Source organism: Microcoleus sp. Pol7_B2 (assembly GCF_036701035.1).
GTDB lineage: Bacteria > Cyanobacteriota > Cyanobacteriia > Cyanobacteriales > Microcoleaceae > Microcoleus.
Genome location: NZ_JAUBQB010000011.1, coordinates 56667 through 114337 on the forward strand (window position 1 = coordinate 56667; position 57671 = coordinate 114337).

Annotated in this window: 41 protein-coding genes (1 of these 41 only partly in view); 17 read left to right on the forward strand and 24 right to left on the reverse strand. The window is 44.7% G+C overall.

Features of this window, described 5'->3' with window-relative positions:
• Positions 1 to 49: 49 nt before the first annotated feature.
• Positions 50 to 322 carry a hypothetical protein gene (locus QUA57_RS06805; protein WP_333060074.1) on the reverse strand — a complete coding sequence of 91 codons (273 nt, stop codon included), beginning with the start codon at positions 320 to 322 and terminating at the stop codon, positions 50 to 52.
• Positions 323 to 1061: 739 nt separating this feature from the next.
• Positions 1062 to 2075, reverse strand: coding sequence for a Gfo/Idh/MocA family oxidoreductase (locus QUA57_RS06810; protein WP_333060075.1), 1014 nt, complete (start codon positions 2073 to 2075; stop codon positions 1062 to 1064).
• A 129-nt stretch (positions 2076 to 2204) separates the two neighbouring features.
• On the opposite strand from QUA57_RS06810, the gene QUA57_RS06815 reads away from it, so the two are divergent.
• Complete coding sequence (locus QUA57_RS06815; RefSeq protein ID WP_333060076.1) at positions 2205 to 2387, forward strand: hypothetical protein; 183 nt, start codon at positions 2205 to 2207, stop codon at positions 2385 to 2387.
• A gap of 213 nt (positions 2388 to 2600) precedes the next feature.
• On the forward strand, positions 2601 to 2900 hold the full coding sequence (locus QUA57_RS06820; RefSeq protein WP_106149950.1) for a ferredoxin: 300 nt from the start codon (positions 2601 to 2603) through the stop codon (positions 2898 to 2900).
• 345 nt (positions 2901 to 3245) lie between these two features.
• On the opposite strand, the gene QUA57_RS06825 is transcribed toward QUA57_RS06820, so the two are convergent.
• On the reverse strand, positions 3246 to 4901 hold the full coding sequence (locus QUA57_RS06825) for a SpoIID/LytB domain-containing protein (RefSeq protein WP_333060077.1): 1656 nt from the start codon (positions 4899 to 4901) through the stop codon (positions 3246 to 3248).
• Positions 4902 to 5500: 599 nt separating this feature from the next.
• Between QUA57_RS06825 and QUA57_RS06830 the strand changes: the two genes are divergently transcribed.
• On the forward strand, positions 5501 to 6736 hold the full coding sequence (locus QUA57_RS06830; protein ID WP_333060078.1) for an RNA-guided endonuclease TnpB family protein: 1236 nt from the start codon (positions 5501 to 5503) through the stop codon (positions 6734 to 6736).
• A gap of 127 nt (positions 6737 to 6863) precedes the next feature.
• On the opposite strand, the gene QUA57_RS06835 is transcribed toward QUA57_RS06830, so the two are convergent.
• The 3 genes from QUA57_RS06835 to QUA57_RS06845 form a co-directional block, all read right to left on the reverse strand.
• Complete coding sequence (locus QUA57_RS06835) at positions 6864 to 9629, reverse strand: nSTAND1 domain-containing NTPase (protein WP_333060079.1); 2766 nt, start codon at positions 9627 to 9629, stop codon at positions 6864 to 6866.
• Between the two features lie 4 nt (positions 9630 to 9633).
• The gene (locus QUA57_RS06840) at positions 9634 to 11013 is read right to left on the reverse strand and encodes an ATP-binding protein (RefSeq protein ID WP_333060081.1); all 1380 of its coding nucleotides are present in this window, start codon (positions 11011 to 11013) and stop codon (positions 9634 to 9636) included.
• A 251-nt stretch (positions 11014 to 11264) separates the two neighbouring features.
• Entirely contained in the window at positions 11265 to 12455 is a 1191-nt protein-coding gene (locus QUA57_RS06845; protein ID WP_333060083.1) for a M20 family metallopeptidase, read from the reverse strand.
• A gap of 460 nt (positions 12456 to 12915) precedes the next feature.
• Here QUA57_RS06845 and QUA57_RS06850 point away from each other — a divergent pair, with 460 nt between their 5' ends.
• Entirely contained in the window at positions 12916 to 14232 is a 1317-nt protein-coding gene (locus QUA57_RS06850; RefSeq protein WP_333060126.1) for a glycosyltransferase family 87 protein, read from the forward strand.
• A gap of 10 nt (positions 14233 to 14242) precedes the next feature.
• Here QUA57_RS06850 and QUA57_RS06855 read toward each other — a convergent pair whose 3' ends face one another.
• Positions 14243 to 14452, reverse strand: coding sequence for a ribbon-helix-helix domain-containing protein (locus QUA57_RS06855; protein ID WP_333042524.1), 210 nt, complete (start codon positions 14450 to 14452; stop codon positions 14243 to 14245).
• 189 nt (positions 14453 to 14641) lie between these two features.
• Between QUA57_RS06855 and QUA57_RS06860 the strand changes: the two genes are divergently transcribed.
• Positions 14642 to 14875, forward strand: a complete 234-nt coding sequence (locus tag QUA57_RS06860) for a hypothetical protein (protein WP_190733091.1) — start codon at positions 14642 to 14644, stop codon at positions 14873 to 14875.
• 43 nt (positions 14876 to 14918) lie between these two features.
• Here QUA57_RS06860 and QUA57_RS06865 read toward each other — a convergent pair whose 3' ends face one another.
• The 5 genes from QUA57_RS06865 to QUA57_RS06885 all read right to left on the reverse strand — a co-directional run bounded on the left by QUA57_RS06865 (position 14919) and on the right by QUA57_RS06885 (position 20422).
• Positions 14919 to 15677 (reverse strand): DUF3226 domain-containing protein, encoded by a 759-nt coding sequence (locus tag QUA57_RS06865; RefSeq protein WP_333060084.1) that lies wholly within the window; start codon positions 15675 to 15677, stop codon positions 14919 to 14921.
• Complete coding sequence (locus QUA57_RS06870) at positions 15674 to 16774, reverse strand: AAA family ATPase (protein WP_333060085.1); 1101 nt, start codon at positions 16772 to 16774, stop codon at positions 15674 to 15676. Before QUA57_RS06870 ends, QUA57_RS06865 begins: the two co-directional genes overlap by 4 nt.
• An 80-nt stretch (positions 16775 to 16854) precedes the next feature.
• Positions 16855 to 18642, reverse strand: coding sequence for an aspartate--tRNA ligase (gene aspS, locus QUA57_RS06875; RefSeq protein WP_333060086.1), 1788 nt, complete (start codon positions 18640 to 18642; stop codon positions 16855 to 16857).
• A 163-nt stretch (positions 18643 to 18805) separates the two neighbouring features.
• Entirely contained in the window at positions 18806 to 19411 is a 606-nt protein-coding gene (locus QUA57_RS06880) for a hypothetical protein (protein ID WP_333060087.1), read from the reverse strand.
• Between the two features lie 381 nt (positions 19412 to 19792).
• Positions 19793 to 20422: a macro domain-containing protein gene (locus QUA57_RS06885; protein ID WP_333060088.1), complete on the reverse strand. Its 630-nt coding sequence runs from the start codon at positions 20420 to 20422 to the stop codon at positions 19793 to 19795.
• A gap of 113 nt (positions 20423 to 20535) precedes the next feature.
• On the opposite strand from QUA57_RS06885, the gene crcB reads away from it, so the two are divergent.
• Complete coding sequence (crcB, locus tag QUA57_RS06890) at positions 20536 to 20949, forward strand: fluoride efflux transporter CrcB (RefSeq protein WP_333060089.1); 414 nt, start codon at positions 20536 to 20538, stop codon at positions 20947 to 20949.
• A 339-nt stretch (positions 20950 to 21288) separates the two neighbouring features.
• On the opposite strand, the gene QUA57_RS06895 is transcribed toward crcB, so the two are convergent.
• The 4 genes from QUA57_RS06895 to QUA57_RS06910 form a co-directional block, all read right to left on the reverse strand.
• On the reverse strand, positions 21289 to 22263 hold the full coding sequence (locus QUA57_RS06895) for a diguanylate cyclase (RefSeq protein WP_333041958.1): 975 nt from the start codon (positions 22261 to 22263) through the stop codon (positions 21289 to 21291).
• 10 nt (positions 22264 to 22273) lie between these two features.
• Positions 22274 to 25369, reverse strand: a complete 3096-nt coding sequence (locus QUA57_RS06900) for a response regulator (RefSeq protein WP_333060090.1) — start codon at positions 25367 to 25369, stop codon at positions 22274 to 22276.
• 126 nt (positions 25370 to 25495) lie between these two features.
• Positions 25496 to 30985: a PAS domain S-box protein gene (locus QUA57_RS06905; protein ID WP_333060091.1), complete on the reverse strand. Its 5490-nt coding sequence runs from the start codon at positions 30983 to 30985 to the stop codon at positions 25496 to 25498.
• Positions 30986 to 31701: 716 nt separating this feature from the next.
• A complete protein-coding gene (locus QUA57_RS06910; protein ID WP_333060092.1) occupies positions 31702 to 31926 on the reverse strand; it encodes a PAS domain S-box protein in 225 nt (74 codons plus the stop codon).
• An 85-nt stretch (positions 31927 to 32011) separates the two neighbouring features.
• Between QUA57_RS06910 and QUA57_RS06915 the strand changes: the two genes are divergently transcribed.
• The 3 genes from QUA57_RS06915 to QUA57_RS06925 all read left to right on the forward strand — a co-directional run bounded on the left by QUA57_RS06915 (position 32012) and on the right by QUA57_RS06925 (position 35243).
• Positions 32012 to 32362: a hypothetical protein gene (locus QUA57_RS06915; protein WP_333060093.1), complete on the forward strand. Its 351-nt coding sequence runs from the start codon at positions 32012 to 32014 to the stop codon at positions 32360 to 32362.
• Positions 32363 to 32682: 320 nt separating this feature from the next.
• Positions 32683 to 34080, forward strand: coding sequence for a magnesium transporter (mgtE, locus tag QUA57_RS06920; protein ID WP_333041966.1), 1398 nt, complete (start codon positions 32683 to 32685; stop codon positions 34078 to 34080).
• 239 nt (positions 34081 to 34319) lie between these two features.
• Entirely contained in the window at positions 34320 to 35243 is a 924-nt protein-coding gene (locus QUA57_RS06925) for a hypothetical protein (protein ID WP_333060094.1), read from the forward strand.
• A 190-nt stretch (positions 35244 to 35433) separates the two neighbouring features.
• Here the strand turns inward: QUA57_RS06925 and QUA57_RS06930 are convergent, their stop codons facing one another.
• Both QUA57_RS06930 and QUA57_RS06935 read right to left on the reverse strand, forming a co-directional pair.
• Positions 35434 to 35952: a hypothetical protein gene (locus tag QUA57_RS06930; RefSeq protein ID WP_333041970.1), complete on the reverse strand. Its 519-nt coding sequence runs from the start codon at positions 35950 to 35952 to the stop codon at positions 35434 to 35436.
• Positions 35953 to 35972: 20 nt separating this feature from the next.
• Positions 35973 to 37055, reverse strand: a complete 1083-nt coding sequence (locus QUA57_RS06935) for a ParM/StbA family protein (RefSeq protein ID WP_333041971.1) — start codon at positions 37053 to 37055, stop codon at positions 35973 to 35975.
• A gap of 323 nt (positions 37056 to 37378) precedes the next feature.
• Here QUA57_RS06935 and ftsH2 point away from each other — a divergent pair, with 323 nt between their 5' ends.
• The 5 genes from ftsH2 (at position 37379) to QUA57_RS06960 (ending at position 45524) form a co-directional block, all read left to right on the forward strand.
• The gene (ftsH2, locus tag QUA57_RS06940; protein ID WP_006633417.1) at positions 37379 to 39265 is read left to right on the forward strand and encodes an ATP-dependent zinc metalloprotease FtsH2; all 1887 of its coding nucleotides are present in this window, start codon (positions 37379 to 37381) and stop codon (positions 39263 to 39265) included.
• A gap of 217 nt (positions 39266 to 39482) precedes the next feature.
• Positions 39483 to 39812: a hypothetical protein gene (locus tag QUA57_RS06945; protein ID WP_333060095.1), complete on the forward strand. Its 330-nt coding sequence runs from the start codon at positions 39483 to 39485 to the stop codon at positions 39810 to 39812.
• A 135-nt stretch (positions 39813 to 39947) separates the two neighbouring features.
• Positions 39948 to 41237: an aminopeptidase P N-terminal domain-containing protein gene (locus QUA57_RS06950; protein ID WP_333060096.1), complete on the forward strand. Its 1290-nt coding sequence runs from the start codon at positions 39948 to 39950 to the stop codon at positions 41235 to 41237.
• 123 nt (positions 41238 to 41360) lie between these two features.
• A complete protein-coding gene (locus QUA57_RS06955; protein WP_333060097.1) occupies positions 41361 to 44288 on the forward strand; it encodes a PAS domain S-box protein in 2928 nt (975 codons plus the stop codon).
• Between the two features lie 6 nt (positions 44289 to 44294).
• The gene (locus tag QUA57_RS06960; protein WP_333060098.1) at positions 44295 to 45524 is read left to right on the forward strand and encodes a response regulator; all 1230 of its coding nucleotides are present in this window, start codon (positions 44295 to 44297) and stop codon (positions 45522 to 45524) included.
• A 15-nt stretch (positions 45525 to 45539) separates the two neighbouring features.
• Here QUA57_RS06960 and QUA57_RS06965 read toward each other — a convergent pair whose 3' ends face one another.
• The 5 genes from QUA57_RS06965 to QUA57_RS06985 form a co-directional block, all read right to left on the reverse strand.
• Positions 45540 to 46121, reverse strand: a complete 582-nt coding sequence (locus QUA57_RS06965; protein ID WP_333060099.1) for an HAD family hydrolase — start codon at positions 46119 to 46121, stop codon at positions 45540 to 45542.
• A gap of 282 nt (positions 46122 to 46403) precedes the next feature.
• Positions 46404 to 47528: an ATP-binding protein gene (locus QUA57_RS06970; protein ID WP_333060101.1), complete on the reverse strand. Its 1125-nt coding sequence runs from the start codon at positions 47526 to 47528 to the stop codon at positions 46404 to 46406.
• Positions 47525 to 50050, reverse strand: a complete 2526-nt coding sequence (locus tag QUA57_RS06975; protein ID WP_333060102.1) for a WD40 repeat domain-containing protein — start codon at positions 50048 to 50050, stop codon at positions 47525 to 47527. The genes QUA57_RS06970 and QUA57_RS06975 overlap by 4 nt, the downstream gene beginning before the upstream one ends.
• Before the next feature lies 1 nt (position 50051).
• Positions 50052 to 52415 carry a WD40 repeat domain-containing protein gene (locus tag QUA57_RS06980; RefSeq protein WP_333060103.1) on the reverse strand — a complete coding sequence of 788 codons (2364 nt, stop codon included), beginning with the start codon at positions 52413 to 52415 and terminating at the stop codon, positions 50052 to 50054.
• Position 52416: 1 nt separating this feature from the next.
• Positions 52417 to 53781 carry a transcriptional regulator gene (locus QUA57_RS06985; protein WP_333060104.1) on the reverse strand — a complete coding sequence of 455 codons (1365 nt, stop codon included), beginning with the start codon at positions 53779 to 53781 and terminating at the stop codon, positions 52417 to 52419.
• A 344-nt stretch (positions 53782 to 54125) separates the two neighbouring features.
• Between QUA57_RS06985 and QUA57_RS06990 the strand changes: the two genes are divergently transcribed.
• Both QUA57_RS06990 and QUA57_RS06995 read left to right on the forward strand, forming a co-directional pair.
• Complete coding sequence (locus tag QUA57_RS06990; protein ID WP_333060105.1) at positions 54126 to 54752, forward strand: ATP-binding protein; 627 nt, start codon at positions 54126 to 54128, stop codon at positions 54750 to 54752.
• Between the two features lie 205 nt (positions 54753 to 54957).
• Complete coding sequence (locus tag QUA57_RS06995) at positions 54958 to 55587, forward strand: ATP-binding protein (protein WP_333060106.1); 630 nt, start codon at positions 54958 to 54960, stop codon at positions 55585 to 55587.
• A 475-nt stretch (positions 55588 to 56062) separates the two neighbouring features.
• Here QUA57_RS06995 and QUA57_RS07000 read toward each other — a convergent pair whose 3' ends face one another.
• The gene (locus QUA57_RS07000; protein ID WP_333060128.1) at positions 56063 to 57025 is read right to left on the reverse strand and encodes a glycosyltransferase family 9 protein; all 963 of its coding nucleotides are present in this window, start codon (positions 57023 to 57025) and stop codon (positions 56063 to 56065) included.
• A gap of 172 nt (positions 57026 to 57197) precedes the next feature.
• Here QUA57_RS07000 and ispD point away from each other — a divergent pair, with 172 nt between their 5' ends.
• Positions 57198 to 57671 carry the 5' portion of a 2-C-methyl-D-erythritol 4-phosphate cytidylyltransferase gene (gene ispD / locus QUA57_RS07005; RefSeq protein WP_333060107.1) on the forward strand. The gene runs 213 nt beyond the window's last position, so the window shows 474 of its 687 coding nt (coding positions 1–474); its start codon is at positions 57198 to 57200; its stop codon lies off the right edge, out of view.

Sequence of the window (57671 nt, forward strand, 5' to 3'; positions counted from 1 at the left end):
ACCAGGTTTTCTGGCTCAATATGTTTGATCATTTCCCAATATTCTACTCTTAATTTTTGGACTCTTTCTGTTCTGACTTGGCTACTATACCCTGTTTTTTTTTAGGATTTAATCCTAACTTCTGCAAATACCGACACATGGCCGTTCTGCTCACCCAATTTCCAGTCTGATGAGCAAATAATTCACACAACTCTACCCGAGTGGCATCTGGATGCTTTGCCACCAGTGATTTGACGAATGGTTCGGCATTTCTCACATGACTCAATTGCGGTTTTCCTCTCTGTTTCGGCTGTAAATTACCCTCGGTTTTTTGAAGATTCACCAGTTTTTGGACTCAACTTTTACTGACCCCAAATCTAGTAGCTACTTTCCTCGCTTGACATCTTTTCTGCCAAATGAGCCTTCACTATTTTTTGCCGGAGAGCGAGAGAATACGCTTTCATTAGGTTTGACTACAACAATGATATTTTATGGTACCTCATAACAGCGGAAACCGCTGTAGCTTGATTCCCAATTAAATATCAATATTACCTAACAGTAAATACATATCAAAAAGATTATTTTTTGATATTTTTTTAGGGTCACCATTTATTCTCAGTAACCCAGATTTATGGACAAACAAAATTAATGTTATTACTCACTTTTAGACTTTTTATTTACATCGAGATCAGGTAATATCGATCGGCCGATTGCGGATTTGCTGAGCAGCACTTTTAGCTGAGTTGTCCCAATATCTTATATCAATTCCGGTTGCACCGGAATTATTGTTGACTGTTGACTGTTGACTGTTAACGGGCGGGTCGAAAAACTGAATGATAGTTGAGTATTGACTGTTGATTCGATTTTACGCCCGACGATGCTAGCGAAGTTGAGATTATGAGTTATATCTCACATCTTGCACCATCCTCAAGAACACGCTTTCGGGCCTGTTCCACAAAGAAGGAATTTTATTGTGGAACAAGCTCTATCGCCTGTTCCTAAATAGGTAATTGATAAGGGTGCAACATCTCAGTTATATTAGATTTTCCCCCCAATTCAATAACCTTATGTTCGCGAGTTTTTTACGAATTTATAAGTGCGATCGTTTGCCTAGTTTCGCTCGCTCGCCTCGCAGCATCTGCAACTTTTAATGCGTACAAACTACTGGTATTTTTGACGTACAAAGGCGTACCGTTTAATAAAACTTCTAACACCATATCGGTGTCTTTGGCAAACAAACCGCGCCGCGTTCCTACTTGGATGGTGCGCCGATTTTCTCCCTGAATTAATTGACCGGATTCGGGAGTAAAAACCAGCGTTCCTGCTTCTCCGTAGATGGTGAAAATGTTTTCGGACTGCCAAAAAGTCTCTCCTTTTCCATAAACAGCTTCAGCGACAAGGCCATTGGCAAAGCGCAACTGTGCGTTGCACAAACAAGCTTTGTAGAAATCCGGCTGACTGTCCCAAAATTGAGCTTGACAGTTAACGCTTACCACTTCCCCGAATAAATCGGTAAATCGGTGCAGTCGCGAAATTGCACCAACTAACGGAAAGCCAAAGAGGGAATGTTGATAAGTCCACCGCTGCGGCGCTGGATGTTGAGGAGTAATAGTAATGTAGCGGGCGTAAAAAACTTTACCGACTAATGGCAAAGATTCTTTGATTGCTTGGTGCAAACCGCCTAACAGTTCGATGTGTTCGATGTGGAGGAGTTTTTGCTTTTGGGTGGCAAGTTCGATCGCTCTTTCTGCTTCAGATACGTCTAAAGATAGAGGATATTCCACCACAACGTGCTTGTCATTTTCTAGCGCGGCCTGGACGATCGCCCCGTGATCCCGGTTCACCGTACAGACAATCACCAAATCTAAATCGTCTCTTTCTACCAGCTTGCGCCAGGAAACCGCAGCTTCTGCCCCGAACCCTTGACAAAATGCTGCGGTTTTCTCCGGGCTGTGGCCAGCAACCGCCACTAAGTTCGATCGCCCATCAGCTTGAATTGTCTCGGCCCTCAACTTAGCGGCAAAACCAGTACCCACAATTCCCACGCGAATTGGAGAATTAACCGAAGAACCAAAGCGAGTATCAATATTAGTCATGGGAGTTGAGATTTAAGATTTTAGATAGTTACAGACTTGCGGTGCAGGGCTTTAGGGTTCTATCGCCCCGATTTTAAGCTGTGGTTGTGGTGCGATTTATTCGATCGAGCCTTCAACACCCAAGTCTTGATGCGATCTAACTATACATTTCACCGCCTGCTGGGACTTGCCTTGCAGCAAGTTTTGCTGAAAGTCGATCGACACACCGCATACCAACAACCCGGTTTTTGTGCTGTAGGGCTCAAAACAGGATTTTTCCTGGAAACCGGATTATTTAGCGCAAGTCTTGCGGCAACAGTATCACAAGGCTGAACCCAAGATAGGTATAAGTAATCAAGATGAAATTAGAAAAAGTTATAACTAATCCCATTCAAATTTTTTGTAAATAAGTGTTGCAACCTTGCTTCTTTCCCCTACTATCATAGAGGGAACGAACCTAAGACCTAACCTCAAAGCTAATAGAGCCTTGAAGTTTGCATTAGGAAAAATTATCAATCTTGTTGAATTTTTGAGAGGATTTAGTGCATGGCAACTTACAAAGTTACCCTCATCAGCGAAGCCGAAGGAATTAACCAGACCATTGACGTTGATGACGATACTTACATTCTTGATGCTGCTGAAGAAGCAGGACTCGACCTCCCCTACTCTTGCCGCGCTGGAGCTTGCTCCACCTGCGCCGGCAAAATCACCAAAGGCGAAATTGACCAATCCGACCAATCTTTCTTGGACGATGACCAAATCGAGGCCGGATTTGTCCTCACCTGCGTCGCCTATCCCAAGTCTGACTGTACGATCGAAACTCACCAAGAAGAATCGCTCTACTAAGAAAGGACGCTCTGCGTGATACCCTAAGAAACCCGGTTTCTCGTTTCCAGAATTAAGCTGAAATACGGCAATTATGTTAAGAAACCGGGTTTCTGTGTCTAACATTGCAACAAAGCCGCCAGCAGTCTGTCACTCCTAGCTACGAATTCCTAGCTGTTTGAGCAGATAGCTGACCAAATAATTTTAGATTTTAGATGGCCGATTTTAGATTAATTGTGAAACCAATCTAAAATCCCAAGTCTAAAATCTAAAAGTTTAACGGCTAATATTTAGTCCGCAAAGGCGGGCTTTGTTTGTGTAGTGGCGATGATTTAAATCGCCGACTCTTAGACCGACTCAGATCGACTATTCGCGCCAAAATGTAATGTTATCGCTGAGCGGCACAACTTGAGCGCCGGGAAAATAAAAACCCAGAATTTGAGAGCCGTTCCAGCCCAAATTAGCCAAATTGTAAGAACCAGTCTGACTCATTCCCACCCCGTGTCCGAAACCGCCTCCGACAAAAGCATAACCGTTGAGAGTTTTGTCGGGATTGTAAATTGGTTCTAGGTAAAAAAGCGTGCTGATCGGGGGGTAAAAAGCATTGCGAATCTCGTCTTTGTCGATATCGATGGGGCCCAAGTCAGTTTGAACCTTCATTTTCAAAACTCGACCTGCGGCCGACCTTTCCACTACTTCCACTTGAGTGACAGTTTTAAGATTAGACAGCGGGTGCTGTTTCTTCTGAAGATACTGTTTGAGAAATCCAGCAATCGCTGTCAAAGAAGCTGGTTCGCGCCACCGAAAAGTATCTTCTTTTTCCTCATTAAACCCTTTTTCCAAACTGAGAAAGCGGCGGAGGTTGTTTTCGTCAGACAAACTCTGCTTGGACAAATCCCAAATATTATTAGGCGAATCGACGATCGATCGCAAATATGGACGTTCCGCGCCCTGCCACACATCGTTAAAAGAGGCTGTCACGCCGCCGCTAGATGCGGAATAAAGCGCGTCTACTAGCTGATTTTCGTAAGTTAGCACCAAACCGCTCGTTTGGGCGATCGCCTTATCACTTTGCGGGTAAACCTCAGTCAAACCGTGATAAACTTGACAGTTAACATCAGCGCACAACTCATAATTATCCACCGCAAACCGGCGCAAATTTCTCAGGGCGTAGGTTCTGGCCAAAATAGTTTGAGCGACAATCGCAGCGTAAGGCGAAAAAGCCCCTATTTCGTGAGGAACAACACCCCGCAAATAGGTTTCCGTCAGCACTTTATTCACCAAAGTATAAGTGCCGTAAGAATTTTTTTGCAGGTGCAAACTGCCACCATAACGGCGAGTTTGTTGAATAGCTTTTTCTGGTTCAGTAGCTGTCGCCTCTTGGGTAGTTTGTTCCAATACCTCAATCACATTTTTCCCGGCCGTCACATCCAACTCATTGCGGTTGAAACGAAAGCCGTTTAAAACCCAAAATGCCTGGGGTACTTGTTTAAAAACTTTGGAATCCAAAAAAGCTGTTGTGTTCCCTTGAGCTTGCAAACTTTGCAACAGCCAGCGCCGCACCAAAGGAGAGTTGTAAGTATCTCTTTTCGCCCAAACTTGCCAGCGAAAAGGTTGAGCAATTTCTACATCAATTCCCTGGGCGCGCCACTGATTGGCGCTATCTTCTGCACTCTCGAAACTGCGGTGGGAACTCAGAACAACTCGTTCTTCTACTAATGGGGCTTCCAGCGGTTTCGGGGCTATTTCTAACTTGACGCTAGCAGCCGTTTTGGTTTCTATGCCTTGAGGAGTTTTGTAACTCAATGTTAAGCTGTCGCCCGGTAATGCTTTCAGCGTCAGTTTGTCGGTTGCTTTGGTGCCAAACCGCTGGACTACGCCAATTTTGATGGGTCTATTTTGGGGAGTTTGGGCGTATGCCGCAGCGCTGAAAATGGGCAACAGGCACAATGCGGTGAAAACAGTGCTAGAAATGCAGCTAAACCATTTGTAATGGGGAGTTGGAGGTGCTTGAGCGGACACAGTTGTCTATCTCCCGATAGTTGAAATTTGGGGATTTTTGATTGTACGTTAGCACATTTGGCGGCTGCTACAGGGGAATTCCGGAAGATAGGCCAATACGCTTGGGCTAGCCGTAGGGTGTGTCGCCTGCGATAAATCCCTAAAAAAAAGCGACAATCTCGCAGCGACGCACCTTGCAAAATAGTTGTGCTCTCAGAAACCGGGTTTCTTCGTAGATTTCTCGCTACTAAACACAAAATTTCGTAGAAACCCGGTTTCTAGCCACCCATGAGAAGCCCTGAAACTATCCAAACTTTAGGTACAGGTGCGTCGCCACTCGAAAAGTCGATATGCAAGGTGGGGATTTTCTGTGGCGACGCACCCTAGGACTACTTTAAATAGAGTATTGAAGGCGATCGATCTATGAAAAGGCATGAAAATTTTGTCAGGGAATCCTGCCGAGAAATAACCTCTAACCAGACAACCGCCAGGGAATTAATTCCCCGATCTCCCCAAAGTTACGAAGGTATGGAGCGACCCAAAAACGAAAAACAACCCTGTGCTTGACAAGGCTACACAGTAATTTTATATTCAACATAGAGAAGTCGTCAAAATATCTGGTGCAACACCAAGCTATCAAAGTTAGAATCTATCCAACGCAAAGCCAAGAACAAAAATTGGCTCAAGCGTTTGGTTGTTCGCGTTGGTGGTGGAATTTTGCCCTAAATAAGTCGATCGAGACTTACAAAGAAACAGGTAAAGGAATAGGACAAGTAGCGCTAAATGCCATCTTGCCCAAACTCAAGAAACAAGAAGAAACATCTTGGTTGGCTGATTGCTACAGTCAGGTATTGCAGGCGACTACTCTCAAATTGGTTACAGCTTATAAAAATTTCTTTGAGGGTCGAAGCCGATTTCCGAGATTCAAGTCAAAGAAAAGTAAGCAATCTATTCAATACCCTCAAAACGTCAAAATATTAGCCAATAACACTATTAAGATTCCAGGTGAAGTCGGGGAAGTGAGAGCTAAGATTCATCGACAGATTGATGGAAAAGTGAAAACCGTTACCGTGAGCAAAACACCTGCTGGAAAATATTTTGCCTCGATATTAGTTGAGACAGAGGGAGAAAAGCCACGGAGTTCAACTGAGGGCAATGTAATAGGTATTGACTTAGGCGTTAAGGACTTTGCAGTAACTCACGATGGAGAGAAAGTATCTAAATATAGCAATCCCAAACATTTAGCTGTGCATGAAAAAAATCTCAAGAGGAAACAGCAAAAATTAGCCAGAAAAGAAGATGGTAGTAACTCAAGGTTCAAAGCAAAAAAAATAGCCGCTAGGGTATACGAGCGAGTATCAAACGCACGTCAAGATTTTCTACACAAGCTTTCGCATAAGCTAGTCAACGAAAACCAAGTTGTCGTAGTAGAGAATCTTAATGTCAAAGGCATGGTGCGAAATCATAACTTAGCTAAAGCAATATCTGATTGTGGATGGGGAATCTTCACTAATTTTCTAGCCTATAAATTAGAACGTAAGGGTGGAAAGTTAGTAGAGATAAATAGATGGTTCCCTAGTTCCAAAATCTGTTCTAATTGTTTCTATCAAATAGATGAAATGCCGCTGGATGTAAGGGACTGGACTTGTCCCCATTGTGGCACTCATCACGATCGAGATGGAAACGCTGCTGCAAATATTAGAACAGAAGGAATCAGAATGCTACAGACGGATGGAACAGCCGTTTCTGCTGTAGGAGGGGAAGTAAGACCTCATAGCGGGCGTCAGTCTGTTTTGAGGCATTCGCCTGTGAGTACAGAAGCCCCCATCAAGCCGCTTGCGGTTAGTGGCGGGTAGTTCACATTCTTGTATCAGCTTGCCTGTTATATCGCTCTATTTGATTATTTCCCAACTCAAACAGTCTCAAAGCATCACTTGCAGATGGCTCTAATTTTATCAATTTCTATGCTGGGTTTAGTTGTTGTTACGCTACTCCCCTTATAATGATATCGACCACTATAATGTTAAACAGAATTATATTAATAATAAGAAAAATAGCCAGAAATTTGCGATCTCTCTTTAGTATTGCTAACAACTCTTCTGATTCCTCTTGTCTTTTGAAATTTCTATTGATTGTTGCTAACAACTCTTCTAATTCCTCGTGTTGTTGGTCGCAATTTTTTAGGATTTCTGTTGCGCTCTGCTTTAAAGCTTTAACCTCCTCAAGTTTTTCCCTTATTTCTGGTAATTTAGCATTTTCCCGGCGGACAAAAGGCACTAAATAATCGTGAACAAGTTGGTAGCGTTTCGGAGTTCCCGGCACTTCTAATACCAATCCCGATTTAACGATCATCTCTAAAACTAACTCTAATTCTACTAACTCTATTCGTAAATTTGCTGCTAATTCAGCAAAATTTTTCTGAGGACGGGTTTCCTTTTCATCCGTCAGTAAATACAAGACAACTTTGGCAATATGTTTATTCTCCTTACCACAATCTGCGATAACTTCATCTAAAAACTCCTTAACCAGTTTGAGCTTTGCCTGACTGCCAAGTTGCTGATATTCACCCAGTTTAGTAATCTGCCGTTTTTCCAATTGCGTCCCCACAATTTGCAACTCAATCGGCCGCACTTCGCCAAGTTTACCTGCTAAATCTTCTACCAGGGCGTTTGCCAAACCTTCAGAAAAATCAAGTTGAGACCTTTCTGTTAAGGTTTGGAGAACAATTTTAGCATCGGGTATCGAAAAATTACCCAAGTAATAGCAAATACGTTTATTGAGAATGTCGTTATCAATCATCGATAAATTGGTCGTGCGATTCCACTCTAACAAGTAGAAAAGATAATCTTCCCGCAGCGATAGGATAATTTTAAGATCACCAATCTGATTTACACATTCAGCCAAAAAGTCATATAATTCTCTCCTGCTACTTTGGTCTTGATAAGCAAAGAAAAATTCCTCAAACTGGTCAAAGATTAGTACCGTCAATAAATTGCGATTTTGATTCAGTCGTAACTGTTCCAGAATAGCTGTCGGCGTGTCAATAGGAGTAGATAAACTCTCACCTCTTAATTTTGCAATTCCCGATCGCAAACACTGACCGCAATCCATCACCCAATCATGATAAGACTGCAATAAAATAGGCAATACGTCCCGCGCGTCAAAAGTGGTAAGTTGCAGGGCTGGAACTAACCCCGCTTGAATAATCGAACTTTTTCCTACTCCAGATTGTCCGTGAATGATTGTCAGCTTGCAAGCAGGTGTACCTATCCGTTCAATTATCCGTTTAACATCCTGCGAACGCCCGGAAGCGGCGACAATTTCCTCAACAATTTCAGCTTTTGACTCACCAGATTCTAAAGCAAGATTAATTGTTTGTTGCGGCGGCTGCAAACGGCCTGCGCCAATAAAAGCTTGCAGTCGATATTTGCTTTTAACTTCCTGTTGTTCTAGTTTTAAGTGAAAGGCTTTTAAATATTCGCTTTGCTCAAAATAGAGACTTCTCAACTCTTCTAAAATCCTCAGATAAAGCTGCACATCATCTTGAGGCTGCGTATTGTCTTTAGCCGCTTCTAAGTTTTTAACAGCCTCCGACTGTTGACTGAGATTTCGCTGCGCTTTTGCCCAAAGTAACAGATATAAACCAGTCTCTTTTTTGGCGGCTTCTGCTTGTTCTAAAACAGACAATGCTGATTTAGCTAATTCGCAAGCTTTTTCCCACTTAGAACGTTGCAGCGCTACCTCAGCCAAAAAGCCGTAATCTTCAGCTACTTGACTCGGAGTGCCACAATTTTCGTGCATTTCTAAGGCTTTGACTGCTAAAATTTCCAACTCTTCCCAAGCTTGTAAAAGTCGCAGCACTTCGCAGAGTTCGCTAATACATTTCGCAGCTAAATCATGTCGCTGCACTTGCTCAAAACTCTCCAGAGATTGCTGTAAATACTTTCTAGCTTCTTGCCAATAATTTTGATTTCCTGCCCGGTGCAATTCAGCTTTACGGTTGTAAGCTTGAGCAATCTTCTGGGAGACAATTCCTTGTCTTTCTAACTGGTGATTTTGCTGCCCAAATGTCAAACTTTTCTGATAATGTTCGAGTGCGGAATCTATTTGATTTTTCTGAGATTGAACTAAACCCAGAATAAATTGCCAACTAGCTTGCAATTCCGCGTTTAATGTTACATTTAGCAGATCATTTTCCAGTGACTCCATTTCACAGTCATCTAATTTGAAATTATCAACATCAGCAAAAGCTTGACTGGTTTGTTGTAACAAATTCATCAAATCATCGGACGGCATGGTAAACTGAATTGAAGGAGGAGCCCAAGACTTCAAATCATTCGCCGATCGACTAAATTTAGCGAGTACAGCATCCGTTACCCACAAAATCAAAGGAAAAGCAAAATCTTGCTTGAATTGGTCACGCGATCTATTAGCCCCAGCTAGCAGGTCATCCAGACCAACTACCGATTCTATGCCGACAACTATTAAAGCTTTCGGTAGTTGCTCTTGAACAGCATTGAGAATGGTTGGATGAAGTATTTTAGTAGCAGGTTCGAGGACTAATTCTTGATATTGAACAGTAGAACAATCGCGCAATTTTTGCAGTGTCGCATGACGCAAGCTAGCATAATTGCAGCACACTAAAGTCAAAGAAAATTTTCCTTGAAAGCGGGCTATCATCCGTACCAAAGTAGATAGTGATCGCTCGTTTTCTGCTGCAATATCTTCGGCGCGATTTGAGTTTACCATAATCTCAATAATTTTGCTGCTGCCACAGCTTGTATTTCTCAGTTTCCATCAACAGCGGATTCAAGGCAAACCAAATTCTTTCATTATCTACATACTCAAAAACCCACAGATTTCGCAGCAAATCTTGGTATTCTTTGTCTCCTTTAATGGTTTGTTCTTTCACCACTTTAAAAAGTAATTCCCACTCATCATTATCAATACCGCGACTGAGAGTATCACGGGAACTACGAATCACTGATTTCAAAACATCTTGGGAAATTGGAGGGTCATCTTGCTGCAAGCAACCAAATAGCATTCCCATCAAGTTTCGGAGATGACCGCCGCTAACTCGGCACAATTCATCTAAAGTTTCAGGACTGTCAAAAACTTCGATAATTAATGTGATATGTTCCTCGGTTGACACATCGGGAAAAGCCCGCGACATCACCATGCGTCGCAGCAAATTCATCCCCTCAAAACATTCACTGCCGTCTCTATTCTTTATCGGCACCATCGGCAAAACTTTCGGGTCAACTCCGCCTCCCAATCGATTTTTCAAGATTTCATTTTCATTGCCAAAAATCAATCCTAAAGGTAGCGTATAAACCAAATGGCAATTCAGTTTTCGCAACTGATCGCCCCGGTCAATAAAGATATATTCTGGCAATCCTCGCCCCGCTGCATTGGGTCGAGAAACTATCCTGTCTAAGTTGTCAACAATCACCACCAATCCTTTTTTACCCCGCTGCTTAAGCTGATTAATTGCGACATCAATAATTTCTTGATTAATCAGTTCTAACATTTTATTAGCTTGCGGTTCCATGTACTGTCTCAGTTTAGAACGCAAGTCGGGATTGCTTTTGGTTTTAGCAGTGATTTTGGCTATGCCTAAAGGCAGAGAAACTTCCAGATTTCCGTCTGTATTGCCCTTGACTTTGCTCCCAAAAAGTTCTCCTTCGGCTTCTAAACTCACAGGAGTCTGTAAAAAATTCCAACTGTTTTTTAAGAATTCTTTAAAACCCTGGGGCTGCAAGGAAATGTTGCCCTCTTCCAAACTTTGGGTGACTCGCCGTGCGATCGCTAACATGATATCTGTCAAATCGAGATCCATTTCATCGAGGTCTTGTGTTGACTCGAAGTAAACTACATGAAATCCCTCATCTGTCAACTCTTTTTGCAGTCGCGACAATTCAGTAGACTTACCGCAACCAATGTGTCCGGTAAATAATTGGCAAGTCGGTTTATCTGATGACGGACGGGTAATTGTCCGTTTGAGTATGTTAATAATTTTCCCGCCACGCACCTCAGAAAAATCAATGTAATACCGGCGATCTTCCGCATTGCCTAATTTTAGGGACTCACTGGGGTTGCAGGCATTCCATAATTTATCGAAATCTAGGTTCATAAAATTTTATAAATTAGTTTTTGTAGTTATTGTAGGGTGGGTCAGGGCTGAATGTTATTACTAGAGACAAAACAATTTTCCGGGTAAGCACCCTACGGTTAGTTAGCTGGCGTTGCTGATTTAGGGTATGAAGGACTAAATATGCAAGTCAGAGAAACCAGTATCCACAAAACTTCGGGATTTTCAAGTTATTTTTTTCATACCCTAATTAAGCAACGCCAGTTAGCGGACCACCCATACGTCGAAGACTATTAGTGTGAACCTGGATGCTGTTTCCAATATTGGTAGGCGGCATAGGCTAAGGTGACAGCGCCGGTGACGATCGCAGATTCATCGACCTCAAATTGCGGGTGATGGAGGGGATAGTTCGGTTTGTCAGTCAGTCCCACTCCTAAGCGAAACATGGTTCCCGGTGCGTGTTCTAAGTACATCGAAAAATCTTCCGCGCCCAGGGATGGTTCTGGTAAAATCTGGACGCGCGATCGACCTAAAGCTTCTAAAGCCGCAGTTTCGACTAATTGTGTGAGTTTTGGGTCGTTTTGGACTCCGGGGACGCCGCGCTTGTAAGTGAGTTCGTACTTAGCGCCGTAAGTCGCGCAAACGCTAGAAACAATTTGTTCGATCCAAGCCGGCAGTTTTTCGTGGGTTTCCGGATGCAGCGATCGCACGGTTCCCAATAATTTTACTCGATCTGCAATTACGTTCGGCGCTCGTCCGCCGTTAATTTGCCCGATCGTCAAAACCAGTGGCCTCAAAGGATTTTGCGTGCGGCTAATTGCCTGCTGCAAAGTGGTAATTATCTGAGAAGCAATCCAAATTGCGTCGATCGCCTCGTGGGGACGCGCACCGTGGCCGGATTCGCCCATCACAATCAATTCTATGTCATCTGCCGCCGCCGTCAGTGCCCCGTGGCGGATACCGATGCAACCGCCCGGAATGGTCGGAAAAACGTGCACTCCGAGGATGCCGTCAACATCTTCCATCGCCCCATCTTTAATCATCCATTGAGCACCTTGGGCAATCTCTTCCGCCGGCTGAAACAAGAAGCGGACGTGACCGGGCAATTTTTCCCCTAGCTGAGACAATATCATGGCTGCGCCCAAACCGACGGTGGTGTGGATGTCGTGGCCGCAGGCGTGCATGACTCCCTCGTTGCGGGAGGCAAATTCTAAGTTTGTGCGTTCTTGAATCGGCAAAGCGTCCATATCGGTGCGAATTGCCAGCCACCGGGACTCGCTGCTGTTGCCTTTGATTTCGCCGAGCACTCCTGTTTTGCCGATTCCTTCGATGGCGCGGACTCCGCTGGATGCGAGAACTCCGGCTACATAGGCTGCGGTTTGATATTCTTGGCCGCTGAGTTCGGGGTGGGAGTGGATGTGGCGGCGAATTTCGATTAAGCGGGGGGCTAAGGTGGCGGCTAATTCTTTGATGCGGGGAAGCATGAATTTACTTGGGGAGTGCGGTACAAGTTGTAGTCAACTAGGTTAACGCATATGTTTGGGGGTGAACAGGGTTATAAGGCGCAAAAGTGCGATCGGGCTTTTAGATAGCAATCCTATTTCGTTTGTGAATAAGATTTTTTTCTCACCGCAGAGGGCGCAGAGAACGCAGAGAAAAGAGAGAAGAGAGAGTTAGGTTGAAACGGGGAACAAAAGTTAATATTTTAGGTGAAGATGCTGATTTTTATTTGACTATTTCTGGTTGTGATATCATCGAATAGTAAATTTATTAAAATTAATTTCTATGATTAGCTTGGGCTTCTGGAATGTAATTATTTTAATTGCTGTCGCTTTGATTGTAAAATTTAATTGGCAATTAAATAGCGAAAAAACAGCATGGCAAGATTCTTTGTTTTTAAACCATCCTTCGATTAAAAGGTTGACTCATTTTTTTCGTCAACCGATGGTTAACTTTATTTTGCAAGCAGTTATTGTATTAGTTGTCACCCGATTTCTCTGTTATACCGGTTGGTTGGTTTACAATCTGACTACCCGACCCGATCCGCCTTACTGGGATTTTAAGTGGTTTTATGTCGCGAGTAAGTTAGCCCATGAGCATTTGAGTCCCTTTAATGTAGAAGTATTTAACAGCGGTTTCTGTAGCATCACAAAAGTGTGTGGGTTTATTCCATCTTTTGTTTATCCACCTAATATCATTCCTCCCCTCTGGTTTTTGGGCTATTTCCCGATGAAGACTGCATTTACAATCTGGACTTGGCTGCATCTTATTGCCACAGGTTTTGTTTTATGGGGAGCGAATATCTTGTTGGTGTCGCACTCACGAGCTGTTCGGACTATTTGTAGTATATCAGTTGCATTCCTCTACGGTTTTGTCTTCGATCTTCAAGTTGGCAATGTGGCAACTTTTATTGCGGTTCTGCTGTTATGGATGTTTATTTATGCTAGAAAAAATCTGGATGTAATTGCAGGAATTTTATTAGGTGTTGCCCTTTTTAAACCAACTTTAGTTATATTGTTTCTTCCTTATTTTTTCATCAAAAGACGGTTTCAGCTAGTTTTTATATCTCTAGTCACGGTAACTTTTTTGGCAGTTATAGGTCTAGCTGTAACGGGCAATTCCTTAACAGGATTTATACAGGATGCGACTCGTGGATTTCCACTCTGGCTCAACGATCCATCGAATAATGCTTATATTTCTATGAGTCGCCTTGATTTAAGGGTTATGGGGCCGAGATTTTTCCCCGATAGTCCCTTCGTGGCGAAGCTATTTTCTGACTTGATTATTCTGGTGCTAGTTGGTTTATTGAGTTGGTATTTTTACAAAAAACAATCTGGCAATGCTTGGTCAAAAAAGGTTGACTTATCTGAAATGGTGCTAATTTCTACTTTGAGTATTGCTATCAACTATTCACAGCCAACCAGTTCTGTGATGTTAGCACCGGCGGTGGTTTTTTTGCTGAATGATTTATGTTTTCAGATTAAAAATTGTGCCTTCTCTAGGCAAAGAATGTCGGTTTGGTTATTGGGGGTTGGCTGTGTCATGGTGCAAACCGCAGTGATTCATGGCGGGCTGTTGGTGTTTCTAGGAAAGCGGTGGAACTGGAAGGGGGGGGAATTGCCTTATTTGTTTAAAGTAACTATTTTTTCACTACCGAGTTATGCGATTTTAGGCCTTACGTTAAGTGTTTTAGTCTTAGCGATTACATCTCTTTCGTTTGGTGATTTGGGGGATTCCCAAACCGATAGACAGCATTGTTAATCTACCAAAATCAGTCTTGCTCGTTGCTGTCGCTTTTCTGTTGCTGCGATCGATCGTCGCTTTGAATTCTCCCCTCAGATTTAGCCTCATCTACTGCTTCTTGAATTAATGTCAACACCATATTCGAGACCGGCCGATAATGCGATTTGGCTAACCGCTCTAGGTCTGCTTTAAGTTCTTCTGGAAGATATACAACTATTCTGGGGAGTTTTGCTGGCAAGGCTGTTGTTTGTGCTTTTACTGCCCTATTGTACCTTTTTTTGACCTCTACAGTATCAATTTTACCCTCAAGGGTTGACTCGGAGTGCATACCGTGATACTTTAGAGTGAACACAAAACAAAACCCCCACCGCTCAGAGTTGCAATCGTTCGGTGGGGGCTTGAACTCCCATATTTAGGAGGAAACTCTATGATATCACCGCCAAAGTCAGTTCCCGAACTACTCCGGGAAGAAATTCCTGATGTACCTCAAGGTAAGCAACCGATTCGTTTGCTGTTGTGTGGCGTTCCCAAAGCGGTAGACAGCATCGTTAATCTGTTGCACGTTTTAGGTTTTGCAGAAGTTGGGGAATGGAGCCCGCCTCTACCATCGCCTCTAGCGGGTGAGGTGATTCGGATTTTAACCCGTTACTGGAAAGAGTAATCTTTGAGGGCGATCGCACGAATTGAAAAAGTGCGATCGCCGATTAACTCACTTCCAAAAGTTGACTCAAAAACTCAATAAAATTTGCCAAAGCAGGAACCTGCTTCTTTGTCTGTTCGCTCACCCAATTATCATCAGCAATACTGGTTGTATTAGTCTTCCCAGGTTTTAGAACGCTGACAACAGTAGCAACTAAAGCCTTCCGATCATCAAACGGCCCCCAGTGATTTTTTTGTTCCTCAGACAGTCCATTCAAATAAGCCAGCCCGCAATTCATAACTTCAGGATAGACAACGTTGCCGCACTCGCACAATAAATTATCTAAAACACCTTGCTGCTGATTATCTGGCAAAACATAAATTCCTGTTCGCGGTGGCCCTTCCTGACAAATTCCCGCCTGATTTGGAAATCCAGGAAAATCATTCTGAAACTGCTGATAATATTCTCTAGCAACAGTATCAGGATGCTTCTTGTCAGAATCAGCAACTATTCCAAAGGCTGCAATATCTGTTTTATATTCAGGATGGTTAGCAAAACTTGCTTTAAGATTTCTTCCCAAATTGCTACCCTCCCCAGAATAGATAGCCACAGAAAGAGTCTCGGTCAACAAAATAGAAGGCATATCAAGACGCTTGTATAAGTTTCCCTGTCTGGGATAAGGAGGTATGAAATTGCGCCAAAACGGCTCTAATTTCGATTCTTGTCCGTCAAAAGATTGAAACCCGAGGAACTTCAGCACTTTGCCTACAAATGCTTGATCTTGTGGGCCTTCTACTCCGATGAGTGCGTAACTGCGGTTCACCTGCGAACCTCCTGTCCCAACTCATCCCGAACTATATGGAGTGTTTCTCTATCTAACCGAATAGCTTTAGTTTGTGACTCCCGTTTCTCTAAACGATAAAGAACTAAGTCTGTCTCCGAATCGCTAGCATCCAACATCGCATCAACTGTTTCTAAACTATGGGTAGTTGCAAATAACTGAACATTCATTTGCTTGCACCACTGCACAATCCAAGCAAATGAACTGCGAAGTGCTTCAGTATGAATTGCTGTTTCTATCTCATCAATTAGCAAAACTCCACCTCTGACTTTTGTCAGCGTTAGAGCAATAAATAGCAAGCGACGTACTCCATCACCAAAAGAACTTAATGGTGAAATTCCCACCTGTTTGTGGTCAATATAGAGACTGCTACGATTGCCGCCATGCGAGAGAATCACTAAATCAATAATTCCTGAATCCATCACTTGCAATAGCTTAATCACTTCCGGCTTAAAACGCTGAAAAATAGCTTCTGAGAGCAAGCCAACCTGTGACTGTTCTATGCGGTGAGAAAAAGGTGTCACAGTATCTACTGACAGCATTGCATCTGAGCGAATTCGCCGATTCGTTAAACGCTCATTTTCCCAAATTTCAAAAAATTCAGATAATTCATTTGGTGAATCCGATATAATAGCTTTCAGCTCTATTTCTGCACCTCGCAGAGTATTATCAAATCCAAGATCGTCTGAGGATTGACTTTCGTCATCATCCGATAATTCCACTCCCTCAAATTCTTGGTAAATTGCCCTCGACTCTCTCACTGAAAACTTACCATTACCAGAAACACGAGTTTCCATTTGGTAAAAATCCAATTGTTCTTCTTCTTTATTTTGAGGAAACAGCCATTTTAGTGCCTCCAGTCTTGGCTTGCGAGAATATTTGATTTCTCGCCGCCACGATGTGTTAAGCCATTCCAGCGGATCTAAGGGGCGACAATAGGTTGATATCGCCTCTAAAACACTGGTTTTACCTGAGTTATTCCCACCAACCAATATGTTGATTTGACCCAAGTCCTGCAAGGTTAAATCTCGCAGGCCTCGGAACCGATGAATGGTTAAATTGTCAAGGTGTTTCATCATTATGATTTAGGCATTTCAACTGAGAGGCTTCGCTTCTTCTCTCAGCATGACACATCGGCTTTGCCTAAGTCCCCATTCGCTTATGACTTCGGCGTATAAGTCGATCGCACTTGCAACTCCTTCAACTGCTTCTCATCCACACCAGACGGCGCATTCGTCAGCAAACAACCCGCCTGCTGCGTCTTCGGAAACGCCATCACATCGCGAATCGATTCCTCACCAGCCAACAGCATCACCAACCGATCCAAGCCGTAAGCAATACCTCCGTGGGGCGGAGTTCCATACTCAAACGCATCCAACAAAAAGCCAAACTTATTGTAAGCTTCCTCAGTCGATAAGCCGATCGCCTCAAACACCTTTTCCTGAACATCCCGCTGATAAATCCGCAGAGAACCGCCGCCGACTTCTGTGCCGTTTAACACCAAATCGTAAGCTTGAGCTCTCGCAGTTTTCAAATCATTAATATCGTCAGGATGCGGCGCAGTAAACGGGTGGTGCAAAGCTTCCAAACGCTTCTCGTCAGCGTTCCATTCAAACATCGGGAAATCTGTCACCCACAGCAGATTCATCTTGTCTTTGTCAATCAATCCCAATTCGTTACCCACGAACAAACGCAATCTATCCAAAGTCTTATTGACAGTTATCGCGTCAGCCGCAGCAAATAACAACAAATGACCTGGTTGCGCGCCGGTGCGATCGAGCAATTCCTGTTTTTGCGCTTCCGTCAAATTATCCTTAATAGCGCCGATCGTATCAATTTCGCCATTATCCCGCACGCGAATGTAAGCCAATCCCTTCGCACCGGCTTCGCTGGCTTCCCTAAACAAATCGCCGCCCGGTTTAATCCGCACGTTAGAAATAGCATCATTCCCGCCCGGAATCGGCAAGACTTTCACAATTCCGCCCGCAGCAACCGCCCCGGAAAATACCTTAAATCCCGAATCTTTCATCAAATCGGAAACATCGACTAACTCCAAACCGAAGCGAGTATCCGGTTTGTCGCTACCGTAGCGATCCATCGCTTCTGCGTAAGTCAAACGCGGGAAAGGACAAGGCAATTCAACGCCTTTGACAGTTTGGAAAATATGGCAGACTAAACCTTCATTTAAGGCAATTACTTCTTCCACAGACATGAAACTCATTTCCATGTCCAATTGCGTAAATTCTGGCTGTCTGTCGGCGCGCAAATCTTCATCGCGGAAACATCGGGCAATTTGATAATATCTATCAAAACCAGACACCATCAACAATTGTTTGAACAACTGCGGCGACTGCGGCAAAGCATACCATGCACCGGGAGTGACGCGGCTGGGAACTAAATAATCTCTTGCACCTTCGGGAGTCGCCCGAGTTAAAATCGGCGTTTCAATTTCCATGAAACCTTCGACATCTTCCAGGTGGCGGCGCATAGCTTTGACAACTTGGTGGCGAAGCTGCAAATTGCGACTCATACGATCGCGCCGCAAGTCCAAATAGCGATATTTCAGGCGCAAATCTTCCCGCACACTTTCATTTTCCGCCGTCGCCACCTGAAACGGTAACTGTTTGCGAACCGCATTTAACAACTCAATTTCGTCAGCGTAAATTTCCACTTCACCCGTAGGCAATTTCGGGTTGAGGGAATCTGCGGGGCGGCCGGTGACTCGCCCGGTAATTTTAAGCACGTATTCGCTGCGTAAAGCCTCAGCCCCGTGATAGGAATCGGGGGTGCGTTCAGGATCGCTGACAATTTGCACGATACCCGATCGATCGCGCACATCCAGAAAAATCACCCCGCCATGATCGCGGCGGCGATCCACCCAGCCGTAAAGGGTGACAGTCTCTCCGATGTGTTCGCTTCGCAGTTCGCCGCAGTAGTAACTTCTCATAATTGGGGGTTGTGGACTAAAAATAAAGCTTTTTAATTATGCAGTATGCCTGAAACTTCTGCTGAATGCAAATGCACGCACGATCGCCATTAGCTTTGGAATTAATTCCAAAGCTAACTACCCTAACAACCCGCTGGGAGTTCCAAACCCCCGGCTGGCCCTTCTAGGAATCCCCGCGATCGCTGTGAGACTTGTCAAAAAACGCCGTCAGCGAGTTCCATGCAGACTTAGCCGCATCCGTCAAGCGAGTGCCGATCGACTCAATTTGTTTCACAATAAGGTGCCAATTCTTTTCAGCTTCCGTGTGAATGTGGTCAACAGCTTGTTCGATGCGATCGCGTTCGATCAATTTATTTTGTTCCACCGCTTCTCGCGCTTGTCGCACTGCTTTCAAATAAGCTTCGCGACTGACTTCGCCGGCATCTTGCACCTGCGCTTGCGCCCGCGTTTTAATCGCATCTACCACCAGCCAATTTTTCTCAGTTTCTTTTTTAATCAGCCTGACTGCTTCTGTGAATCTCTCGTGGGCGAGATCCTTATTTTCTTCGATCGCCCCGGAGGCCTTATTTACAGCTTTTAAATAAGCTTCGCGGGTGAGTTCGCCCGCTGCTTGCACTTCGGCGGTGGCGCGTTTTTTAATTGCTTCAAACAGCGCTGCAGTTTCTGCGATCGCCTCATCAGTCGCGTCGGGCATCTCTTGTTTGACGAGCTCCGTCGTTTCGAGAGTTGCCTCTAAAATTGGTTCCTCGGTTACTTTTGGATCTGTCATATCAATCTTCTCCTTTGGTAGTAAACATTGTCAAAAAATCTCACAGTCCCTGGATGCAGACTTGGTAGGTGTAGCGCCAGAAGGAATTGTGGTCTTTTATACAAACTTTGTACGTGTAGCGCCAGAAGGAATTCTGGCATTTAATAAGAACTAGGCAATTCTTGTTCCAGCTTTATCAACTTTTGTATCCGCGCTTACCTAGTTGGAATGACCTCAGTTCTATTACATTATATCTACCAAAGTTGCTCTCGTGTGTAGGATACCGCCAAATTGCAGGTACGGTTTAGCGCACTTAAATTTGTGATAAGTCTCTATAACTAAAAAAACACACACTAATAAACTTGGTTTCTCAACACAATAAAACAGGCAAATTTAAGAGTTTCAATTTTCCAACTGCAAATCTTCGTTTTCGTCCGTATATAACAAGTGGTGACATCTTTGAGCGTGCAGTAAAGATTGAGGAAATTCGTACTGTGATAAGAGCACCTCTTCGAGCGCAACTTTCATTTGATTGGCGCAGATATGTGGAGGCACTTTGCCCATTCCCGTACCCATGCCGGGAATAGCGATAGTTCCAATGATATGTTTGACTGGCGTTCCATCTGGGACTGAGCCAAATTTTACGAGAGTCAAAATAGCGCGGGTTGCTAGATAAACATTTACTGTTTCTCTTAAAACTGTGGGAACGCGCATAATTGGTGCAGCTATTAAATAGGGAATTTCAGGATGATCGGTGTCTACAATTTCTGCCATTCCTACTAAGAGTTCGCCGTGATGTCGAGCCTGAATTAGTTTTTGCAAGCGTTCAAGAACCTGCCCTCCAAAATATTCCGAAATTTCTAACTCTAAGCCCTCGTCCATGAAACCAAAACTATTCCCCGGACTAACAATAGCATCGCATTTCACATCAAATATTGAACCGTGATGTATCTTTACATTTTCCATACTGCCGCAAGTGCTTTCCCACGCTCTAACTAAACCATCGTCTAAGGTAGCCAGCACAATTTGCATAAATACTCTCTCTTATTTTTAATTGCGAACAGCTAGAGCGATCGCCAATTTAATCCTACAATACTTTACATAAGTCGGCTGAATCTAAAATTCATCTCAATTTCAACTAGCAAATGTCCAAGATCTGTATGCTGCAAGACCCGAATCTGCGCCACCCTATCGCAATTAGTTTAGGTGCCGTTGCCGGCGCTTTGAGCCGATATTATATCACCTTGTGGTTTGCCAGCCGTTTCGGTACGGTTTTTCCCTACGGAACTTTTTTTATTAACATCACTGGTTGCTTAGCTATGGGATTTTTTATTACCCTCGCTTTTGAACGAGTGCCGACTATTCCGTCGGAAGTGCGCTTAATGGTAGCAACGGGCTTTTTGGGTGCTTATACTACTTTTTCAACTTACGGTTTAGAGACGAATGTCTTGTGGCGCGGTCGAGCTTACAGCATCGCCGCTTTTTACTGGGCAGGCAGTGCCATACTAGGAGTAATTGCAGTTCAGTTAGGCATCATTTTAGCGCGATCGGGCAAATAAATAATATCGGTTTGTGCAAATAATACCAGTTTAAAAAAAGAATATAACTGTAGGCAAACTCTCCACCCATACAGCATCAGTCAGTCGATTTTAGCTCAGGATTGTGGACAATACCTACGATATTTTTTGAGCGCACACACCCTTAAAATAATAGAGGGAAAGCTTTTAACGGGGTTGCTACCCTCTCAGGTTTAGGTGTGGTGATATGTACTGCATCGTGTTTTCCGGCTGACGGGGTAAAGTCTTCAAGCTGTTTCCCTATCTTGTTTTCAGTTTACTCTTTCTCGGTTCAACTCACGTTTAATAAATAATGCTTATGGCGCTCCGATATAGCTGTTGTCAAAAGAACGGTTGAGGATTTAAACAGCGTTTGGTGCGTTTATGCTCGTACATTAGTTTGTCAGCCTTTGCTAGCAATTGTTCTAATAAAACTTCATTATTTAAATCCCCAAACTCCACACCAAGACTTATTGATATATAAGCTCGCTCGGAGTGTTGATTAAAGCGATCTATATTTTCTTGCAGCCGAGCCTGGAAATTAATAGATGAATCACCCGAAAAGTTAGGAATAAATAAAGCAAATTCATCTCCGCCCAGTCGAGCCACAATATCCGCCTCACGAAAGGTTTGCTTCAATATTTGAGCGGCGTCAACGATTACTCTGTCTCCCATTTCGTGTCCTAAAGTGTCGTTAATCTTTTTCAAACCATCTAGGTCAGCGAACAAAATAAAATAGGATGTTTGCGTGCGTCGAGCAATTTTTAGTTGTTGATCGGCTAGTAAAAAGAAGCCTCGTCGGTTATATAATCCAGTTAATTCATCGGTCACGGATAGCTGCCTTACTTCGGCTTCTGCCCTCAGACGTTCTTGGATTTCGTGTTCTAAACGTTGATTTTGTTCCAGCAGTTGTTGGCGTTGCTGCTGGATGAGTAATTGATTTTTTACTCGCATCAGCACTTCCTGCTCTTGAAAGGGTTTGGTAATATAGTCTACGCCACCCAGTTCAAAGGCTCGTACCTTGTTTTCCAGTCGTTCGAGCGCACTGATAAAAATAACCGGTATCTGATCACTCGCTTCCGATGCTTTTAACTTTTGGCAGACTTCGTACCCATTCATCTCTGGCATATTGATGTCAAGTAAAATCAGACTCGGTGGGTCGCGATGAACACCTTGGAGTGCCATTCTCCCGTTGAGGGCTTTACGCACAATATAGCCCTGTGACTCTAGAATTTTGGCTAACAAGCGCAGATTGTCTGGGGTATCATCCACGATGAGAATATTCGTTTGGGCCACAAGTTTGAATAGATCTGTCATGTTCTTATTCCTAAATCTGGGTGAGAGTTGCGATCGCTTCAAGCTGAAAGTTATCGACCAGAGATGTCATCGCCGCGATGAAATCTCGTTTCTCCTTGGGAATTTGAGCGATAAGTTCATAAAGCTTATTATCACTAAGATCTAATGCTGCTTCATGAACTTCTGCAATCCACTGAGTGGGCATGGTTTTCAAGTCGGGAATAAATATCTTTGGTGGCGAAGCTGATAAATCTCGCGGAACTTTTTCGGCGTAGCAGTAGCGCACACCCAAGTGATGAGCTATTTTGTCGAAAAGTGTGTCTTCAGTAAACGGCTTGGCAATGTAGTCATCGCAACCGATTTGCAGGCTGGCGATACGATCGTCTTCAAAAGCATAGGCAGTGAGGGCAATGATGCGTGTAATTTGTCTGTTGTCCTGTGACATTTGCCCTGAGTTATCTGCTGATGACCCATGACTAATGACTAATGAGTCTTGTGCTCGAATCTGTCTCGTGGCTTCATAACCATCCATGACAGGCATTTGAATGTCCATCAAAATCAGGTCAGGGTGCCAGGCCTGCCAACGAGCGATCGCCTCTACCCCATTTTCCACCGCACACACATCAAACCCAACTGACTCCAGCAGTGTCACCAGCAGTTGCCGATTTTCTGGAACGTCTTCTACTACTAGAATTCGGTAGATAGGTTGCCCAGGTTCGATCCTGATAACCCGAGCGCTAATTTCAGGTTCCTCTAAATCAACGGACTCTGGTAGTTCCAAAACGACTTGGCAGGTAAAAGTCGAGCCTCGATTGAGGGTGCTTTGCACGGTGATATCGCCTCCCATCAGACGCGCAAACTCACGACTGATAGACAGTCCTAAACCTGTTCCTCGATCGTTGCGACCGCGATTGGTTTGCATGAAAGCGTCAAAAATTGATTCTAAATCTGAGGGAGAAATGCCAGGTCCGGTATCCTCAACTTCGAGACACAGGGTAATAGTTGGTTTAATATCCGGTGGATTAGTGGCGCGATCGCAATTTGTACTCGATGGCATATCATCTGATGAAAAAGCTCGTCCGCGCAGGGCTATGGTTCCTGTTGTTGTAAATTTGAGCGCGTTCCCCAGCAGATTAATCAAGATTTGGCGAAGTTTTGCTTGATCGCCACAGACATAACGCGGGACAGTAGCATCCCACTCGCTGCTCAGATGTAACCCTTTCTCAGGCGCTTTGATGGTGAACATCTCGTTAATAGAACCTAGCAGTCGATGCAGATTAAAACAGCTTTTACTCAGTACCAATTGCCCTGCTTCAATCCTAGACATTTGCAAAACATCGTCGATCAATGTCAGCAGGTGTTCTCCACTACGGGTAATGATCCCTAAATGCTCTTGAAATTCTTCTGGGATATAGGGGCTGCGGTTCATAAGCTGGGTAAATCCCAGAATGGCGTTGAGTGGGGTTCTGAGCTCGTGGCTCATGTTGGCCAGGAACTGGGTTTTGGCACGGTTGGCTATAGCTGCCCTTTCTGCAGCGTGTTCTAGGGCAGCTTGCGAAAATTCTAACACCGCCAGCATGAGGATATGTCTCATTTCGGCTGCAGCTTCTAACTCTGCAATTTGCCACGGATAAGACATTTCCCGCACTGTCTCTTGCCACAGTTCAAAGGATTTGCGGGGACACAGGTGCATTTTTCCAATTTCGTCGATCGACACAGCATCCTGTGGATTACCTGCCCAGTTTATGGTTTGAATTTGTTCCGGTCGGAACCAAAGGATATGGTATGACTTTTGTTTGGCGTAGCAGAGGAAGATTGAGATTGCTAAAACACCGCTAGCTCGCTCTTTGAATTGCTTGGCTTGGGGATACAACTGAGACAAAGAAGCTGTTGCAAACACTCGTTCTTTGTTGTGTTGCAGCAACCATTGCACGAGTTCGTCAACCTCAGCTTCAGATGGTGTTTGACCCACCAATGTCAGACGACCATCGAGCAGAATTGCAGCTCCCTGAGCATGAACTAAATCTAGCAATTGAGAAGCATTTTCGGTCAATACCTGTTCGATAAAATTAGACTCTCGCCGGAATGCCTGCTGAAGTTTATCCTGAATAGTTTTAGCCTGCGATCGGTAAACGTTCAATTCTCGCTCTTGCTGATGCACCAGTTCGATCGAGGCAAATTGTCCTAAAAATTCACAGCTTTTGCGAGTTTCGTAATCTACCAATCGCGGACTGTAATGGTGACAGGCAATTAATCCCCAGAGGCGCCGATCGTCAATTAACGAAATCGTCAGTGTCCCAGCCACTCCCATATTCTGTAAATATTCAATGTGGTAGGGAGATACTCCCCTTAACACACAAGCACTGAGATCCTGGGGTGTATTGGTTAGGGGATGGTTGGTGGGAATTAGGGGGGCAGGGGTGTAATTGATATTGGGAATTTGGCGCACCCAATTGCTGTAAAACAATTTGCGGGCGGGTACGGGAATATCGATCGCCGGGTAATGCAATCCCAGGTAGCTTTCTAGATAGCTTTCTTTCTCTTCAGCAATCACCACCCCATGGTCATCGGCTTCAAAGCGATAAATCATCACGCGATCGAATCCGGTCATGGCTTTTACTTCTCTAGCAATGGTTTGAGCTAAATCAGAAAGACCGAACGCACTGCGAAAGTTGAGGATAACTGTTTGCAGACGCTGATAAAAATCCATTGAATGATTATTTTCAATAGTCAATTGGGGTTCTAGTTCCAGAATTAACTCATCTGGTTGCTGATGCAGTGTGCTTCTAAATGTTTGAATTTGACCGTCTTTTAGAGGTATTTTCAGCTCAAAACTATTATTAATTTTGAGCTTTTCTTGATTGAGATACCTAACAATTTCTTGTACTTGCTCGTGACCAAATAACCATGGCAATGGCTGACCTAGCAATTCGGCGACAGAAATGCCAAAAAACACTTCTACATTGTCACTTACTTGTAAAATATTGAGGCTTTTTTCTTGCAGCAATAAAACTATTCCGTGGGGCTGAATATGACCGGGAGCATAAACTGATTCTTCACTGCATTCCTCTAGATTTGTTAAATCGAAAGGATTAATTGGGGAATTTCTGGGTATTTTATGAGGCATTTTAGAGAGTAATTATCAATAAAAATTAAGGAGTCTTTTGGCAAACCTTACCAACAATTAAATTTAAGTGTTGTTGGCAGATTCCTAATTCCGTAGTCCTAATCAAACGTTTAACTACACAACAGTTTATAAATCCAAGGGAGGAATTACACTTGGGAAATTACCTTGAATTAGATTAAGGATTTTCTCAAATTGATACTGGTTGGCGAGTTCAGTCAGATGAGTACCGAATTGAGCGAGGTCTGATGAAAGTTGAGCTACCAGTTCAACGATCGCAACATCATCCCCACATAAAGCAGCATCTTCCAACTCAACCACCCATTCTTTTGGTAATGTCGCCAGAAGCGTTGGATCGAGGGAATCTGAAACGGAAGAGGCAACAGAACAGAAGTAAGAAGGAAAACAATCTGTTCCGCGTTCCCCTATTTCAGTTTCCTCTTCCTCATATACATACTCTAAACCTAGGTATTCCGCCATCTTAAGAAATAGGGTCTGTTCCCGGAAGGGCTTGCTGATGTAGTCGTTGCAGCCAGCAGCTAAGGCGAGGGCGCGATCGCTCTGGGAAGCCTGGGCCGTAAGTGCAATAATGATACTGTTCTGTCCGTCTTCCATTGCCCGAATTTGCTTCGTAGCCTCGTATCCATCTAACACGGGCATCCGAATGTCCATCCAGGTTAGGTCGGGTTGCCATTGTTGCCAAATCTGCACAGCTTGCTGTCCGTTGGTAGCTTCTTTTACCTCTAATCCTAATTGTGTCAGTAATCTGACCATTAGCAAGCGATTTTCTGCTTGATCGTCAACCACCAAAATGCGATGATCCCCTTGACTGGGAGCCAGCCCAATCACGAGGCGATTATTCTCTTCGGGTGTAACATTAACTCCACTGATGGGGCTGACGGGAAGGGTAAAGGTGAAGCTACTCCCCTCTCCCAGAGTGCTGCTGACAGAAATTTCTCCGCCCATGAGTTCCAACAATTTGCGGCTAATGGTTAGACCTAGCCCAGTACCGCCGGTCAATCGCTTCCCAGCTTGGGCTTGCACAAACGCATCGAAGATGGTGTCGAGTTCGACCGATGCAATCCCTAAACCCGTGTCAGCCACTACAAACTGGAGAATCGGCCGAGTTGTGCTTAATGCCCCTGTACCGTCCGCCTCAATACTAACTTGCAAAGTAATGCTTCCCCGATCGGTAAATTTGATGGCATTACTCAGCAGATTGAGCAAAACCTGGCGCAGTTTTTGAGCATCGACAAGCATAAATTGGGGAACTTCTGGCGCAATCTCGAAACAAAGGTCAAGTCCTTTAGAACTTGCTCGTTCCGCCAACATATTTCGGAGGGAATGCAGCAGCGCAATTAAATCTAATCCGCTGTGTTCAACTGTGCAGTGTCCCGATTCAATTTTCGAGAGATCCAGCACATCGTTAATCAAACTCAAGAGGTGATCGCCACTGCGACGAATTGTTTGCAGGTCTTCTTTTTGGTTGGGAGTTAGGGAGGAGTCATGGGTCATTACCTGAGCAAATCCTAGAATCACGTTGAGGGGAGTGCGTAATTCGTGGCTCATATTGGCTAGGAAGGTACTTTTTGCCAAGTTCGCTGCTTCTGCGGCTTCCATTGCGTGCTGCAGTGCCAGTTCTTTTTGTTTGCGATCGCTGATGTCTTTGTGCGTTCCAATCATCCGTAAAGGCTTACCATCTTCATCGTAGGCAACGACTTTCGCGTAGTTAGCGACCCACTTCCAGTCACCTGACTTGCAACGCACACGGTAGTCAAAGGCATATTTGAGAGAGCTATCTGGCAAGTTACTATTGAGATCCTCAAAAACCCAGAATTTATCATCAGGGTGAATCATCTGTTCCCAGACGTTTACATCCATCACCAACTCACCGGGCTTGTAGCCCAGCATCTCCTGGTAGTAGGAATTAATGTAAACTTCTCCAGTTTCAATTTTCCAATCCCATAGTCCATCTCCAGAGGCTTCTAGTGCCAGCATTAAGCGTTCCTCACTCAGTTGTAAAGCGGTTTCCGCTTGATGTTGTCGCGTCACATCGATCGCCACACCACCTACTAGCATTTGCCCAGGTAAGTCGGGGATGAGAAATTTGTAAACCAGAAACTCACCCAGGGTTCCATCTCGACGGGGCGCAATCTCAATCGTTTCAATTAGCTCATTGGTTTGAGCAACCGTTTGGATATTGTCTAGATATTGTTGGGCGAAGGCGGCGGGGTAAAGTTCAAAAATGGATTTTCCAATCACATCGTCAGTGGGTAACTTAAAGGTATTGAGATAAGTCTGGCTGGCATAGAGCATTACACCATTTTCATCGGTAATCCAGGCAGGGGCTGGGCTGTGATTCATGAAGGCTTGGAAGCGAGTTTCACTCTCTCGCAGTGCCTGTTCTGCTTGTTGGCGTTCCGCTTCGTTGCGTTTGCGATCGCTAATATCCCGGCAGATACAGAAGTTCATCATCTCATCTTGTAATTCCACCCGGTTCCAGCTAATTTCCACGTCATATACAGAACCATCCTTGCGGCGATGTCGCGTTTCAAACAGCGGAATAACCTCCTCTCTCTGGAGCATAAGTTGTAGTTCTTCCCTCGTCCATTCAGCATCCCAATCAAACACACTCAGATTCATGGTTTGTTCTAGCGTGTAGCCCAGCATTTGAGCAAAACTGGGACTAGCTTCGACAACTTTTCCGACCCAATCCATGACAACAACACCGTCCATGGAAGTGTTGAAGAAGGCTTTACTCCGCAGGAGTTCCTGTTCTAGTGCAAGTTCGGCTTTTTTGCGATCGCTAATATCTTTCATGAAGCAGTAATGCCCCAAAAATTGATCCTGTTCGTCGTAAGTTGAAATCATCACCAATTGCTTATAAAAAACAGAACCGTCTTTACGAACCCCTTTGGTTTCCAGTTCAACTCTGCCCTCTTGCACCATCAGCCAATAGGCTGCAACCAGTTTTTCCAACTCATCGGGATATACGGTTTTTTCCCAGCACATCCCGATCATTTCTTCTGGCTGATAGCCTGTCACGTCAGAATATGCTTTATTGACATAGAGGTAACGTCCTTGAGTGTCTATTTTGGAAATCCCCGACAGCGCATTTTTCATCACCTCACTCATTTCTCTAAGCTCTGCTTCTGCGTGTTTGCGATCGGTGATATCTTCTGAAAAACAAATTAGGTACTGGGACTGATGCTGTTCGTCGTAAATGGGAATCTTCACAGTATGCAGCCAACGTTTGCCCAGACTATGACTTTCAATGAGTTCTTCAGGAATATCCTCAGTCTTACCTTTTTCAAAAGCTTCTCTATCCTTTTGATCAAAAAAGATAGCCTGTTCTATTGGAAAAAAATCATAGCCACTTTTGCCGATCGCTTGTTCGGCTGAGATGCCAAATAACAGTTCGCTGGTTTTATTCCAAAACTGAAATCTGCCAAATCGTTTAGGCTCTGCGTCCTTAACAAAAATTGCAATCGGTAGATGATCCAACAGTGCTTGTAAGAAATTGCGAGTTTTTTGGATTTCCAGCTCGACTTTTTTGCGCTTGCTAATATCAATAAACGTAACTACAACTTGTGTGATATGACCGTTTTGATCGAACTCCGGGTAGGCATTAAGTAATACCCAAACACAACTATCAATTTCTTTTTTAATTCCTACAACATAATTTTTGAGGGAACTTCCACTGGATAAAACCTGATTTACCGGATATTCCTCTAGGGGCATAACGCTGCCATCTTCCCGCACAAAATGCCAGGCCGGAGATATCGCAGTTTTTCCCAGCATTTGATCCATTGAAAGCCCTAGTAATTCACAGGCCGTTTCATTACATAATTGGATGCTGGTATCTGTCGCATGAATCACAAAACCCGCATTTAAGTTATCGATCAATTGCCGATATCTGGCTTCGCTTACCTGTAAAGCAACTTCAGCTTGCTTGCGCTCCGTAATGTCGGTGTGAGAGCCAGCCATCCGAATTACGTTACCTGCATCATCCCACAGTGCCTGACCGCGATCCAAAATCCATTTGTAGGAACCATCTTTGCAGCGAACGCGATGTTCTGTGATATAAAAAGGAGTTTTCTTGGCAAAATGGTCTTGAACGGCTTGCATTACCCGTCCCAAATCATCGGGATGTAGCAGATTCGCCCATTTGTCTATAATGTTTTGGATTTCATGGTCTTCATAGTCCAGCATTTCCTTCCAGCGACTAGAAAAGAAGACCTCATTGGTTTGAACATTCCAATCCCAAATGCCGTCATTATTCCCGCGTACAGACAGTTCCCAGCGTTCTTCACTTTCACGTAGTGCTGCTTCTGCTTGTTTGCTGTCAGCAATATTCCGGGCAATCTTTGAGGCTCCAATTATATTTCCTGCTGGGTCTTTAATGGGGGAGACACTCATCGAGACATCGATTAATGTTCCATCTTTCCTCAGCCTCTTTGTATCGTAGTGTTTGATGCGTTGTCCTCGCTGGATTTTGGTGAGAATTTCGTTTTCCTCATCTCGATAGTCTGCGGGAATCAATTTTCTCCCTGATTGCCCTACTATTTCTGCCGCTGTATAACCAAAAATTGTTTCGGCTCCTACATTCCAACTGGTAACTACACCCTCTAAGTCTTTACTGAGAATGGCATCTTCCGAAGATTCAACGATGGCAGCTAGTTGAGCGATCGCAATTTCTGCCTGTTGTCGCTGGTGAATTTCCCATTGCAACTGGCGATTGGCTTTTTTGAATTTATCGACTTTGCAATAACTAACTTGTGCGAGATACATGACCCACATAAGCAGCCCAACTAAAACTAAGCCCCCAATTAATACAAGTCTAGGCCAATAAAACTTGACTCTTTCTACTAAATCTAAATTTGGATAAACATCGATTTTCCAGTCTACACCATAGGCTTTCACTACAACTGTTTTATGATCTGAATTTTGAGAAAAAGACTCTTGACCGTAGAGCCAAGTTGTGCCATCATAGATAGCCACATTGTATCCTGGTGACACTTTTAAAATACTTTCAAATAGAGTCTGAAACTGAACAACTCCGACAATCAACCCATCAAAACGTTCACCTACAAACAAAGGAAAACTTGCTAAAAATCCTTGACCCCCTTGAACAAGTGAAATATTGCGACTTAAGATAGGTTGACGCAAATCACGAGCTACTTGCAAAGTAATTTTGCGACGCAGTTCCCGATTAAAATCTAGGTTTTGCGCTGCCTCATTCCCTGCCAGTGGCGCAACCCATCGCACCTTAAATGATGGATCGACTAATTCGATTGCCTGATAACCGTAGAAATCCTTTACATAACCCTCAGCATCGGCTTCCCAAAGAGCCTTTGGTGTACCGCCATTAGCTTCCCAGCGATTCGCCATTTGCCGAAGTGTCAACACCCGAATTGATAATCCTTCGCTTAGTTGTGACTGAATCGCATTGGCTTCCTGCTGAATTAACTGCTCGATGTGAATTTGTCCGTTGATGGTTAGCTGTTGCCACGTAAATAAAACAGCAAGAGAGGCCACCACACCAAGCAAAAGAGGTAGCAATCGTTTAAGTGGTGTTTGGCCTAAACTTATAATTACTTTGCGTCGAGGGATTACCATAAATTAAGCGATATATGAATAGAAAGGTCTTCAATTTTTTGGGCTATACTTGGGTAATTTAATGATGCAATAAAACTAAGTTTTGAGCCGGAAAACCAGTTAGCGATAAGGCACTCTCTAAACTTTATACCCCCTAAGTTGACTGTTAAATTCCATCGGTAAAGAATGTTCTTCCTGAACCCCTAGCCCTTTAACTAGATTTATAGATGGCGATGAGCAACATCTGTTCAGATTGTAAATAGGTATTGTTTGCCAACATTGGCGACAAAACCAGTAGATTTGATGCTCGCGAACGTGACGCAGCATTTAATTCGAGCAGCAGGGACAGTGTGTCATCAAGACCTCTTTTTTAACTAAAGGGTATTTCACTCTTATTACAAAGTGCTGTAAGCTCGCTTGAAGCAACCATAACAACACCCTAGAGAAAAAAAATAAAGATTTGGTAAAGAATATAAAATCGTTAAGGAAAAGATACAAGTTTAAACATTCCGTAATGAAATTCAGATTGCAGAGAATTTTTATCCCACAATACGCACCTTGGAATGTCCCATCTGGTTTGTTATAATTCTACACTATTCAGATGCAGCTTTTGAGAGCCATTCCTACATAAAATAATTTTCCTGTTCCCTTTTCCTTGATTTTATCGGAGAGTCTAAATGCCGGCCCTACACATTTGGCAGTTTGAACAGGAACCATAGCGGGAGTCAGCGGATTCGCTATGACTGCTGGCCAATGATATTGACAGTTTTAATTAATTGTTGACTATACCAAGATAATAAGTTGTCAAACCAATTCTTGCCCAAAACTTCTTTATGTGTATAACCCGTGACGCGGCAGAAAAAAGGATTGACGTAGCCCCCGAAAATTAATTTTAAACGGTGCTGGTTGAAGTTAGCCGATCGCATAACCCAAAACACCCCAATAGCCCAAAATACAGGCACCCAAATATATTGACAATATTGTTTTTTTGCGTATCATATTAAAAACCTGTACCATATCTATTCGGATGCCGAACGAATGAACTCAATGCCAACCAATAAAAACCTCAAACTCGCAGCATTTACAGCCATATTTTCGATATTATTTCCCGCAGCTTTACCTACACTTGCCTCAGCCCAGACAGCACTGGCAGAAATTCGGCAAACCGGCATTCTCAAAGTTGGTATCAGAAAAGATGCCCCTCCCTTCGGCTACTTAGAAGGTGAAAAATGGCAAGGAGTTTGCATGGAAGGCTTAGAACTTTTCCGAGCTAACTTAGAAAAAAAAATAAATCGCTCCATCCGCTTAGAAAAACTAGAAACTGATCTCAACGAATCAGCAGAAAAAGGGCGCTTTCGCAGCGTAGCCAATATTCTGTTATACCGGAGCAGCCTTTAACTTGCATTTCTTACGGCATGATATTGCCAGCAAGTGACACTGAATGGAAAGAAACAGTCAATAATTATATTCGCAATCAAAGTTCGACGAACCTGTTGTAAAAAGTGCTCGGGCGCAATTCTCCTTTCCTACCGATGAGTGTCGCCGATCAAGATAAATGTATTTGAACCCAAATCGGGCAAGATGCTGGGCGCGCACCAGAAAAATAGGGGTCAGGTGTGGATCTTGTCAGGGCAAGTCTGATCACTGCAACCAGTGGCGTCAATAGGCTCTAAACTGGATTCAGGAAGGCGCGCAGCACAGGTTTAGGAGGGTCATCAGTGACAGAAAAAAATTATCAATCGTCTTCTCTACCCACCTACGCGCGAAAGGAACTGCGGGAATTAGTTCGATCGCAGTTAAGGGCCCTGTTGGAAGAAGGAGACTTTAAAGGAGCAAAAGCCATTTTGCACCCGGTGCAGGAAGCAGACATAGCTGAAGCTATCGAAGGCCTGCCAGAAACCATGCAAGTAATAGCTTTCCGCTTGCTTTCCAAAGACGAAGCGATAGCAGTTTACGAATATCTCGACTCCAGCGTTCAGCAGTCCCTCTGCGAAAAATTCAAGCGCCAAGAAGTCATTGATATTGTAGACAAAATGTCCCCGGACGATCGAGCTAAACTCTTTGACGAACTGCCGGCAATATTAGTCCGTCGCCTGTTGGGTGAATTGAGCCCGACGGAACGCGAAGCTACGGCTCAACTTTTGGGTTACGAAGCCAGTACCGCCGGTCGGATCATGACCCCGGAATATATTTCTCTCAAAGAAAGTTTTACCGTCGCCCAAGCTTTAGACCGAATTCGCTCTTTGGCTAGAACTACCGAAACAATTTATTCTCTTTACGTCACCGACGCCGGACGCAGCTTGACTGGCATTTTATCCCTGCGGGATTTAGTCACTTCCCCCCTCGACAAAACTGTCGGCGAAATTATGACCCGCGACGTAGTTTCTGTTCAAACAGGAACGGATCAAGAAGAAGTAGCTAGGCTGATCCAGCGTTACGATTTTTTAGCTGTGCCCGTTGTAGACCGCGAACAGCGGCTGGTCGGCATCATTACAGTTGACGATGCGATCGACATTTTAGAACAAGAAGCAGCCAAAGATATTTATACCTTGGGTGGCGTCCAGTCCGGCGGCGACAATTATTTTCAGACCGATTTAATCACTGTTGCCCGGAAAAGGGTGGTGTGGCTGTTTGTTCTGCTTTTAACTAATACTGTCACCGGCGCAATTATTAGAGCTCAAGAAGATATTTTGAACCAAGTAGTTGCCCTAGCAGCCTTTATTCCCCTGCTGACTGGCACTGGAGGCAATGTCGGAGCTCAGTCCTCAACTGTTGTAATTCGCGGTTTGAACACTGATGAAATTACAGCAATGGGCCCGTTTCAAGTAATTGTTCGCGAGGGGATGGCGGGAGCGCTGCTAGGAGCTATATTGGGGACTGTAGCGACGGGCTGGGCTTATACTCTGCAAGGGAGTTTAGCAGTGGCACTCGCGGTGGGAGTGAGTTTGTTTGCGATCGCAATTTTAGCTTCTATTGCCGGTTCAGCTCTGCCGTTTCTATTTCGTTCTTTGGGTTTAGACCCCGCTTTAATGTCTGCTCCCTTTATTACCACCGCAGTTGATGTCCTCGGGGTCTTGATTTATTTCACTTTAGCTAGACTAATTTTGCAGCTTTAATATATTTAATTAGATGGCTGTGAATAAAAAACTTAATCTGTTTTTGACCACTGCTAAATTCGGGGTCTACGTGCGATTACATACCGGATATCTGCCGTCGCGCGTACTTTATTTTTATCCGCATACTTGCACCAGTTGAAAAAAAGAATGCCACTATAGACCCGTGATCTAAACTCCGAGCTTCCTCAGTCATTCCACATCTAAAATCTAAAATCTAAAATCTAAAATGGTATTAGCCTATGTCATCATCCAATTCACCCACCAAAATCCAAAATCCCAAGTCGAGCAATTGGTTAGAAACTGCTGAAGTGGTTTTTATTGCTGCCTCAGCAGTGGGATTGGCTGCTAGTTTGGTTTGGGGGCAGAGCGTTTATGCTCAAGTGCCTGTAGTGATTTCGTTGGTGTTGAATTTTGTGAACCGGCAGAAGCTGCACAAGCAAGTTAAAACAAGTGCGGTGGCCACGTTCGATCGCGTAAATCAACAAGCAGCTACTACCGATCGCGCGATCGAGGAATTGCAACTTGCTGTAAATGCTTTAGACGAAGCTCTTTCTCAAACATCTCGCGAAAATCTCAATGTTGCGCCTGGAGAAAACGTACACTCTCTAATTTCAGCAATTGAGAACCTGCGCCAGCGACTAATAATTTTAGAAAAAACTATTAAAATGATTCAAAGCGAGATCGAACTCACCAGCCGCCAATTCAAACAGCGACCCGAGTTGCAACAAGTCGAAACTTTGACAACAATAATTCTGGACTTGCAGCAGTTTATCAACGAACTGCCACAGTGGGGCAGTTTGCAGCAGCGGCAGCTAACAGAACTTCAGCAAAAAGTAGACACTGCTTTGGCTGAGCTCTCAGAAGAAATTGCTGTGATTCCCAACCGCGTGCAAGAGGCGCTAGCTAGTCGCGGTGGGGAAATTAACCCACAGTTTGGTTCGGGTTTGAATGTCGCTCAAAAGAATGGTTATCGACCTAAAACCCAGAATGAGAAAATTCGCCAGAAATATCCCAGAGCTTATGTCAAGTGGAGTCAGGATGAAGACGAAAATTTGAAGAAAGAATATGCTAGCGGTCAACAAATTGACGAATTAGCTCAGAGATTTCAGCGACAGCCTAGTGCGATTCGTTCGCGATTACAAAAATTAGGGTTAATCGAATAATGGTAATTGGTAATTGGTAATTTGTAACCACAGAAAACAGACAACAGTCAACTGACAACTGACAAATAACAAAGCGATCGCCCTTTTTTTTCAAAAGAGCGATCGCTTTGTGTCTGTATTCAGTACCGGCTGCCAACAGCGGGCCACTAACATTACATCTCAAGGCTTTTTAGCCTTGGTCTACCTCATTTTAGAAATCTTGGGGTAACAAAGAACTTAAACGCTCCAACAAAGGATCGGAATTCCGAGGAGGAGCAACCTCAGCGTCAGACACTACATTATCATCCGCCACAGACTCAGACTCAATGGGGTCAGGCTCTACTACTTTTGAAACTGGGGCAAAAGAAACTTGAGCAAACTTACTGTTAACACTCCCCTGCAATTGATCCAACTGCGCGCTGAGTTGAGTCAGGTGATGTTCCAGTCCCTCCAAACGGCTTAATTCCTCTGCCGAAACATTGTGCTCAAACTCAGCAAATTTGACCACAAGTTCAGCAATACGCTGTTCCAACCGCTGAAAGCTCTGTGTAGAGCTAGCAGACTCAGATACAGACAAAAACTGCCACAAAGCTTGCTTGCAGAGATTGCTGAAAGTCTGATACTTCGTGAAAGCCAACTCTTTTTCAATAGCGGCCAGCAAAGTTTGATCCGCAGCATCTTCCGTAAACGCCACCGAGAAATTCGCCTTATTTTTTGCCCACAGTGCCATAGGGTTCAAGCCTTAATGCGTTACTTAATCGTGGCTAGCTGAGCCTCAGCATAAATAAACTGTCCCAAAGCATTAGCTTTCCGGGAAGGCTGAGCCAAGTGAGCCTTAAGATTGGCGTCTTTAAGCAAAGGTTGCAACACCTCCCAGAAAAACTCGCCGCCCCCGCCAGTCAGAACCACATCCGTCACACGTTCCGGCAGCCACTGCACCAAACGTTCGGACAGTTCGTTAGCAAAAGCCTCTCGCAAATCCTTAATAATCGGATCTAAATTAGTCGGCTTAGTCGCTCCTCTCGGACGGTAGAAACGCTGGCCTTCCGGTTTATTCACCGCTTCCAGTAAAGACAGAGATTGAGGGTCTGCTCCCGGAATCTTTGAGGCAACTTGTTCGTAGAACTTGTTCATGGCGAAGGAATCGCTCTTAGAAGCTGCCCGGGCGAACCGGAAACGATCGACCATTAACAAATCGGTAGTTTGGTGTCCGATATCAACAACCGCCACCGACAGTTCCGGCAACTCCGGCGTAAACTCCTTGTTATCTTGAGCCTCGCACCAAATCAGGCTGCCGAACCCTTCCGGCATCACCCAAACGTGACTGATATTAATATCCACACGCTCGCCCCGGTACACCACAACGTGGGGAGAGCGCAGTTGGCTGATAATCTCTTCCTTTTCCTTCTCAAACTGATCCTGCGAATAAAACGGCAAACCCAGCACAACTGCTATTTCACCCTTCATCTGGAAATATCCAGCACAGGAAAAGACCTTAACCAAAGCATCTACTACTTTCGACTGGTCAGCGCCACCGAGATTAGCGCCAAAATCTGCCGCCAATTGACCTATAGCGTAACCCTTGCCCTGGTACTCCAGCCACATATCCAACAGAGGGTCTGTTGCTTTGGACTCAAAGCTGCCACCCCGCACCTTTTCCACGGGCATAGTAGCCACGTTGGCAGGGATGAAAACAACGCTACTCGGGTTGCGACTCACGCAAGCTTTAGTTGCCGTCCGACCCAAATCAGCACTAATAATCGATTTGTTAGAAGCGACTTTAGTCTGCTGGGTCAGCATAGCCGAATTAGGAACAAGCTGTCTAGTTGTCATTGAAATGTGTTACCTCACTGAGCCTCACCATTATCATGCCTTATCCCTTGACACTGCCACGCTTAAAGACAGTGGGTGAAAGCGACGATTCTTCTAACTCTACCTAGATCGGTATCGAAATCAGCACCAAACATTATATTCGGGACGATCGCCCTTACCGTAACTAACCTAACTTTTTCTGGAGCCATAGTCCTCAAAGCTCTGTTGCCTGAGAGTGCATTGTTAAGTTAAATTTAGTTAAGATTCTGAGTGTAAACTTTTGTCGCACTTCTCCGACACCGCGATCTTACCCGATCTGTCCCCAATTCAAGGCATCCGCATTTATGAAAATTTCTTGGCGAACTATACTACTTTGGACTTTACCCGCCTTAGTCATCGGCTTTTTCTTGTGGCAGGGGGCCTTTGCCCCATCCCCCGCTGAAATGAGCAAGAACACCGCCAGCACCCGCCTGAGCTACGGTCGATTCTTAGATTACTTAAACGCCGGTCGAGTGACCAGCGTTGACCTTTACGACGGAGGTCGGACGGCTATTGTCCTAGCAGTCGATCCCGAACTGGACAATCACGAGCAGCGGTGGCGGGTAGACTTGCCCTCAAATGCCCCGGAACTGGTTTCTAGGCTCAGAGACTCCAAAATCAGCTTTGACACTCACCCACTACGCAACGACGGCGCTGTCTGGGGACTTTTAGGCAATCTAGTATTTCCCCTCTTGTTAGTAGGAGGCCTGTTTTTCCTCTTCCGCCGCGGTGGCAACGTTCCCGGCGGCCCGGGCCAAGCCATGAATTTTGGCAAATCCAAAGCTCGCTTTCAAATGGAAGCTAAAACAGGCGTACTGTTCGACGACGTAGCAGGCGTTGAGGAAGCCAAAGAAGAACTACAAGAAGTAGTGACATTCCTCAAAAAACCCGAACGCTTCACCGCAGTCGGGGCGAAGATTCCCAAAGGCGTGCTGCTAGTTGGCCCTCCCGGAACAGGTAAAACCCTGCTGGCAAAAGCCATCGCAGGCGAAGCCGGCGTGCCTTTCTTCAGCATCTCCGGTTCGGAATTTGTGGAAATGTTCGTCGGTGTCGGCGCTTCCCGCGTTCGCGACTTGTTCAAGAAAGCTAAAGAAAATGCTCCTTGCATCATCTTTATCGATGAAATCGATGCAGTCGGTCGCCAGCGTGGCGCCGGTATCGGTGGCGGTAACGACGAACGGGAACAAACCCTGAACCAGTTGCTGACCGAAATGGACGGTTTTGAGGGCAATACTGGCATTATCATCATTGCTGCCACGAACCGCCCCGACGTGCTTGACTCAGCGTTGCTGCGTCCGGGACGTTTTGACCGCCAAGTTAGCGTAGATACGCCGGATATTAAAGGCCGCTTGGAAATTTTGGAAGTTCACGCGCGCAACAAGAAGCTGTCTGCAGAGATTTCTTTGGACGCCATCGCCCGCCGCACTCCTGGTTTTACGGGCGCTGATTTGGCTAACTTGCTCAACGAAGCTGCTATTTTAACCGCCCGCCGCCGCAAAGAAGCGATTACGATGCTCGAAGTTGACGATGCAGTCGATCGCGTGGTAGCAGGTATGGAAGGCACTCCTTTGGTGGACAGCAAGAGCAAGCGCTTGATTGCTTACCACGAAATCGGCCACGCGATCGTCGGTACAATCATTCAAGCCCACGATCCAGTTCAAAAAGTTACCTTAGTTCCTCGCGGACAGGCCCGCGGCTTGACTTGGTTCATGCCCAGCGAAGACCAAGGTTTGATTTCTCGATCGCAAATTTTAGCCCGGATTAGCGGTGCTTTGGGTGGCCGCGCAGCCGAAGAAGTAGTTTTCGGAGATGCCGAAGTAACCACCGGTGCCGGCAACGACTTGCAGCAAGTCAGCGGTATGGCGCGCCAAATGGTTACTCGCTATGGGATGTCTACCTTGGGCCCGATCGCCCTAGAAGCTCAACAAAGCGAAATTTTCCTCGGCCGCGACTACACAGCGCGATCGGAATATTCCGAAGAAATAGCCTCTCGGATTGACGGACAAGTTCGATCGATTGTCGATCACTGCTACGACGACGCGCGCCGAATTATTCGCGAAAATCGCACCGTGATCGATCGCTTAGTCGATTTGTTGATCGAAAAAGAAACCATCGACGGCGAAGAGTTGCGCCTAATCGTCTCTGAATACACTTTTGTTCCTGAAAAAGAACAATACGTTCCTCAGCTTTAAGACTGGTTTAAAGATTAGGGACACGGCAATGCCGTGTCTTTAAAAAGTAGGGACGCAGCACTATTTCCACGTCCCTACTTTTTTATTATTAAACAGTCAATAATATTAAACCGCCCCTAAACGCCAATTAACGCAGATGAATACTACATTTGCCCTAAATACTAAGCATCCGCCATTTTTTTAAATAGCAGCTTTTATTTTTGTTTGTGTCAATACTTTGAGCGCCCGCGCCGAAAAATTAAGATGTTTTGTAGATATTTGCCTCGACCCTAGCAGCGTTGAATTAAGTAAATCCGATATTCCCGGTGCTCCCTCTTATCCAGTCAGAATTATTTTAGGAACTCAACAGTTTAGTAACGAGAAATTGTTGGCGCAAATGGAAGTTAACTGCCAGCAGCGACAGTTGAGAACGGTCAGAGTTAGCGAAGATGGCGAAAATTGGTCGAATTTCGATCCGAGATGGACTTTAGTCGATCGCAACTCATCTTTGTCTGGGCTGGTTGACTATACTTGTAAATTGGCGATCGCAGAACAAGAGAATAAATAAGTAGACCCAGAAAAAAAAACAGAGCACCTATATCTTCAACCCTGGGCTTGCGGGTGCAAGTTTGAGAGCGCTTGAAACCGCCGAGTGTTAATATTACACTCAATCTAAAATCTAAAATCTAAAATCTAAAATCGGATGACAAACCCCACCGAATATCGGCAAAGACGCGAACAATTAATGGCAAAAATTGGCAGCGGGACGGCGATATTTCGCAGCGCGCCCGCTGCCGTCATGCACAACGATGTAGAATATGCCTATCGGCAAGATAGCGATTTTTTCTACTTAACCGGTTTCAACGAAGCTGCGGCGGTAGCAGTGCTCGCGCCACACCATGAAGAACACAAATTTGTTTTGTTTGTGCAGCCAAAAGACTTGGAAAAAGAAACTTGGCACGGTTATCGCGCCGGAGTAGAAGGCGCTAAGGAATTGTACGGCGCGGATGAAGCTTTCCCCATCGCCGAACTTGCGGAAAAATTGCCGAAATATTTAGAAAAGGCCGATCGCATATACTATCACTTCGGGCGCGATCGAACTTTCGACCAAACAGTCCTCAATCACTGGCAGCGCTTGATGGCAACCTACCCAAAACGCGGCACAGGCCCGACAGCAATCGAAGATTCCAACATCATTTTACACCCGATGCGACTGGTGAAAAGTGAAACAGAATTAGCATTAATGCGAAAAGCGGCTAATATCTCAGTTGCAGCGCACAACCGCGCTCAAGAATTCGCCAAACCGGGCAGATACGAATATGAAATTCAAGCTGAAATAGAACATACTTTTGGCTTAAATGGCTGCACTCCGGCTTACCCTTCAATTGTTGCATCAGGTTACAATTCCTGCGTCCTCCACTACATCGAAAACAACCGCCAAATGCAGGAAAACGATTTGCTGCTAATAGATGCCGGTTGTGCTTGCGGGTACTATAACGCCGATATTACTCGCACCTTTCCTGTTACCGGCAAATTTACAGCAGAACAACAGATAATTTATGACTTAGTTTTGCAAGCACAATTGCAGGCAATTAGTCAAGTATATCCCGGAAATCCTTACAGCAAAATTCACGAAACAGCGGTTCGCGTTTTGGTGGAAGGTTTAATGGATTTAAAACTTTTGGTGGGGGACATTGAAGAGATAATTAAAGAAGAGAAATACAAGCCCTTCTATATGCACCGCACCGGTCATTGGCTGGGATTGGACGTGCACGATGTCGGCGTTTATCAGTACGGCGAAAATCCGCAAGTTTTGCAGGCAGGACAAGTGCTGACGGTGGAACCGGGGATTTATATTTCTCCTTATATTAAACCGGTTGAAGGACAGCCGGAGGTTCCTGAAAAATGGCGCGGTATTGGTGTGAGAATTGAAGATGATGTTTTGGTGACATTGGAAAGTCATGAAGTCTTGACGGCGGGAGTTCCTAAATAAAGGTAGAAGGCTTTGGGCACAAGTCAAGAAAGATTCACTACTTAAGTTGGCAGTAAAGGCTTGAGCTTTGTTAGTATTAACTTGAAAAAGCTCAAGTCCGCAACTGGCAAACCTAGAGCAATTATGTGTATTGATCCTACGAAGATCGATCGACCTCTTGAAACCTGCGAAGCATTAGTAGCAGAGCAAAAAGCAAAAATTTGGCAACTTGAAGAGGATTTGCAGCAGCAGAGAGAATTGTGCCAGAAATTAGAAGCACAACTCAAAGCAGTCGAGAATGCCGACTCTTCGGCTTGGGCAACTGAATCGGATATCACCGAGGACGATCGCATTCAGTTAATCGCATCTCTGGAAAAAAGCCAGGAAATGTACCGAACTCTTATCAAACATTATCCCAATGGCTCGGTGTTTTTGTTCGATCGCGATTTGCGCTATACTCTGGTTGACGGCCAAGGTTTGGCAGTAGTTGGTTTGTCCAAAGAACTGTTGGAAGGCAAAACATTGTGGGAAATATCCCCACCTGAAGATTTGCCCCTTTTTGAGACTACATATCGCGCTGCTTTGGCAGGAAAAGAGAATACTTTTGAATATAAATACGGCGCTCGCATTTATTCAACAACAATTGCTCCAGTCAAAAACGACCGGGAAGAAATTTTTGCAGGAATGGTCGTTACTCAAGATATTACCGACAAAAAACAGGCAGAAATAGCGCTGGAAGAAATAAAAAATCAGCTAGAAATTAAATATCAAAAGCGCACTGAAGACTTGAAAAAAGCCAACAATCAATTGCGGGAAGAAATTCTCTCTCGCTGGCGCGCCGAAAAAGCTCTGCGGGAAAGCCAGGAACAGCTAGAATTGTTTTTCTCTCAATCTTTAGATGGCTTTTTCTTTTTGATGCTGGACGAACCAGTGCATTGGGACGATACAGTTGACAAAGAAAAAGTCTTGGATTACGTATTTGCTAACGGGCGGGTAACGAAGGCAAACGATGCTTTGATAGCGCAATACGGAGGTACTAGGGAAGAGTTTATTGGTCGGACGCTTTACTCTTTTTTGTCGCACAACTTGACTGGTAGCAGAGAGATAATCAAGCAATTTTTTGATGCTGGCAGAATTCACATCGAAAATGAGAATCGCAAGTTTGACGGGGTTCCAGTTTGGATGGAAGGCGACTATATTTGCATTTACGATTCCCGCGGCAGAATCGCGGGCTATTTTGGCGTGCAGCGCGATATTAGCGATCGCAAACAAGCAGAAGCCACCCTCAGAGATAGCGAAGAACGCTTTCGGGCAACCGTCGAACAAGCGGCAGTCGGCATTACCCACCCCGACCAAACAGGCCGCTATTTGCGAGTCAATCAAAAATTCTGCGAGATAGTGGGATATAGTGCGAGCGAACTGCTGTCGCGAACTTGGATGGACGTTACTTACCCAGAAGATATAGATGCAGATTTAGAACAAAATAAGAAATTATTTGCCGGGGAAATTGACAGTTTTAAAATGGAAAAACGCTTGCTGCACAAAGACGGCACTGTAGTTTGGGTAAATATTACAGTATCGCTTATCCAAGAACCGCTGAGCGGGGCAATTTACAATGTAGTAGTGACAGAAGATATTGGCGATCGCAAAAAAACAGAAGCAGCACTAAAAGAAAGCGAAGAAAGGTTCCGACAGCTAGCAGAAAATATTGAAAGCGTGTTTTGGATGGTAAACGTTCAACCCCAGGAAATTATTTATATCAGTCCGGCTTACGAAAAAATTTGGGGCAGAAGCAGCGCTGATTTATATGCTTACGGGCGCTTTTTTGCAGATTCCCTCCATCCAGAAGATCGCGAGCGCGTTATTGCTAATTTAACTAGGCAAATTCAGTCTGAAGACGAGATAGAATATCGAATTGTCAGGCCGGACGGCAAAACCCGCTGGATTCGCGATCGGGCTTTTCCGATTAAAAATCAATCTGGTAAAGTCTACCGCATCGTGGGCATTGCAGTAGATATTAGCGCAGGCAAACAGGCAGAAAAAACCATCCGCGAAAGTGAAGAACGCTTCCGCCAGTTAGCAGAAAATATCCAAGATTCCGTCTGGCTAATGTCTGCGGAATTCACCGATTTATTGTATCTAAGTCCAGCTTACGAACAAATCTGGGGGCGCAGTCGCGAAGAATTGTATGCCGAGCCCTTAAAAATGATGGAGTGGGTGCATCCAGAAGATAAACACCTGTTGGAAGAGGCAATGGGGCGAGTGTTGCAGGGCGAGTCCACCAATACCGAATATCGGATTTTTCTGCCAGACGGCACAATTCGCTGGGTGTGCGATCGAGCTTTTCCCATTTACGACGAATCGGGCCAAATTTACCGCATCGCGGGTATTGGCGAAGATATCAGCGATCGCAAATTGACCGAGGCCCGCATCCAAGCAGCACTCCGCGAAAAAGAAGTATTGATCAAAGAGATTCACCACCGAGTCAAAAATAATATGCAGGTAATTTCCAGCTTGCTGCAACTTCAAGCTCAATACATTGAAGACGAATCCACGCTAGCTTTATTTGAAGAAAGCCAGACCCGCATCCATTCAATGGCTCTGATTCACGAGCAACTCTATCAATCCGAACATCTCGATCGCATCGACCTTCCCCCCTACGTCGAAAACTTGGTTGCTAATTTGTATCAATCTTTTGGTTGCGGCAACACTGCCATCCAATTCAATCTCAATCTTGACCCAATTTATTTAAACATAGAAACAGCAATTCCTTGCGGTTTAATTATTAACGAACTGGTTTCTAATTCCCTAAAATATGCTTTTAGCCAAAGTTTGACAGGTGAAATTAACATTAAATTTAATGAATTAAGTTCTCAGCAACTCCAATTAATTATTCAAGATAATGGTAGCGGATTCCCGGCGGGTTTCGACGTAGACAATACTGAAACATTAGGATTGCGATTAGTGAGAATGTTGTCTTGCCAATTAGAGGCGAGTATTGCCATTGACAGTCAGTGTGGAACCTGCTACACTCTAATTTTTAAAGAGTTAAATTATCGGCGACGCATTTAAGGAAAAATGAACCCTATAAAAATTTTGGTTGTCGAAGACGAAGTTATTGTAGCGCAAGACATAGCAAGCCGATTAAAAAAACTGGGATATGCAGTAACAGCTACAGTTTCTTCAGGAGAAGAAGCAATTCAAAAAGCTCTAGAAAACCCGCCCGATTTAGTGTTGATGGACATCGTGCTTAAAGGTGAGATGGACGGGGTAACAGCGGCCGAAAAAATCCGAACTAATAGGAATGTGCCGACCATATTTTTAACAGCTTATGCCGACGATCAAACGCTGCAAAGAGCGAAACTTACAGACCCATTCGGTTATATTATCAAACCATTTCAACAAAATGATTTGCGGGTGGCGATCGAGATTGCCCTGCACAGACACGAAATCGAAACCAAGATGCGAGAATCTCTCAAAGCCGCGGAAGCAGTTAGAGAGTCGGTGGAAGAAAAATCGCACCGCCAAAACCAATATATTTCAATGGCCGCTCACGAATTGCGGAACCCGCTCAACGCGATTTTAATTTCTGCGGAACTTCTGGATCTCGATCGAACTCGCAGCAGTGACGAATCTCAAGTTAGAACCCTGCGCTTAGTGCACTCAGCTACCCAGAAGATGAACCAGCTAATCGACGATATGCTGTTCATGGGTCGAGCAGAAGCAGGCCAACTCAAATGCAATCCATTACCGATAAATTTAGTCGAATTTTGTCAAGACTTGCTAGCTCAATTGCAGTTAGGAAATGAAGCCAAGCACAAACTAACATTAATCTGTTCAGATGTTACCAGTGCAATATTAGATCAACAATTACTGCACGGCATTATTTCTAACTTAATCGTCAACGCCATCAAATATTCTCCCAACGGCGGGCAAGTCACCTTGGAATTGGAATGCCGTCAAGCAGGCGAGGGAGACACAGAACCTATTTTCTGCTTGTCTCCTCAGTGTTTATTTCTCAATTCCCAATTTACAAAAATTAACTCCCCCTTACTAATTATGCGTATCCGAGACGAAGGTATGGGTATCCCAGAAACTGAAGTAGGGAAAATATTTGAAATGTTTTACCGCTGCAAGAATACGGGAAAGATTAAAGGTAATGGTTTGGGATTAACAATTGTTAAAAAAGCTGTGGAATTGCAAGGAGGGGCGATCGTCTGCGAAAGCAAAATGGGCGTGGGTACAACCTTCACAGTCGCCCTTCCTTACGTAGCACTTTCCTGTAAGACTCAACGAGAAAAAACTTAAATACCACTACAAACACTAATCAAAGTGTTGCAAAATCCACTCCACAGCCGCCGCTAAATTTGCTGCAATAAAATCAGGTTTAGTATGGTGCTGATACTCTCCACTCAACACACTTTCTCCGTAACCAGTCTGCACCAAAATACCAGTACAGCCGGCATTGTGAGCCATATCTACATCAGTCGCTTTATCCCCGACCATAAAACTATTTCGCAAATCTAAATCCTGTTCCCAAGCGGCCGCTACCAACATCCCTGTATTCGGTTTTCGCCATGTTGTATACCGCGTAAATTCTGGGTTGGTTCCGCCTTCGGCTGCGCTTAAATAAGGACAGTAATAAAGAGCATCTAACTTGGCTCCTGCTTCATTTTCTAATAACTCACACAGGCGTTGGTGCAAAGCTTCTACGTGGCTAACCGGATAATAACCCCTCGCCGGGCCCGATTGATTGGAAACCAAACAGCAAAATATTTGTTTGTCATTTAAACGCCGTACAGCTTCGGCGACTCCGGGGATTAAATGCAAATCTTCTACTTGGTGGATGTAGCCCGCTTCGATATTGAGAACGCCATCTCTGTCAAGAAATACTGCTCGTTTCATTGTTGTATTGTTGCTTGAAAATTGGGTTTAGGGTGAGGATGCGGCAGTGCTCGTTGGTGTTAACTTAAGCCTAAAAACCTTTGTATCTATCGTTTATAGTCGAGTCTAGATCCCCCTAAATCCCCCTTAAGAAGGGGGACTTTAAGTGTTCCAGTCCTCCTCTTTTTGCGCTTGGGACTTTGACTCCTCTTGTCCCCCCCTTATTAAGGGGGGTTAGGGGGGATCGGGAAGACTGGACAAGGAAGACTATTGGCTGGCACAGCGAAAATCTAGGTACGATCGTCATTCTAAAATAGATTGTTTTCCCAGCCATTCGCGGAAACTATTATGATACAAACTATAGCAAATTTCTTCTCCAATTTCTTGTTTATTTAAGAACTCGATCCAATTGTCTAACGCTTTTTCAACATCGTATTCATCCTGATCAATGATATTGGCGATCGCACTTACAGATAAACTTGCTGTTGATTGTACCAAAACATTCAGCACAGACAACTCGATCGCCGATAAGCCATCACCTGTCATCCGCAGCCAGTGGTTTTGATAATACGCTGCTAAACCGGGAGGAAGTTCAGAGGGAAGTGAGGACTCTCCCAGATTAGCATCGGGGTGTGAATTCTCGCCGATCGCCCTTAGCATCTGACTCAGATACATGAAATTGTTTTCGCTGACAGTAGCGAGTTGTTGGCAGAATTCGGGTTGAGTTAAATCCGGTGCGGTTGATAGGTATTGCTGAATGTAGTTAAGGACATCTTCCCGATTTTGGGCGGGATAATCTCTTAAATCGAGAGTTTGAGAGGGGGTTTCAATTAACAAACCGGATTTCTCTCTCAAAAACGGGCGGCGGGCGAGGATAAAATAAGTACGATCGCCCAAATATCTCGGCAGATAAAACAGATTTGTGCTGGGAGGCTGACTCGTGCGGGCGATCGCGTCTACAGAATCAATGACTATTATCAACTTTTGGCGATCGGCTAATTTATCGCTAATTTGCTGAAGCAACAAAGACAGAAACCAACTCCCATCATGGGATTCGAGATTTTGAATTTGAGATTTGAGCTTGAGGATTTCCGATGTTTCCCCATTGGCGGCAAGGTATTTGTCAATCAGTTGAGTGCAGACTGAAGCGAGAAAATCTTCAGCTCGATTTCTGCCCTCAACTCCAGCATTGTAATAGATACTGCGAGGATGGGCGGTGACATATTGGGCGAGGATGGAACTTTTGCCGCAGCCGGGAGTGCCAACTATTGTGAAATAACCGCGGCTGTGGGAGTTTAGAAAGTGGGAAATGGCAGAAAAAACAAACTTGCGCCCTGCAAAATTCTCGGTTTTTTCTCGCAGGAGCTGCTGAAATTCTATTGGGTAAGCAGTGGTAGAGATGGGAGTTGAAAGAGGTGAGGAATTCATGTTAGTGCCTCCACCCCTTCTAGGCGCAGGAAATATACGCGGCCGGATTCTTCGCCTGCGACAATTGTGACTCCATCGGGGGCAATGGCGCATGCGATCGCACTTTCACCCGTGAAACTGGCAATGACATTTCCACTCGATAAATCCCAAACTTTGATGGTGTTGTCCCAAGAACCAGAAATTGCCCGCTTGCCGTCGGGGGTGATGGCTACTGCTTTTATCGACTTGCTGTGACCTTTGAGAGTAAACTCTTGCTTTCCTGTGGTTAAATCCCAGACTTTGATGGTGTTGTCCGATGAACCAGAAATTGCCCGCACCCCATCAGCAGTGACGGTGACTGCATATACTGAGTCGCTGTGACCTTGCAGAGTAAATAGTTCGTTTCGAGCTGTTAAATCCCAGACTTTGATGGTGTTGTCCGATGAACCAGAAATTGCCCATTTCCCATCAGCAGTCACGGCTACTGCATTTACCGATTTGCTGTGACCAGTGAGAGTAAATAGTTCCTCTCCAGTTGTTAAGTTCCAGACTTTAAGGGAGTTGTCTACTGAACCAGAAATCGCCTGGTTTCCATCAGCCGTGACGGCAACTGCATTTACCGCTTTGCTGTGACCTTGGAGAGTAAACAGTTCATCTACTGTTGTTAAATCCCAGACCTTTATGGTTTTGTCCCACGAACTAGAAATTGCCCGTTTCCCATCAGCAGTGAGGGTGACTGCATTTACCGCTTTGCTGTGACCTTGGAGAGTAAACAGTTCATCTCCAGTTGTTAAATCCCAAACTTTGACGGTGTTGTCCCATGAACCAGAAATTGCCCGTTTCCCATCAGCCGTGACCGCTACTGCTTTTACCCAATTGCTGTGACTTTCAGGTGTAAACTGTTCCTTTCCAGTTGTTAAATCCCAAACTTTGACGGTGTTGTCCCATGAACCAGAAATCGCCCGTTTCCCATCCGCAGTGACGACAACTGCATTTACCGAATTGCTGTGGCTTTCAAGTGTAAACTGTTCCTTTCCAGTTGTTACATCCCAGACTTTGACGGTATTGTCCCATGAACCAGAAATCGCGCGCTTGCCATCCGCAGTGACCGCTACTGCTTTTACCAATTCACTGTGACCAGTGAGAGTAAACTGTTCCTTTCGAGTTGTTAAATCCCAGACTTTGAGGGTGTTGTCCGATGAACCGGAAAGCGCCCTATTGCCATAACTGCTGAGGGCTAGTGCATATACTGAGTTGCTGTGACCTTTGAGAGTAAATTCTTCCTTCCCCGTTATTAAATCCCAGACTTTGACGGTGTGGTCGCACGAACCAGAAATCGCCCGTTTCCCATCAGCAGTGACGGCTACTGCATTTACTGAGTTCCTGTGACCAGTGAGAGTAAACAGTTCCTTTCGAGTTGTTAAATCCCAGACTTTGACGGTGTTGTCATTTGAACCAGAAATCGCCCACTTGCCATCGGGGGCGACGGCTACTGCATTTACTGAGTTTCTGTGACCAACGAGAGTAAATTCTTGCTTTCCAGTTGTTAAATCCCAGACTTTGACGGTGTTGTCATTTGAACCAGAAATCGTCCACTTGCCATCCTCCGTGACGGCTAGTGCATATACTGAACTACTGTGACCAGTGAGAGTAAATTCTTCCTTTCCAGTTGTTAAATCCCAGACTTTGAGGGTGTTGTCCGATGAACCCGAAATCGCCCGCTTGCCATCGGGGGTGACAGCGACTGCATTTACCGAGTTGCTGTGACCTTCGAGGGTGCGTAGTAGTCCCCTGCGAGGGGGAGTTAAACAGGGTGTCAAAGGACGCAACCAAGGTGTTGCTTTCCACTGCTTTGCTACCTCCAGCATTGCCTGAATTTCGGGCATTTCAAAGTACAGTAAGCGCCCTAACAATTGCTCCGCCAGTCTTGTCTGAGCTCGCTCCAAAATATCGGCTGACATCCACAGTACCCTTTGAATCAAGTCCAGGGCTTTCGCTTTTTCTGGGTTGTACTCTGGGTGACTTAATTTTTCTGAATTGTCAACCAAATTAAAATTATCTATCAGTGCCTGCACTCCAAACTCAGGAGGCTGAATCTTTGCCATCAGAAAGTTAATATCAGGACGCAACCAAGGTGCTACTTTCCAGTGCTTTGCTACCTCCAGCATTGCCTGAATAGCTGGTCCTTCAAAGTACAGTAATGGTTCTAACAATTGCCCGACCCGTTGGGTTTTATCTCCCTCCAAAGTATCGGCTGACATCCACAGTGCCTCTTGAATCAAGTTCAGGGCTTTCGCTGTTTCTGGGTTGTACTCGGGGTGAGTTACTGCTTCTAAATCTTCAACCAAATTGAAATCATCAATCAGTGCCTGCACCCCAAACTCGGGATGCTGAATCTTTGCCATCAGGAAGTTAAAATCTGTCAGTTTTTGATAATACTTTTCTAAATTCCCTGACTTGACATAATTTGGCAGTAAGCTGCCCAGATAAGCACGTTGATAGGAAAGTGGTTTGGCTGCTAACTTGTCAGTAAATTCTCCCATCTCACGCCATCCCCTTTTCTAAATACTTAGTAATCCCTTCTAGTCGCAGGAAATATACGCGGCCGGATTCGTCGCCTGCCACAATTGTGACTCCATCGGGTGCAATAGCGCAACTGGCGATCGAACTTTCACCCGTGAAACTGGCAATGACATTTCCCCTCGACAAATCCCAGACTTTGAGGGTGCTATCCCACGAACCAGAAATTGCCCGCTTCCCATCAGCAGTCGCGGCTACTGCTTTTACCAAATCGCTGTGACCTGTGAGAGTAAACTCTTCCTTTCGAGTAGTTAGATCCCATACTTTGATAGTGTTGTCATCTGAACCAGAAATTGCCCGCTTGCCATCAGCGGTGACGGCGACTGCTGTTACGAATTGGCCGTGAGCTTCGAGAGTAAACAGTTTCTTTCCTATTGTTAAATCCCAGACTTTGATTGTCTTGTCATATGAACCAGAAATTGCCCGCTTGCCATCAGCGGTGACGGCGACTGCTTTTATCCAGCCGCCGTGACCTTTTAAAGTAAACAGTTCCTTTCGAGTTGTTAAATCCCAGACTTTGAGGGTGTTGTCCGATGAACCAGAAATTGCCCGCTTGCCATCGGGAGTGATGGCGACTGCATTGATTGAGTTGGTATGACCTTTGAGAGTAAACTGTTCCTCTCCAGTTGTTAAATCCCAGACTTTGAGGGTGGTGTCTCTTGAACCAGAAATTGCCCGCTTGCCATCAGCAGTGACGGCTACTGCATGGACTAAGTAACTGTGACCTGTGAGAGTAAAGAGTTCCTTTCGAGTTGTGAAATCCCAGACTTTGAGGGTTGTATCATCTGAACCAGAAATTGCTAGCTTGCCATCATCAGTGACAGCAACTGAATTGACAGAGCCGCTGTGGCTATTGAAAGTAAACTGTTCATTTCCAGTTGTTAAATCCCAGACTTTTAGAAGTCTATCATATGCACCAGGAATCGCCCAGTTGCCATCATCAGTGACAGCAACTGCATTGATCGAGCCGCTGTGGCTATTGAAAGTAAACTGTTCATTTCCAGTTGTTAAATCCCAGACTTTGAGGGTTCTATCATATGCACCAGAAATCGCCCGCTTGCCATCATCAGTGACAGCAACTGAATTGACCGAGCCGCTGTGGCTATTGAAAGTAAACTGTTCATTTCCAGTTGTTAAATCCCAGACTTTAAGGGTGTATTCATATGAAGCAGAAATTGCCTGTTTGCCGTTAGTAGTGACAGCGACTGCATTTACCTGTCTGTGACCATTGAGAGTAAACAGTTCATTTCCAGTTGCTAAATCCCAGACTTTGATGGTGTTGTCCCACGAACCAGAAATCGCCCGCTTGCTATCAGCAGTGATTGCTACTGCATTTACCGAATCGCTATGACCATTGAGAGTAAACAGTTCCTTTCGAGTTGTTAAATCCCAGACTTTGAGGGTGTTGTCCCACGAACCAGAAACCGCCCGTTTGCCGTCGGGGGTGACTGCCACTCCATGTACCGAGTTGCTGTGACCATTGAGAGTAAACAGTTCATCTCCAGTGGTTAAATCCCAGACTTTGATGGTGTTGTCATCTGAACCAGAAATCGCCCGCTTGCCGTCGGGGGTGACGGCTACTGCATTTACCGAATCGCTATGACCATTGAGAGTAAACAGTTCATTTCGAGTTGTTAAATCCCAGACTTTAAGGGTGTTGTCATCTGAACCAGAAATCGCCCGCTTGCCGTCGGGGGTGACGGCTACTGCATATACCTGTCTGTGACCCTTGAGAGTAAACAGTTCCTTTCCAGTGGTTAAATCCCAGACTTTGAGGGTTTGGTCTCTTGAACCAGAAATCGCCCGCTTGCCGTCGGGGGTGACGGCTACGGCTTTTACCGACTTGCTGTGACCTTTAAGGGTGCGTAGCAATCCTCTGCAAGAGGGAGTTAAACAAGGTGTCAAAGGACGCAACCAAGGTGCTGCTTTCCACTGCTTTGCTACTTCCAGCATTGCCTGAATCTTGGGCATTTCAAAGTACAGTAAGCGCCCTAACAATTGCTGGGCCAGTTTGGTCTTATCTGCATCCAAAATATCGGCCGACATCCACAGTACCCTTTGAATCAAGTTCAAGGCTTTTGCTGTTTCTGAGTTGTATTCTAGGTTAGTGACTGCTTCAAAAGCGTCAACCAAATCGAAATCATCAATCAGTGCCTGCACCCCAAATTCAGGATGCTGAATCTTTGCCATCAGAAAGTCAAAATCTGTCAGTTTTTGATAATACTTTTCTAAATTACCTGACTTAACATAATTTGGCAGTAAGCTGCCCAGATAAGCACGTTGATAGGAAAGTGGTTTGGCCGCTAACTTGTCAGCAAATTCTCCCATCTCACGCCATCCCCTTTTCTAAATACTCAGCAATCCGTTGATTTACTTCCAGAAAAATTCTTCGATTTGAATCCATCTCCCGTTTAGCTTTCAGAAAGTCAAGGAAACTAGCATGATAAATGGTATAGCAGATTTCTCCTTCTACATTCTGCTTTTTCAAATACTCAACCCACTCATCTTCTAAAACCTTTCCCACATCGCATTGATCCACCTTGGCAATTCCAGCAATCATGTCGCAGGGAATGGGCGTGGCAATTTCTAGCAAAATATACAAGACAATCTCCATCAATTGCCCAGGCTTAGCATCTATCCCCATTCGCACCCAATGGTTTTGATAATATTCTTGCAGCCCATCGGGCAATTGCCTTAAACTCAAGTCATTGTAATCACCCTTAGCAATTGCCGGCAAAACATACCGCAAATACATAAAGTTATTTTCGCTTTTATTTGCCACTTCCTCGACAAAAGTTGTATCGGGAACCTTGCGGGTTTGAATCCAGTTTTTCAGACCATATTTATAGTCAGAATCGGTATTTATAACAAAGCGAATATATTCTTTTATATCCTCCTGATTGAAGTTAACATACTTTTCGTCTCTTAAATCTAACTCTTTTTCTGGAACATCTACTAACAGCCGCTTTTTATCGAGGCTATAGGGTCGCCTAGTCATCAGAAAATATACATGATTGGGCAGATTTTTTGGTAAATGTAAAAGATTTCCTCCCGGTTCTTGTTCGACTTCATCCAGTGCATCAATTGCAATTATCAAACGTTCGCCCAAAGTGAGTTGTCCCGCCACCTGGGCCAGTAAAGTTGGTAAATCGGCGTTTTCTGAATTTAACAATTGATAGCGGTCAATTAATTGCCGCCGAAGGCTCTTCAGAAACAATTCTGGTCGGTTGCGGCGTTCGACGAGAATATTGAAATAGCAGGGAGATTCATGTTCCCAGACGTATTTGGCAACGATCGAGCTTTTTCCCATTCCCGCATCCCCGACGAGCGTAAAATAACCGTGAGGATTGTCGGTGATAAATTGCTCAAAAGTCTCAAAAACAAATTGGCGACCGCAAAACCTCCGAATTTTTTCTTCTATTAACGATCTAAATTCTTCAGGGTAGGGGGCAACTACTGGGTCTGGTTTTGGATAATACTTCTGTTTTAATTTTCTAAACAATAAATCCAATTTTCCGGCACCTTTTTGGTCAATAAGTTGAGGAAAACTATCTCCAAATTTCTTATAAATCTCTCGCAACCGCTGTTTTACAGTAGCTTCTGATATGCTAAATTTTACTGAAAGCTCTACCTGATTGCGCGGTGCTCTTTCAGGAGAGAAGAGTGCTGCTAATAATGTTTCTGTGTGTTCCATCGATAATCCATGTGTCCCACATTCGCTTCTAAGGAATTCTTGCCAATCCATCTAGGTTAACCCCTAATTTAACTTTATTACAACTTACACGTCATGCACTTAAATCATCCTGAGCCTTGCCAAGGAGCTCTTAGACGGCTGGGATGCTTGCCAGTCCTGAGCCTTGCGAAGGATAGGGACTCTGCATGACAGTAGTTTAATTATACCTTGACTATACTTTGATTATACCGACCTCTAATAGACCTAACTTTATACCTCTGGTCAACTTCAGTCAATTAAAGTGATGCGATGATTTGATCAGAAGCACAAAAGCAATTTTTGATAAACATTGGAGGTCACTAGAAATGAATCTTAACTTATTCGGCAACTCACACCCGGACGAAGATAATAGCAAAATGGATGAAATCCCATCACTTGGGATAGGTATAAAAATTATTAGCCAAATTGCCGATGAGCTTAGTTATACCCACACTTCTGACCATCGAAACTGTCTGTTAATTGTAAAATATTTTCAGCCTGTACTACCTCACCCTAGCAATCAAGCTGATTGTTTTAAGCGAGCGACCGATACTTTAAACATTTTCAACTGGCTGAAAGAGCAAAAAACTAGCCCATCCGATCGAAGTTCTAACCAGCCACTGCAAAAGATTAGCCTTCAACTCAATAGTGATATTGCCACTGTCACTCAAGTTTTATGGTGGGTCGAACAGTTAGAGAATCTACCACTTCCCGAAGAAGTTTTGCAGCTTTGTAAACTTGCGACTGTCGAGGGGTTTATCAATGCTATTCACCACCACAAAAATATGCCATCAAACACTCCGATCGATCTTGCGATCGCAGTTTTTAACGAACGCATAGAAATTCAAATTTGGGATTGGGGAAAGCCTCTTAATTTCCCAGGTAAAGTTAAAAGTGACCAATCGCCAGCAAAAGATTCGTTAGGTTTAAAAGAGCTGGAATTTATGTTTTAGCAAAGATGGCTATATCTCCAAATCATCCTTTAATTAGTTCTGCATGGCTAGGATTGATAGGTTTTAATCTCCTGCCCGATTTACCATAAAAATTATGGCAGATCGCAAATTAAAACTCACCTTGTCTGCCCTTCATTCTCCCTTTTTGCTTCAGTAGGATATCTGTAAAAACCAAAAAGCTCACTATTTAGCAGAGAAAACCGTTATGAACTTTAACTTAGAAAATTCCCACCGTGACGAAGATTTTAGCGAAATCGATGAAATAGGAAAAATAGGTATAAAACTTATTGGCAAAATTGCCGATGAGCTAAGTTATACCCGCACATCTGAGGGGCGAAACTGTCTGTTAATTGTAAAATATTTTCAGCCAGCTTTAGTACCACCACAACCTAGCACTCAAACTACTTTTTTTAAGCGTGCGATCGACCTTTTACACAGCTTTAACTGGCTTCAAGAGCAACGAAATCCCCAATCCGAGCCAAGTTATAACCAGCCATTCCAGAAAATTAAAATTAAACTCAATAGCGAGCTCCAGGCGGTTACTCAAGTTTTATGCTGGGTCGAGCAGTTAGAGCTTCTACCCATTCCCGAAACAGTTTTGCAGCTTTGTAAGCTTGCTGCGATCGAGGGTTTTGCCCATGCGGTTCGCCACGCCCACACAAATCGGTCATTGGAAACTCCGAAAATAGAACTAGCGATCGCAGTCTTTAACGAACGCCTAGAGATCGAAATATGGGATTGGGGCAAGCCTTTTGACCTCAAGACCAAGCTGAAAGAAGAATTGCCCGAAAAAACTCTGTTTAGTTGGAACGACCTGGCCTTTACTCTTCACTAAAGCTGTTCTGAAATTGCTAAGTAAGTGGTTACAAATAAATATTAGATGGTCGGGCGGGGGTTACGGTTACAGGTTCGAGCCGCCTTCTGCCACTGCAATGGCAATTTGCCAATTTATCTAGGCGACGGAGGACACGGCAATGCCGTTTCCCTACCCCAAAATAATCATCGCCCTTGATGAGAAATACAACCATCGCCCGATTTATTGTAAGGACACGGCACTGCCGTGTCCTAGGCTATGGAGGAAACGGCAATGCCGTTTCCCTACCCCAAAATAATCGATCGCCCTTGATGAGAAATGCAACCATCACCTGATTAATTGTAGGGACACGGCACTGCCGTTTCCTAGGAAATGGAGGACACGGCAGTGCCGTTTCCCTACCCCTCATCGATCGCCCTTGATGAGAAATGCAACGATCACCCGATTAATTGTAGGGACACGGCACTGCCGTGTCCTGGCTTAGATATCCTAGTTTTTAGCCGCCCCAAACCTTCTTCAAAACATCTTGAGGAGAGATGTCCGCCATTTTGCCAGTAGGAGATTTAATGCCCAAAAATCGATCGCTCTTTGGCAGCAATTTTGCAGGTTCAGTCGGGCCGAACAAAGCTATTGTATAAGTTTGTACCGCCACAGCTAAGTGCATCGGCGCACTGTCAGTACATATCATCAAATTAGCAGCAGCAATGGTGGCGGCCAACTTGCCCACATCATCCGGCGAGATAACTTTTACATTCGGACATAACTCGACTAACTTTGTCACGAAGTCTGCATCTTCGGGGCCTTTCACAACAACAACGGGCAAATTAGGCTGCCGCTGCTGACAGTCTTGGATAATTTGCTTCCAGTTGTCTGTAGGGTAAATTTTGTCAATACCTTTAGACACAGCTAATTGACTGGAACCGCCGTGAATCAAAATGTAGCCGCTTTCTTTGATTCCCAACCGCTGCTGTTCGGCTTCCGCCCACTGAATGTCCTGTTTTGGTACATTAATTGCGATCGCCGGACAAGGATTTTTAATGTTAAATCCTTGCAGCAAATCGTGGTACATTGAAGCGGCGTACTGTTCAGTTTTCAGCGGTACAGCAGCAGTGAGAAATCGAGCGCCGTTGGTTCCAGAATAGCCAACTCTCTGCGGAATGCCGGTCAGCCACAGCAGCAGCCCTACAGTCCACCGCTGGCCTAGGGAAATCACTGCTTCGTATTCGCGATCGCGAATTACGCCCAGTAAATTGCCCAAATCGGCCATAGCGTTGCGGTCTTTGAAATTGTACGTCAAGACTTCTTTGACCGACTTGCAGACTCGGTAAGCACCCTTTGCCCTCGGTTCCACGATGACATCAATTTGCGCGTCGGGATAAGACTGCTTGAGGTCATCAAGAGTGGGGAAAAATAAAATTTGGTCGCCAATCCCGCCAGGGACAAGTGCTAGTATTCGCATCATAAACGATCGGGCTATTATTGATCGAGGTAGCTCTCAGAGATCGGCTCTCAACTATCAGCTTATAGTATTTCTAGACCTTAAAAGCTACTGGCTGACAGCTAAACAACTGACTCAAAAGTACAGGACGCTCTTATTATATATATCTAGTTGGGTTAAAAACGGTTAGTAAATGCACTTATTAATTCCTGCAGCGGGTTCGGGGCGACGGATGGGGAGTCAGCGGAACAAACTGCTGCTGACTTTGCTGGGGAAACCTTTGCTGAGTTGGACTTTGGCTGCTGCTGAAGCTTCGCAGCACATTAGCTGGATTGGCATCATGGGCCAGCCAGACGATTTTCCTGATTTTAAAGCAATTCTGAGCGATTTATCTTTGGTTAAGCCCGTGGAACTGATTAAAGGAGGCGCCACCAGGCAAGAGTCAGTTTACAACGGTTTGCAGGCTTTGCCTCCGTCGGGCGATCGAGTGTTGATTCACGACGGGGCGAGGTGTTTGGCAACTGCTGAATTGTTCGATCGATCTGCCGAGGCCCTCTTGACCTGTCCGGGCTTGATTGTCGCCGTCCCGGTCAAGGATACGATTAAGGTCGTAGATGAGCGTCGGATCGTGCGAGACACCCCAGACAGAAGCAATTTGTGGGCAGCC

What these genes read in the sequence shown, in the direction of transcription:
- QUA57_RS06810 (WP_333060075.1), bottom strand. Translation starts at nt 2,075, where the DNA reads ATGACTAATATTGATACTCGCTTTGGTTCTTCGGTTAATTCTCCAATT.
- QUA57_RS06815 (WP_333060076.1), top strand. Translation starts at nt 2,205, where the DNA reads ATGCGATCTAACTATACATTTCACCGCCTGCTGGGACTTGCCTTGCAG.
- QUA57_RS06820 (WP_106149950.1), top strand. Translation starts at nt 2,601, where the DNA reads ATGGCAACTTACAAAGTTACCCTCATCAGCGAAGCCGAAGGAATTAAC.
- QUA57_RS06835 (WP_333060079.1), bottom strand. Translation starts at nt 9,629, where the DNA reads ATGGTAAACTCAAATCGCGCCGAAGATATTGCAGCAGAAAACGAGCGA.
- QUA57_RS06840 (WP_333060081.1), bottom strand. Translation starts at nt 11,013, where the DNA reads ATGAACCTAGATTTCGATAAATTATGGAATGCCTGCAACCCCAGTGAG.
- QUA57_RS06845 (WP_333060083.1), bottom strand. Translation starts at nt 12,455, where the DNA reads ATGCTTCCCCGCATCAAAGAATTAGCCGCCACCTTAGCCCCCCGCTTA.
- QUA57_RS06850 (WP_333060126.1), top strand. Translation starts at nt 12,916, where the DNA reads ATGGTTAACTTTATTTTGCAAGCAGTTATTGTATTAGTTGTCACCCGA.
- QUA57_RS06860 (WP_190733091.1), top strand. Translation starts at nt 14,642, where the DNA reads ATGATATCACCGCCAAAGTCAGTTCCCGAACTACTCCGGGAAGAAATT.
- QUA57_RS06870 (WP_333060085.1), bottom strand. Translation starts at nt 16,774, where the DNA reads ATGATGAAACACCTTGACAATTTAACCATTCATCGGTTCCGAGGCCTG.
- aspS (WP_333060086.1), bottom strand. Translation starts at nt 18,642, where the DNA reads ATGAGAAGTTACTACTGCGGCGAACTGCGAAGCGAACACATCGGAGAG.
- QUA57_RS06880 (WP_333060087.1), bottom strand. Translation starts at nt 19,411, where the DNA reads ATGACAGATCCAAAAGTAACCGAGGAACCAATTTTAGAGGCAACTCTC.
- QUA57_RS06885 (WP_333060088.1), bottom strand. Translation starts at nt 20,422, where the DNA reads ATGCAAATTGTGCTGGCTACCTTAGACGATGGTTTAGTTAGAGCGTGG.
- crcB (WP_333060089.1), top strand. Translation starts at nt 20,536, where the DNA reads ATGTCCAAGATCTGTATGCTGCAAGACCCGAATCTGCGCCACCCTATC.
- QUA57_RS06895 (WP_333041958.1), bottom strand. Translation starts at nt 22,263, where the DNA reads ATGACAGATCTATTCAAACTTGTGGCCCAAACGAATATTCTCATCGTG.
- QUA57_RS06900 (WP_333060090.1), bottom strand. Translation starts at nt 25,369, where the DNA reads ATGCCTCATAAAATACCCAGAAATTCCCCAATTAATCCTTTCGATTTA.
- QUA57_RS06905 (WP_333060091.1), bottom strand. Translation starts at nt 30,985, where the DNA reads ATGGTAATCCCTCGACGCAAAGTAATTATAAGTTTAGGCCAAACACCA.
- QUA57_RS06915 (WP_333060093.1), top strand. Translation starts at nt 32,012, where the DNA reads ATGCCAACCAATAAAAACCTCAAACTCGCAGCATTTACAGCCATATTT.
- QUA57_RS06925 (WP_333060094.1), top strand. Translation starts at nt 34,320, where the DNA reads ATGTCATCATCCAATTCACCCACCAAAATCCAAAATCCCAAGTCGAGC.
- QUA57_RS06930 (WP_333041970.1), bottom strand. Translation starts at nt 35,952, where the DNA reads ATGGCACTGTGGGCAAAAAATAAGGCGAATTTCTCGGTGGCGTTTACG.
- QUA57_RS06935 (WP_333041971.1), bottom strand. Translation starts at nt 37,055, where the DNA reads ATGACAACTAGACAGCTTGTTCCTAATTCGGCTATGCTGACCCAGCAG.
- ftsH2 (WP_006633417.1), top strand. Translation starts at nt 37,379, where the DNA reads ATGAAAATTTCTTGGCGAACTATACTACTTTGGACTTTACCCGCCTTA.
- QUA57_RS06950 (WP_333060096.1), top strand. Translation starts at nt 39,948, where the DNA reads ATGACAAACCCCACCGAATATCGGCAAAGACGCGAACAATTAATGGCA.
- QUA57_RS06955 (WP_333060097.1), top strand. Translation starts at nt 41,361, where the DNA reads ATGTGTATTGATCCTACGAAGATCGATCGACCTCTTGAAACCTGCGAA.
- QUA57_RS06960 (WP_333060098.1), top strand. Translation starts at nt 44,295, where the DNA reads ATGAACCCTATAAAAATTTTGGTTGTCGAAGACGAAGTTATTGTAGCG.
- QUA57_RS06965 (WP_333060099.1), bottom strand. Translation starts at nt 46,121, where the DNA reads ATGAAACGAGCAGTATTTCTTGACAGAGATGGCGTTCTCAATATCGAA.
- QUA57_RS06970 (WP_333060101.1), bottom strand. Translation starts at nt 47,528, where the DNA reads ATGAATTCCTCACCTCTTTCAACTCCCATCTCTACCACTGCTTACCCA.
- QUA57_RS06975 (WP_333060102.1), bottom strand. Translation starts at nt 50,050, where the DNA reads ATGGGAGAATTTACTGACAAGTTAGCAGCCAAACCACTTTCCTATCAA.
- QUA57_RS06980 (WP_333060103.1), bottom strand. Translation starts at nt 52,415, where the DNA reads ATGGGAGAATTTGCTGACAAGTTAGCGGCCAAACCACTTTCCTATCAA.
- QUA57_RS06985 (WP_333060104.1), bottom strand. Translation starts at nt 53,781, where the DNA reads ATGGAACACACAGAAACATTATTAGCAGCACTCTTCTCTCCTGAAAGA.
- QUA57_RS06990 (WP_333060105.1), top strand. Translation starts at nt 54,126, where the DNA reads ATGAATCTTAACTTATTCGGCAACTCACACCCGGACGAAGATAATAGC.
- QUA57_RS06995 (WP_333060106.1), top strand. Translation starts at nt 54,958, where the DNA reads ATGAACTTTAACTTAGAAAATTCCCACCGTGACGAAGATTTTAGCGAA.
- QUA57_RS07000 (WP_333060128.1), bottom strand. Translation starts at nt 57,025, where the DNA reads ATGCGAATACTAGCACTTGTCCCTGGCGGGATTGGCGACCAAATTTTA.